At 75.5% G+C, this 42,126-nt stretch carries 44 protein-coding genes; 28 read left to right on the forward strand and 16 right to left on the reverse strand.

Annotated features, from left to right (window positions below):
- The first annotated feature begins 373 nt into the window (after positions 1 to 373).
- Positions 374 to 904 (forward strand): SixA phosphatase family protein, encoded by a 531-nt coding sequence (locus IE170_RS31365; protein WP_189812874.1) that lies wholly within the window; start codon positions 374 to 376, stop codon positions 902 to 904.
- A 94-nt stretch (positions 905 to 998) separates the two neighbouring features.
- Here the strand turns inward: IE170_RS31365 and IE170_RS31370 are convergent, their stop codons facing one another.
- The gene (locus tag IE170_RS31370; protein ID WP_189812875.1) at positions 999 to 1,664 is read right to left on the reverse strand and encodes an STAS domain-containing protein; all 666 of its coding nucleotides are present in this window, start codon (positions 1,662 to 1,664) and stop codon (positions 999 to 1,001) included.
- A gap of 278 nt (positions 1,665 to 1,942) precedes the next feature.
- On the opposite strand from IE170_RS31370, the gene IE170_RS31375 reads away from it, so the two are divergent.
- The 6 genes from IE170_RS31375 to IE170_RS31400 all read left to right on the forward strand — a co-directional run bounded on the left by IE170_RS31375 (position 1,943) and on the right by IE170_RS31400 (position 5,762).
- Positions 1,943 to 2,368 carry an ATP-binding protein gene (locus IE170_RS31375; protein ID WP_189812876.1) on the forward strand — a complete coding sequence of 142 codons (426 nt, stop codon included), beginning with the start codon at positions 1,943 to 1,945 and terminating at the stop codon, positions 2,366 to 2,368.
- Positions 2,365 to 2,706: a hypothetical protein gene (locus tag IE170_RS31380; protein ID WP_189812877.1), complete on the forward strand. Its 342-nt coding sequence runs from the start codon at positions 2,365 to 2,367 to the stop codon at positions 2,704 to 2,706. Before IE170_RS31375 ends, IE170_RS31380 begins: the two co-directional genes overlap by 4 nt.
- 64 nt (positions 2,707 to 2,770) lie before the next feature.
- Positions 2,771 to 3,739, forward strand: a complete 969-nt coding sequence (locus IE170_RS31385) for a helix-turn-helix transcriptional regulator (protein WP_189812878.1) — start codon at positions 2,771 to 2,773, stop codon at positions 3,737 to 3,739.
- 93 nt (positions 3,740 to 3,832) lie between these two features.
- The gene (locus IE170_RS31390) at positions 3,833 to 4,369 is read left to right on the forward strand and encodes a DUF4396 domain-containing protein (RefSeq protein WP_189812879.1); all 537 of its coding nucleotides are present in this window, start codon (positions 3,833 to 3,835) and stop codon (positions 4,367 to 4,369) included.
- 56 nt (positions 4,370 to 4,425) lie between these two features.
- Complete coding sequence (locus IE170_RS31395; protein ID WP_229885348.1) at positions 4,426 to 5,070, forward strand: class I SAM-dependent methyltransferase; 645 nt, start codon at positions 4,426 to 4,428, stop codon at positions 5,068 to 5,070.
- Between the two features lie 86 nt (positions 5,071 to 5,156).
- Complete coding sequence (locus IE170_RS31400; RefSeq protein WP_229885349.1) at positions 5,157 to 5,762, forward strand: methyltransferase; 606 nt, start codon at positions 5,157 to 5,159, stop codon at positions 5,760 to 5,762.
- A gap of 17 nt (positions 5,763 to 5,779) precedes the next feature.
- Here the strand turns inward: IE170_RS31400 and IE170_RS31405 are convergent, their stop codons facing one another.
- Positions 5,780 to 6,196, reverse strand: a complete 417-nt coding sequence (locus IE170_RS31405) for a Fur family transcriptional regulator (protein ID WP_189812882.1) — start codon at positions 6,194 to 6,196, stop codon at positions 5,780 to 5,782.
- Between the two features lie 288 nt (positions 6,197 to 6,484).
- Here IE170_RS31405 and katG point away from each other — a divergent pair, with 288 nt between their 5' ends.
- Positions 6,485 to 8,716, forward strand: a complete 2,232-nt coding sequence (katG, locus tag IE170_RS31410; RefSeq protein WP_189812883.1) for a catalase/peroxidase HPI — start codon at positions 6,485 to 6,487, stop codon at positions 8,714 to 8,716.
- Positions 8,717 to 8,803: 87 nt separating this feature from the next.
- Here the strand turns inward: katG and IE170_RS31415 are convergent, their stop codons facing one another.
- Entirely contained in the window at positions 8,804 to 11,110 is a 2,307-nt protein-coding gene (locus IE170_RS31415) for a SpoIIE family protein phosphatase (RefSeq protein ID WP_189812884.1), read from the reverse strand.
- Between the two features lie 256 nt (positions 11,111 to 11,366).
- The gene (locus IE170_RS31420; RefSeq protein ID WP_189812885.1) at positions 11,367 to 11,717 is read right to left on the reverse strand and encodes a hypothetical protein; all 351 of its coding nucleotides are present in this window, start codon (positions 11,715 to 11,717) and stop codon (positions 11,367 to 11,369) included.
- Between the two features lie 237 nt (positions 11,718 to 11,954).
- Between IE170_RS31420 and IE170_RS31425 the strand changes: the two genes are divergently transcribed.
- Entirely contained in the window at positions 11,955 to 13,286 is a 1,332-nt protein-coding gene (locus IE170_RS31425) for an AI-2E family transporter (protein WP_189812886.1), read from the forward strand.
- Between the two features lie 115 nt (positions 13,287 to 13,401).
- Here IE170_RS31425 and IE170_RS31430 read toward each other — a convergent pair whose 3' ends face one another.
- Positions 13,402 to 13,851, reverse strand: a complete 450-nt coding sequence (locus tag IE170_RS31430; protein ID WP_189812887.1) for an SRPBCC family protein — start codon at positions 13,849 to 13,851, stop codon at positions 13,402 to 13,404.
- A 219-nt stretch (positions 13,852 to 14,070) separates the two neighbouring features.
- Between IE170_RS31430 and IE170_RS31435 the strand changes: the two genes are divergently transcribed.
- Entirely contained in the window at positions 14,071 to 14,412 is a 342-nt protein-coding gene (locus IE170_RS31435) for a hypothetical protein (RefSeq protein WP_189812888.1), read from the forward strand.
- A gap of 255 nt (positions 14,413 to 14,667) precedes the next feature.
- Here IE170_RS31435 and IE170_RS31440 read toward each other — a convergent pair whose 3' ends face one another.
- From IE170_RS31440 to IE170_RS31450, 3 genes are all read right to left on the reverse strand, one after another.
- The gene (locus IE170_RS31440; RefSeq protein ID WP_189812889.1) at positions 14,668 to 14,997 is read right to left on the reverse strand and encodes a hypothetical protein; all 330 of its coding nucleotides are present in this window, start codon (positions 14,995 to 14,997) and stop codon (positions 14,668 to 14,670) included.
- Positions 14,998 to 15,058: 61 nt separating this feature from the next.
- A complete protein-coding gene (locus tag IE170_RS31445; RefSeq protein ID WP_189812890.1) occupies positions 15,059 to 15,469 on the reverse strand; it encodes a YciI family protein in 411 nt (136 codons plus the stop codon).
- Between the two features lie 79 nt (positions 15,470 to 15,548).
- A complete protein-coding gene (locus IE170_RS31450; protein ID WP_223857185.1) occupies positions 15,549 to 16,034 on the reverse strand; it encodes a MarR family winged helix-turn-helix transcriptional regulator in 486 nt (161 codons plus the stop codon).
- A gap of 93 nt (positions 16,035 to 16,127) precedes the next feature.
- Between IE170_RS31450 and IE170_RS31455 the strand changes: the two genes are divergently transcribed.
- Entirely contained in the window at positions 16,128 to 16,988 is an 861-nt protein-coding gene (locus IE170_RS31455; RefSeq protein WP_189812891.1) for an SDR family NAD(P)-dependent oxidoreductase, read from the forward strand.
- Between the two features lie 102 nt (positions 16,989 to 17,090).
- Positions 17,091 to 17,585, forward strand: coding sequence for a hypothetical protein (locus IE170_RS31460; RefSeq protein WP_189812892.1), 495 nt, complete (start codon positions 17,091 to 17,093; stop codon positions 17,583 to 17,585).
- 57 nt (positions 17,586 to 17,642) lie between these two features.
- Here the strand turns inward: IE170_RS31460 and IE170_RS31465 are convergent, their stop codons facing one another.
- A complete protein-coding gene (locus IE170_RS31465) occupies positions 17,643 to 18,674 on the reverse strand; it encodes an NAD-dependent epimerase/dehydratase family protein (RefSeq protein ID WP_189812893.1) in 1,032 nt (343 codons plus the stop codon).
- Between the two features lie 217 nt (positions 18,675 to 18,891).
- Here IE170_RS31465 and IE170_RS31470 point away from each other — a divergent pair, with 217 nt between their 5' ends.
- Both IE170_RS31470 and IE170_RS31475 read left to right on the forward strand, forming a co-directional pair.
- Positions 18,892 to 20,175 carry a cytochrome P450 gene (locus IE170_RS31470; RefSeq protein WP_229885354.1) on the forward strand — a complete coding sequence of 428 codons (1,284 nt, stop codon included), beginning with the start codon at positions 18,892 to 18,894 and terminating at the stop codon, positions 20,173 to 20,175.
- 89 nt (positions 20,176 to 20,264) lie between these two features.
- The gene (locus tag IE170_RS31475) at positions 20,265 to 20,957 is read left to right on the forward strand and encodes a UdgX family uracil-DNA binding protein (protein WP_189812917.1); all 693 of its coding nucleotides are present in this window, start codon (positions 20,265 to 20,267) and stop codon (positions 20,955 to 20,957) included.
- A gap of 61 nt (positions 20,958 to 21,018) precedes the next feature.
- Here IE170_RS31475 and IE170_RS31480 read toward each other — a convergent pair whose 3' ends face one another.
- Positions 21,019 to 21,918 (reverse strand): Rieske (2Fe-2S) protein, encoded by a 900-nt coding sequence (locus tag IE170_RS31480; protein ID WP_189812894.1) that lies wholly within the window; start codon positions 21,916 to 21,918, stop codon positions 21,019 to 21,021.
- A gap of 177 nt (positions 21,919 to 22,095) precedes the next feature.
- Between IE170_RS31480 and IE170_RS31485 the strand changes: the two genes are divergently transcribed.
- The 3 genes from IE170_RS31485 to IE170_RS31495 all read left to right on the forward strand — a co-directional run bounded on the left by IE170_RS31485 (position 22,096) and on the right by IE170_RS31495 (position 23,136).
- Positions 22,096 to 22,338: a hypothetical protein gene (locus IE170_RS31485; protein WP_189812895.1), complete on the forward strand. Its 243-nt coding sequence runs from the start codon at positions 22,096 to 22,098 to the stop codon at positions 22,336 to 22,338.
- Positions 22,339 to 22,421: 83 nt separating this feature from the next.
- Positions 22,422 to 22,826: an ATP-binding protein gene (locus IE170_RS31490; RefSeq protein ID WP_189812896.1), complete on the forward strand. Its 405-nt coding sequence runs from the start codon at positions 22,422 to 22,424 to the stop codon at positions 22,824 to 22,826.
- A 43-nt stretch (positions 22,827 to 22,869) separates the two neighbouring features.
- Entirely contained in the window at positions 22,870 to 23,136 is a 267-nt protein-coding gene (locus IE170_RS31495) for a DUF4235 domain-containing protein (RefSeq protein ID WP_189812897.1), read from the forward strand.
- 83 nt (positions 23,137 to 23,219) lie between these two features.
- Here the strand turns inward: IE170_RS31495 and IE170_RS31500 are convergent, their stop codons facing one another.
- The gene (locus IE170_RS31500; RefSeq protein ID WP_189812898.1) at positions 23,220 to 23,468 is read right to left on the reverse strand and encodes a hypothetical protein; all 249 of its coding nucleotides are present in this window, start codon (positions 23,466 to 23,468) and stop codon (positions 23,220 to 23,222) included.
- 29 nt (positions 23,469 to 23,497) lie between these two features.
- Positions 23,498 to 24,463, reverse strand: coding sequence for a TIGR03557 family F420-dependent LLM class oxidoreductase (locus IE170_RS31505; protein WP_189812899.1), 966 nt, complete (start codon positions 24,461 to 24,463; stop codon positions 23,498 to 23,500).
- A 140-nt stretch (positions 24,464 to 24,603) separates the two neighbouring features.
- Between IE170_RS31505 and IE170_RS31510 the strand changes: the two genes are divergently transcribed.
- Both IE170_RS31510 and IE170_RS31515 read left to right on the forward strand, forming a co-directional pair.
- Positions 24,604 to 26,049: a chloride channel protein gene (locus IE170_RS31510; protein ID WP_189812900.1), complete on the forward strand. Its 1,446-nt coding sequence runs from the start codon at positions 24,604 to 24,606 to the stop codon at positions 26,047 to 26,049.
- Positions 26,046 to 27,032: a hypothetical protein gene (locus IE170_RS31515; protein ID WP_189812901.1), complete on the forward strand. Its 987-nt coding sequence runs from the start codon at positions 26,046 to 26,048 to the stop codon at positions 27,030 to 27,032. The genes IE170_RS31510 and IE170_RS31515 overlap by 4 nt, the downstream gene beginning before the upstream one ends.
- A gap of 118 nt (positions 27,033 to 27,150) precedes the next feature.
- Here IE170_RS31515 and IE170_RS31520 read toward each other — a convergent pair whose 3' ends face one another.
- Positions 27,151 to 27,684, reverse strand: coding sequence for a hypothetical protein (locus IE170_RS31520; RefSeq protein ID WP_189812902.1), 534 nt, complete (start codon positions 27,682 to 27,684; stop codon positions 27,151 to 27,153).
- A 342-nt stretch (positions 27,685 to 28,026) separates the two neighbouring features.
- Between IE170_RS31520 and IE170_RS31525 the strand changes: the two genes are divergently transcribed.
- Together IE170_RS31525 and IE170_RS31530 are read left to right on the forward strand one after the other, a co-directional pair.
- Complete coding sequence (locus IE170_RS31525; protein WP_189812903.1) at positions 28,027 to 29,625, forward strand: serine/threonine-protein kinase; 1,599 nt, start codon at positions 28,027 to 28,029, stop codon at positions 29,623 to 29,625.
- The gene (locus IE170_RS31530) at positions 29,622 to 30,203 is read left to right on the forward strand and encodes a hypothetical protein (RefSeq protein WP_189812904.1); all 582 of its coding nucleotides are present in this window, start codon (positions 29,622 to 29,624) and stop codon (positions 30,201 to 30,203) included. The genes IE170_RS31525 and IE170_RS31530 overlap by 4 nt, the downstream gene beginning before the upstream one ends.
- Before the next feature lie 39 nt (positions 30,204 to 30,242).
- Here IE170_RS31530 and IE170_RS31535 read toward each other — a convergent pair whose 3' ends face one another.
- Positions 30,243 to 33,323 carry an NACHT domain-containing protein gene (locus IE170_RS31535; protein ID WP_189812905.1) on the reverse strand — a complete coding sequence of 1,027 codons (3,081 nt, stop codon included), beginning with the start codon at positions 33,321 to 33,323 and terminating at the stop codon, positions 30,243 to 30,245.
- Between the two features lie 227 nt (positions 33,324 to 33,550).
- Here IE170_RS31535 and thpR point away from each other — a divergent pair, with 227 nt between their 5' ends.
- Complete coding sequence (gene thpR, locus IE170_RS31540; RefSeq protein WP_189812906.1) at positions 33,551 to 34,135, forward strand: RNA 2',3'-cyclic phosphodiesterase; 585 nt, start codon at positions 33,551 to 33,553, stop codon at positions 34,133 to 34,135.
- 42 nt (positions 34,136 to 34,177) lie between these two features.
- Here the strand turns inward: thpR and IE170_RS31545 are convergent, their stop codons facing one another.
- A complete protein-coding gene (locus tag IE170_RS31545) occupies positions 34,178 to 35,467 on the reverse strand; it encodes an MFS transporter (protein WP_189812907.1) in 1,290 nt (429 codons plus the stop codon).
- 153 nt (positions 35,468 to 35,620) lie between these two features.
- On the opposite strand from IE170_RS31545, the gene IE170_RS31550 reads away from it, so the two are divergent.
- Genes IE170_RS31550 through IE170_RS31575 form a run of 6 tightly spaced genes read left to right on the forward strand, consistent with a single transcriptional unit; the run spans position 35,621 to position 41,490 of the window.
- Positions 35,621 to 36,646, forward strand: coding sequence for an ABC transporter substrate-binding protein (locus IE170_RS31550; RefSeq protein WP_189812908.1), 1,026 nt, complete (start codon positions 35,621 to 35,623; stop codon positions 36,644 to 36,646).
- Entirely contained in the window at positions 36,636 to 37,766 is a 1,131-nt protein-coding gene (locus IE170_RS31555) for a FecCD family ABC transporter permease (RefSeq protein WP_189812909.1), read from the forward strand. The genes IE170_RS31550 and IE170_RS31555 overlap by 11 nt, the downstream gene beginning before the upstream one ends.
- Positions 37,763 to 38,584, forward strand: a complete 822-nt coding sequence (locus tag IE170_RS31560) for an ABC transporter ATP-binding protein (RefSeq protein ID WP_189812910.1) — start codon at positions 37,763 to 37,765, stop codon at positions 38,582 to 38,584. Before IE170_RS31555 ends, IE170_RS31560 begins: the two co-directional genes overlap by 4 nt.
- Positions 38,585 to 38,606: 22 nt before the next feature.
- On the forward strand, positions 38,607 to 39,464 hold the full coding sequence (locus tag IE170_RS31565) for a Rossmann-like domain-containing protein (RefSeq protein WP_189812911.1): 858 nt from the start codon (positions 38,607 to 38,609) through the stop codon (positions 39,462 to 39,464).
- Entirely contained in the window at positions 39,461 to 40,474 is a 1,014-nt protein-coding gene (locus IE170_RS31570; protein WP_189812912.1) for a GHMP family kinase ATP-binding protein, read from the forward strand. The genes IE170_RS31565 and IE170_RS31570 overlap by 4 nt, the downstream gene beginning before the upstream one ends.
- On the forward strand, positions 40,447 to 41,490 hold the full coding sequence (locus IE170_RS31575) for a pyridoxal-phosphate dependent enzyme (protein ID WP_189812913.1): 1,044 nt from the start codon (positions 40,447 to 40,449) through the stop codon (positions 41,488 to 41,490). The genes IE170_RS31570 and IE170_RS31575 overlap by 28 nt, the downstream gene beginning before the upstream one ends.
- Before the next feature lie 84 nt (positions 41,491 to 41,574).
- Here the strand turns inward: IE170_RS31575 and IE170_RS31580 are convergent, their stop codons facing one another.
- On the reverse strand, positions 41,575 to 41,847 hold the full coding sequence (locus IE170_RS31580; protein ID WP_189812914.1) for an SH3 domain-containing protein: 273 nt from the start codon (positions 41,845 to 41,847) through the stop codon (positions 41,575 to 41,577).
- Between the last annotated feature and the right edge of the window lie 279 nt (positions 41,848 to 42,126).

The following is a 42,126-nucleotide window of genomic DNA, read 5'->3' on the forward strand; positions in this document are numbered from 1 at the left end:
GGAGCGCCCTTTACAGGGCGGCCCGCACCGGAAGGACAATGGGCTGCCGGGACACCCCCCGCACCCACCGACCCCGACCCACCGACTCCCGCCCACCCCACTGCCGCCGTCTCTGTATGGCCCCATCCGGTCGGCTACCGCCCGCCCGCTCCCGCCCACCCGCCCACCCGCCCCCGCCGTCTCCCGGCCGGCCCGCCCCCCGTCTCCCCGCCGGCCCGCCCGCGCGGCTCGTCTGGTGTCCTCCCCCGCCGCCTCCCATCCGGCCCCGAGCCATCGCCTCCCGCCGCCCCGCCGCCGCCCCACCGCCGCCCCCGCGTTTGCTCCCCCGTCCCCCGGGCACACGTCAGCCCGCAAGGTGGAACGGAGGTGTCCCGTGAGCGAGACCGGTGACAGTGACCGGCGGCTGATCGTCATCGTGCGGCACGGGAAGGCCGTGCCGAAGCACACCGCCGCGGATCCCGAACGGGACCTGACCGAGCGCGGTCGGCGCAATGCCGGCGAGGCCGGGCGGTGGCTGGAGGGGTCGGGGCACCGGGTCGACTTGGCCGTGTCCTCGACGTCGTTGCGCACGCGCCGTACCTGGCAGATGATGCTCCCCCACCTGTCCGCCCCGCCTCCGGCCTACTACACGGAGGAGCTGTACCACGCGGACGCCGGTGGGCTGCTCGCCGTGCTGCGCCGCCAGGCTCCCGAACTGTCCGGGTTGCTCCTGGTCGGCCACAATCCGGCCGTCCACGAGCTGGCGGCCGCACTGTCCGGCAGCGGCGCGAAGAACCTGCGGAAGCATCTCGACCGGGCCTTCCCGACGTCTTCCATCGCCGTCCTGACCGTGAACCGCCCCTGGGACGGGATCGGCCCGGGAACGGCCCGCCTGGCGGACCTGTGGACCCCTGACGGCGGCTGAGCCGTCACCCGGGCGTGACGTCGAGGCCTGCGCCCGGGCCGTGCAGCGCCCCTCTCGCCCCCTGTGAACCCTCGGGTCTCGCCCCCCGCGCCCCTCAGGCCGGCCGCCGCCGCGCCGCCGGCGGCCCGAACAGGGCCGTCCGGGCCCGTGTGGTCGCCACCGAGCGGTGGCGTACGGTGCGCAGGCCCGCCCGGTGCAGGGCCGAGGCGACGGCCGCGCGGGCGAGGCGCTGGCCCGTGCCGTCGGCGGCGGTTCCGGAAGGGACCGCCGGCCAGGTCACCGTGGCCGCGGTGCCCTCGATGCGCACCTGGAGGGAGCCGCCCGCGCCCCGCAGCGCCGGGGCGGCTCCCCCGGGCCGTACGAGGACGCGGCGCAGTTCGGTGGTGAGCAGCAGCGAGGGGGCCGCGGAGGCGGGGTCGGCGGCGAGCCGGGTCCAGCACGCCGTCGCTTCCAGGAGTTGCCGGACGAGGGGGGAGGCCGCAGTGACCCGGAGCGTGCGGCTGTTCTCCAGTGCGCGGGCGCGCAGGTTCAGCAGCAGGTGGAGGCCTGCGACGTCGCAGAAGGGGACAGCGGACAGGTCGAGGTCGAGGCCTTCGGTGGAAGAGCCGAGTGCGGCGCGCAGGCTGCGCCGCAGAGGCGGTGCCGTGGTGTCGGTGATCTCGCCGACGACCAGGGCCGCGACGCGGCCTTCGGGCAGCCCGTCGAGGGTGAGCAGCGTGCGCGCCGGTGCTGGGGCCCGGAGGCGGTGGTCGGAGTTCATCGGAGCGATCATCGGAATCTCACCTCCACCCAGCCGGGGTCACCCATACATGTTCCGCGCGCCTGCGGCGGCATCGCAGCCCCGGCAGCGAAACAGCCGGCGCTCGTCGTCCGCGGCGCGAACGTCCCCGGACGCCGCATGGGTCGCCGGTGGTCTGTTTCGGTTCCGGCCGTCAGGACAGACGCCTCCGTGAGGGACGCGTCCGACGGTGCCGCCGAGCAGTTCAGGACAGTGGCACCGCTGTTTGGGAGCTGCTGCTGACGGAGGGAGGAGTGGGCATGGGATCGCCGTACAGCGGCCTCACCTGTGAGGAGGCCCGGGGCATCGCCCGCGCCGTCCTGTCGGCGCACGGCGTCATGGGGGCCGACGTCGACGCCGCCCTGCTGGTGGTCACCGAGCTGGTGTCGAATGCGCGGCGCCATGCCGGCGGGGCCACTGCGTTCCGGGTGCGCTGCCGGCCGCCGCGGGCCGTCGTCGAGGTGGCGGACGCGGAGCCGCGGTTCCCTGTCGACCGGCCCTCCCCCGCATCCGTCCCGGGCCGTTTCGGCTGGCAGATGGTCAAACGCCTGGCCGACCACCTGGACGTGCAGGCGGGCGGGCCCGGCGGCAGCGGAAAGACGATCACCGTGGCGTTGGAGGCGCGCACCGCCGACGAGGAGGATGCGCAGGCATCCCTCGGACGGCAGGACGTAGGCCTCCGATGAGGGAGAACGAGGTCAAGCTGCGGGCGATCGCCGCGATCACCGCCGTGAGGTCGGGCGCCGAGGAGCAGCTGGTCTCCGATCTGCTGGGGGAGGCCATGCCCGCCAGTTTCGTGGTCCCGGCCGGGGCGACGGCGGCGGAGGCGGGCTGTGCGGTCCTGGAGCAGTTGTCGGAGCCGCTGAGTGCGCTCGTGAACGGTTTCCTGCTCGCCTTCGATGCGCTGGCCGACGCGCACGACGGCGGTGAGCCGTTGGAGACCAGCGAGCAGATCCTCCAGCAGCTCGCCCTCGTCCTGTCCCAGGAGGACCCCGCGGAGCCGGAGGGCCCGGAGGGGTCGTGAGCCTTGTCGCCGGTGCGGCTGGACCGGTGGGAACGGGGTAGGGGCCGGGTGAGGCGGTGGCGACATGACACTCCAGTCCGGACCTGTGTACGACGACTGCACCACCTGTGACCCGGAGACGGTGCGCAGGAGCCTGGAGGCGGCGTTCGGGGCGTCGGTGCGCATGGAGGTGCTGCTTCTGACCGCGGGGCGGTTCGCCGTCTCGCGTATCGACGCCGGTCCGTTCGCCCTGACCGAGATCCGCCTGCCGGGGCGGCTGAGCTTGTCCGTCGAACCGTCCGGGCTGCTCGTCGTGAGCACCGTCCACGGGGGCCGCGGGGACCTGCGGAGCGGCAACCGGCACGAGCGCCTGAGGCGGGGCGACGTGTGCCTGGACGGCAGGCCGGGCGAGGTCCGGGATCTCGGGGCGGAGGATCTGCGCGTGTCGTCGGTGGTGCTGCCCCTGGATCTCGTGGGGCGGGCCGCCGACGACGCCTCGCCGCACCGGAGGGGTCCGGTGCGCTTCACCGAGCTGGTGCCGGGGGGTACGCACATGGCGGCGCTGTGGCAGCGCACCGCGGACTTCGCGCGGTGCGCCGTGCTGACCGCGGGCGGGGTGTCCCGGCTGGTCACGGCCGAGACGGCCCGGCTGCTGGCGGCGACGGTCCTCGTGGCTGTCCCGAACGACCTCGACACCAGCCCGCTGGCGGCGGACTCCGTCGATGCCGGGCCGGAGACGCTGCGGCGGGCCAAGGCGTTCATAGAGGGCAACGCCCAGCACGACATCACCCTCGCCCACGTCGCCGCGGCGGCGTACGTGACTCCGCGCGCGGTGCAGTACGCGTTCCGGCGCCACATGGACACGACGCCGCTGGACTACGCGCGGCGTGTCCGCCTGGACCACGCCCACCGGGAGCTGCGCGACGCGGTCCCGGGCGGGGGTGCGACCGTCACGGGGATCGCCGCGCGGTGGGGGTTCGCGCATGTGGGGCGGTTCGCGGCGGCGTATCGGCGCGTCTACGGCGTACCGCCGCGGACGACGTTGCGCGCGTGAGCACGGAATACCCCCCTGGGGTATGGGGTTGCATGTCGCGGGAGCGGCACACCGCCCGCGCCCCGCGCCGGCGAGATGGGGAAGGGTTTCGTCATGGACGACAGCAGCGAGAGGCACCACGCCGCAGGCCACGGCCGCTCGGGCCGCATCGTGCACGCCGGACACACGCGTCACGGCGAAACCCCCGCGCATGTCGGCGCGACGTGGGGTACGGCCGTGCGGGCGACCCTCCACTGCCTGACCGGATGCGCGATCGGCGAGATCCTCGGCATGGTCATCGGCACCGCTCTGGCCTGGGGCAACGTCCAGACGATGGTGCTGGCCATCACCCTGGCGTTCCTCTTCGGGTACTCGTTCACCCTGTTCGCGGTGGTGCGGTCCGGCCTGACACTCAAGGCGGCGGTCAAGGTGGCGTTGGCCGCCGACACCGTGTCGATCGCCGTCATGGAGCTCGTCGACAACGCCGTCATCACCCTCACTCCGGGCGCCATGGACGCCCACCTCGGCGACGGCCTCTTCTGGGCGGCGCTGCTGGGCGGCTTCGCGGTGGCCTTCGCGGTGACCACACCGATCAACAAGTGGATGATCGGCCGCGGCAAGGGCCACGCCGTGGTCCACGCCCACCACTGACCGGGGCTCCGAAGCGGCCGCGCGGCCGGAGGGGTGCTGTGATGGACGGTGTGGACGTGGGACGCATCGCGCGATGGGCCCTGGCCCGGGCGTTCGGCCGGCCGAGCGGGCTGCTGGGGCGGTGCGGCGGCCGCCTGATGGCGCGCGGCAACGCCGCCACCGAGCGCCACGCCGTACTGCTGGCCGCGCCCACCGAACGGGACGCCGTCCTGGTCGTCGGCCCGGGTCCCGGCGTGGGACTGGAGGCCGCGGCCCGGCGTTCGGCCCGCGTCATCGGCGTCGACCCGTCCCCGGCGATGCTGGCGGCAGCCCGGCGCCGCTGCGCCGGGGCGGTCGCGAGGGGCCGGCTGCGGCTGGCCGCCGGGACGGCCGACCGTACGGGGCTTCCGGATGACTCCGTCGACATCGTGATGGCGGTGAACAACGTCCAGCTCTGGCCGGACGTGCCCGCGGCGCTCACCGAACTCCGCCGGGTACTGCGGCCGGGTGGCCGGATCCTCCTCTGCACGCACCTGAAGTGGCTGCCCGGTGGTTTGCCCACGCTTGCGGACAGCGTACGGGTGGCCGGTTTCGAGTCCGTTCGGACCTGGACGTGGGAACCGCCGGGCCGCATGGCATCGACGGCGGCGCTGCTGAGTGCGGCGCGACCTCGGGCGGTGGACGGTGACGACGACCCGAGCTCACAAACACCCCGTCCCTGAATTCAGGATTCTGTGAATTCAGGATGTCCTGTACTCTCCTCGCGTACCGATCACCGCGATCCAAAGACCACGGGGAGTCGCCGACCGTGAACCACTGGGCCTGGGGCGCGCTCGCCCTGCACCTCGGATGGGCCGCCTTCGCCTTCGGCGTCAAGGCCGCCCTCCAGCACCGGCGCACCGGCGACGCCGGGTTCCGGGGCATCTCGGGCCGCGCCGGCGAGGCCTCCTGGTGGGCCGGGGTACTGTTCGCGGCCGCTCTCGCCGGCGGCGCCCTCGCCCCGCTCGCCGCGCTCGCCGGGCTTCCGACGGCCGGCGGCCCGGCCGTGCGGTGGGCCGGGCTGGCGGCCGCGCTGGCGGGAATGGCCGCGACCGCGGCCGCACAGGCGAACATGGGCGCCTCCTGGCGCGTCGGCGTGGACGCCGCCGAGCGCACCGCGCTCGTCACCGGCGGGCTCTTCGCCCACGTCCGCAATCCCGTCTTCACCGCCATGTCAGCGGCTGCCGCCGGCCTGGCACTGATGGTGCCGAACGCCGTGTCCGCCCTCGCCCTGGCCGCCTTCGCGGCCGCGGTGCAGCTGCAGGTCCGCGTGGTCGAGGAGCCCCACCTGCGGGCCGTGCACGGCGCCGCGTACACGGCGTACGCGGCGCGCACCGGCCGCTTCCTCCCCGGCATCGGCCGGGGCGCCGCCTGACCGCGCGCCGCCCGCCCTCACATCGCGACGCAGGCCGGGCACAGGCCGCGGTAGACGACGTCGGCCCCGGAGACCGCGAAGCCGAACCGCTCGGAGGCGGGCAGGGCGGCGAGCGGGTCGCCGTCCGGGTGGACGTCCCGGATTTCGCCGCAGCCCGAGCACACCAGGTGCTGGTGCGGGCGGCGGGCGTTGGGGTCGTACCGCTTGGCCCGGCCGTCGGTCGTCACCTCGGCGACCTCGCCGAGCGCCACCAGTTCGCCGAGGGCGTTGTACACGGTCGCGCGGGAGACCTCCGGCAGCCGGGCGGTGGCCCGCGCCAGCACCTCGTCCGCGGTCAGGTGGACGTGCTCGCCGTCCAGCACCTCCGCGACCACCCGCCGCTGAGCCGTCATGCGCCAGCCGCGTGCGCGCAGCCGTCCCACCAGGTCGCTCATGCCCCACCAGCCTAAATGTGCATTGTCCGGATGCCGAGTTGATTCGGATCTGGTTGCCGCATTGACTTGGACTTCGTCCATCGTAGGATCGCTTCCGGCGACAACCAAGGGCCGGGCGGAAAGGACGAGTTGGGCTGGTGCGCACGTCCGGCGCACCTCCAGCCGGACGGTTCCGCGCCGTTCCGCCGGGTCGCACCGGGCCGAGGCCATCCGCCGGAGCCCGTGCCCCGCCGTTCCACCGCCGGCAGTTCCTGAGCACCGCGATCCACCTGATCCGGAAGGATTCCCATGCCCGAGAACGATGACGCAATCGTCGTAGACGCGAAGACGGAAGGGGCCGGCGGCTGCCCGGTGGCGCACGGGCGCGCCCCGCACCCGACCCAGGGCGGCGGGAACCGCCAGTGGTGGCCGGAGCGGCTCAACCTGAAGATCCTCGCGAAGAACCCCGCCGTGGCCAACCCGCTCGGCGGGGACTTCGACTACGCCGCCGCGTTCCAGGCCCTCGACCTGCCGGCCGTGAAGCGGGACATAGCCGAGGTCCTGACGACGTCCCAGGAGTGGTGGCCGGCCGACTTCGGCCACTACGGGCCCTTCATCGTCCGCATGGCCTGGCACAGCGCCGGCACCTACCGCATCAGCGACGGCCGCGGCGGCGCGGGCGCGGGCCAGCAGCGCTTCGCCCCGCTCAACAGCTGGCCGGACAACGCCAACCTCGACAAGGCGCGCCGCCTGCTGTGGCCGGTGAAGAAGAAGTACGGGCAGAGCCTGTCCTGGGCCGACCTGATGATCCTCGCCGGCAACGTCGCCCTGGAGACGATGGGCTTCGAGACCTTCGGCTTCGGCGGCGGCCGCGCGGACGTCTGGGAGCCGGACGAGGACGTCTACTGGGGCCCCGAGACCACCTGGCTCGACGACCGCCGCTACAGCGGCGACCGCGAACTGGAGGAGCCGCTCGGCGCGGTCCAGATGGGCCTCATCTACGTCAACCCGGAGGGCCCCAACGGCAACCCGGACCCGATCGCGGCCGCGCGCGACATCCGCGAGACGTTCCGCCGGATGGCGATGGACGACGAGGAGACCGTCGCCCTGATCGCGGGCGGGCACACCTTCGGCAAGACGCACGGCGCGGGCCCGGCGGACCACGTCGGCGCCGACCCCGAGGGCGCCCCGCTGGAGCAGCAGGGGCTCGGATGGAGCAACTCGTACGGCACGGGCAAGGGCGCCGACACCATCACCAGCGGCCTGGAAGGCACCTGGACGACCACGCCCACCGCCTGGGACAACAGCTTCTTCGAGATCCTCTTCGGCTACGAGTGGGAGCTGTTCGAGAGCCCGGCCGGCGCCCACCAGTGGCGGCCGAAGGACGGCGCCGGCGCGGGCACCGTCCCCGACGCGCACGACCCGGCGAAGACGCACGCCCCGACGATGCTCACCACCGACCTGTCGCTGCGCTTCGACCCCGTCTACGAGCAGATCTCGCGGCGCTTCCTGGCGGACCCGGCCGCGTTCGCCGACGCCTTCGCCCGCGCCTGGTTCAAGCTCACGCACCGCGACATGGGGCCGGTCGCGCGCTACCTCGGCCCGGAGGTCCCCTCCGAGACCCTGCTGTGGCAGGACCCGCTGCCCGAGCGGGCCCACGATCTCGTCGACGGCTCCGACGTCGCCGGGCTCAAGGCCGCCGTGCTCGACTCCGGGCTGACCGTCGGGGAGCTCGTGTCGACGGCGTGGGCGTCGGCCTCGTCCTTCCGTGGCAGCGACAAGCGCGGCGGCGCCAACGGCGCGCGCATCCGCCTGCAGCCGCAGGCCGGCTGGGAGGTGAACGAGCCGGACCGGCTGGCCCGGGTGCTGCGGACCCTGACCGGCATCCAGGAGTCGTTCAACTCCGGCCGCACGGACGGCAAGCAGGTCTCGCTCGCCGACCTGATCGTGCTCGCGGGCGCCGCGGGCGTCGAGAAGGCCGCGCAGGAGGCGGGCTTCGCGGTCGAGGTGCCCTTCACTCCGGGTCGTGTCGACGCCTCCCAGGAGCAGACGGACACCGAGTCCTTCGCCGCGCTGGAGCCGGCAGCGGACGGCTTCCGCAACTACCTGGGCAAGGGCCACCGGCTGCCCCCCGAGTTCCTCCTCCTCGACCGGGCGAACCTGCTCACGCTGAGCGCGCCCGAGCTGACGGTCCTCGTCGGCGGCCTGCGCGTCCTCGGTGCGAACCACGGGGAGAGCGGCCTCGGGGTCTTCACGCAGACGCCCGGCGCGCTCACGAACGACTTCTTCGTCAACCTGCTCGACCTGGGCACGGCGTGGAAGCCGACCTCCCCGGACGCCCACACCTTCGAGGGCCGGGACGCCGCCACGGGCGAGCTGAAGTGGACCGGCAGCCGCGTGGACCTGGTCTTCGGCTCGAACTCCGAGCTGCGGGCGCTCGCCGAGGTGTACGCGAGCGACGACGCGAAGCGGAAGTTCGTGGACGACTTTGTCGCCGCGTGGGCCAAGGTGATGGACCTGGACCGCTTCGACCTGGCGTGACCGCGCGGTACGGGCCGGCCGGCGGCGCGCGCTGCCGGCAGGCCCGTACGGCGTGCCGTGCGGGCAGCGGGATCGGATCCGCCGCCCTCAGCGGGGCAGGGCCTGCTCCGCCCAGATGACCTTGCCCGCGCCGGTGTAGCGGGTGCCCCACTGCTGCGTCGTCTGCGCCACGATGAACAGGCCCCGGCCGCCCTCGTCGTCCCCGGCGGCGTGCCGCAGGTGCGGTGAGGTGTGGCCGCTGTCGAAGACCTCGCAGATGAGGGTCTGGTCGCGGATCAGGCGCAGTCGGACGGGCGCTCCGGAGGCGTACCGGACGGCGTTGGTGACGAGTTCGCTGACCACCAGCTCGGTGGTGAACACCAGCTCGTCGAGCCCCCAGTCGCGCAGTTGGGCGGCTGCGGCGGCGCGGGCCCGGCCGGCGGCCCGCGGGTCGTCGTCCAGGTCCCAGGAGGCCACCTGCCGCCGGCCGAGGACCCGGGTGCGGACCAGCAGCAGCGCCGCGTCGTCCTCGGCCGGCCCTGGCAGGAGCGCCTCGACGACGTCGTCGCAGAGGTCGTCCAGCGGCCGGTCGTGCCGGCCGAGGACGGTGCCGAGGAGGCCGAGCTGCTCGTCGAGGTCGCGGCCGCGGCCCTGCACCAGGCCGTTGGTGAACAGCGCGAGCAGGCTGCCCGGCGGCAGTGTCAACTCGGCCGATTCGAAAGGGAGCCCGCCGAGTCCGAGGGGCGGCCCGGAGGGCAGTTCGGGGAAGGTCACGGTGCCGTCCGGGTGGACGACGGCGGGCAGGGGGTGTCCGGCCCGCGCCGTCGTGCACGTCCCGGACACCGGGTCGTAGGCGGCGTACAGGCAGGTCACGCCGAATCCTCCGGCGTCGGGCAGCTCCTCCCCCGCGGTGCGCGGCGCGGCCCGCTCCTCGGCGTCCTGGGTGACGAGGTCGTCGAGGCGGGTGAGGAGCTCGTCGGGTGCCAGGTCCATGCGGGCGAGGACGCGCACGCTGGTGCGCAGCCGGCCCATGGTGGCGGCGGCGCTCAAACCGTGCCCGACGACGTCTCCGACGACCAGGCCGACGCGGGCCCCGGACAGGGGGATGACGTCGAACCAGTCGCCGCCGACGCCGGCCCCGATGTCGGCGGGCAGGTAGCGGTAGGCGAGTTCCACGGCGGACAGCTGCGGCAGGAGCCGGGGCAGCAGGCTGCGCTGGAGGAGGAGCGCGGCGGCGTGCTCGCGGGTGTAGCGGCGGGCGTTGTCGACGCACACGGCGAGCCGGGCGGCGAGCTCACCGGCGACGGCGAGCTCACCGGGGTCGAAGGGGCCGGTGCGCTGCCGCCAGGCGAAGGTGACCCGGCCGAGGTCGGTCCCCTCGATGCGGAGCGGCACGGTCAGTGTGCCGGGCCCGCTCGGGTCGGCGGCGGCGGGCGCCCCGGGGTGTTCGGGCGGCCACAGCCGGACGGAGGCGGTGTCTGCGCCGGTGTCGGGGCGCGGCCGTTCTCCGCGCAGGACGGCCTCCGTGACGTCGACGGTGACGGCGTCGGCGAACTCCGGGGTGGTCACGTTGGCGAACTCGTGGGCCGTGCGGCCCATGTCGAGGGTGGTGCCGACCCGCCGGGCGGCCCGTACGAGCAGGTCGAGGCGCTGCTGGGCGAGGTAGCGGTCGGTGATGTCGACGGTCTCCTCGCACACGCCGAGGGGAGCGCCGCCGGGGCCCTCCAGGCGGTAGTAGGAGCAGGACCAGACGTGGTCGCGGTCGGGCGCGGAGGGCGGGCGGCCCTTGTAGTGCAGGTCGGTGACGGGCCCGCCGGTGGCAAGGACCCGCGCCATCACCTCCTCCAGGGTGCCGGGCATTCCGGGGGAGATGACCGCCCCGCCGGCGACCATGTCGTCGGGGCCGATCCCGGAGTAGTCCGCGGGGCCCATCTCCTTGCGGAGGGCCTCGTTGGTCCATACGACGCGCAGGTCGGTGCCGTAGATGGCCAGGCCGATCGGGGACTGCGTGGCGAGGCCGTGCAGCATCGACTGGAGGGCGTCCCAGTGGTCGGCGGCGTCGGCGTCGGCCATGGCGAGCAGGCGGGCGGGCTGCTGCCCGGCGGGGGGGCCGGGCCGGTCCTCGTCCGCGGAGGTCAGGGGGTGTACGGCGACCGCGGTCCGCCGGCCGGTGCCCCCGTCGCGGTGGCGCAGCCGCAGCACGGTCCGGGCGTCGGGCGTGAGCGGGGGCGCTGCGGGGTCGGCGGCGAGGGAGTCGAAGCTGCGGCCGAGGACCTCTGCCGGGGTGTAGCCGAGCAGGTCGGCGGCGGCGGGGCTCCAGCCCACGACGCGGCCCTCGCCGTCGAGGACCGCCACGGCCGCCCGGGACGCGTCGAGGGGGCCGTGGAGTCCTTCGTAGCCGGCGGTGCCGTTCATGTGGGCTCCCTGCGGTGCGCGGGCCCGGCCCCGGCCGCCGGCGCACCGGAGCGGGCGGGGCGGCCGGCCGGCCGGTACGGAGTCCCGCGGGCGGGGGTCCGCCGCCGGATCACGCCTCTCTCCCGGTCACACAGCCAGCATCCCCCTCCCCCGGCGGGCGCCGCATCCGGACGCCCTGCGGAGTGCTCCGGACGGGCCCGCCGGAACACCCGGTCGGGACGGCCCGCGGCGGCCGCGGCAGGGCGGTGCGGGCGGGTCAGTGGACGACGGTGAAGCTGCGCCAGGGCAGGGTGTCGGGGGCGGTCACGTTCCCGCTGGACGTCGCCACGTAGGTGCCCTCGTCGCGGCCCTCGACCTTCTGGCAGCCGGGGGTCCGGTACAGGATGACGTCGACGAGGGTGTTGTTCTCCACGTGGGCCGCGCCGCGCGGGAGCCGGATGCGGTGGCAGCCCTGCACGGGCGTGTTGGAGTACGTGAGCTCGACCGGCGAGTCGTGGGCGCGGAAGGTGAGTTCGCCGACGGTGGTCTTGCCGGCCGAGCAGGCCGTGGCCGCGAGCACGAGCAGTGCCGCCCCTGAGATGACGCCGGTACGCCGGAGGTGGGACATGGCTGGATCCTCGTCTGTGCGGTGGTGCCGGACCCGGGTCGTCTCTTGCGACCCCGGGGTCGTCTCTTGCGACCCCGACCGCAGCCTGACGCGGGCCGGGCCGCCCGGCATCCGCTGGGCACCCGCCCGGATGACGGCCGGACGGGGGACTCCTCCGTCCGCCCGGGCCGGTTCGGGGCCGCTGCCTGATCCCATGGATGCGGGGCAGACGCGTGGCGGGACGGAAGGAGCGTGGGAATGCCCGGAATCCGGAACTGGTCCGGCCGTGTGAAGGCCGGCGCGACCGCGCTCGGCGAACGCCGGGCGCGGGTGCAGGCCCGCTACGACGCCGAGGAGCGGGCGGCGCGCCAACGGGCGTTCGCCGAGGCCCGCCGGGCCCGTTCGCGGGCCGCCGACCCGGCGGCGGCGGTGCCGTGGGGGGTGCGCGTCGCGGCGGAGGCCGGCTGGCGGTTCCTGGTGCTGGCGGCGGCCGTGTGGGTCGTGATGCAGGTGATCGGGTCGGTGCGGCTGGTCGTCCTGGCATTCGTCGCGGCCATGCTGGTCACCGCGCTGCTCCAGCCGACGGTCGCGCGGCTGCACCGGGCCGGGCTGTCGCGGGGGCTCGCCACCGCGGTGACGGCGCTGTGCGGGTTCGCCGTCCTGGGCCTGATCGGCTGGTTCATCACCTGGCAGGTGCTGGACAACCTGGGGAACCTGTCCGACCGGCTCCAGGAGGGCATCGAGGAGCTGAAGCGGTGGCTGCTGAACAGCCCGCTCCACGTGACGGAGCAGCAGATCAGCGACATCGCGTCGAGTCTGAGCGATGCGATCGGCACGAGCACGAGCGAGATCACGTCGACGGGTCTGCAGGGCGTGACCGTCCTGGTGGAAGTGATCACCGGGATGCTGCTGGCGATGTTCTGCACGCTGTTCCTGCTGTACGACGGTCCGCGCATCTGGCGGTGGACGCTGGGCCTGGTGCCCGCCGCGGCCCGGCCGGGCGTCTCGGGCGCGGGCCCGCTGGCGTGGCGGACGCTCACCGCGTATGTGCGCGGGACGCTGATCGTGGCGTTCATCGACGCCCTGTTCATCGGGGTCGGCATCTACTTCCTGGGCGTGCCGCTCGCCGTCCCGATCGGCGTCGTGATCTTCCTGGCGTCGTTCGTACCCCTGGTCGGCGCCGTGGTGTCGGGGGCGCTCGCCGTGGTCGTGGCGCTGGTGACGCAGGGGGTGTTCACCGCGCTGATGACGCTGCTGGTGGTGCTCGTCGTGCAGCAGATCGAGGGCCACGTGCTGCAGCCGTTCATCCTCGGGCGGGCCGTACGGGTCCACCCGCTGGCGGTCGTCCTGGCCGTGGCCACGGGCGGGCTGGTCGCCGGGATCGGCGGGGCGGTCGTGGCCGTCCCGCTGGTCGCCGTCGGCAACACGGTGATCGGGCACCTGCGCGCCCACGCGGGCGAGAACGGGGCGACGGAGTCAGGGCCGTCGGCGCCGTCCGGGCCGGCCTCGGGGCCGGGCGGCTCAGGGGAGCCGCCCGCGGCGGCTGCCGAAGCGGAACGGCCCGCCGTACGGCCGGAGGACCCGGCCTGACGCCCGGCCGGGAGGCCGGGCGCCGCGCCGGTCCGGCCGGACGGCGGGCCGTTCGCGGCCGGATCGGCCGCCCGTGCGGACGGGCGGCGGATCCGGCCGCGAAGGACGTGGCGGGTCAGACGCGGCCGCGCCACTCGCCGGTCGGGGTGCCTCGGTCCTCGATGAAGTGCTTGAACCGCGTCAGATCGCCCTTGACCCGGCGGTCGACGAAGCCCATCTTGTCGCCGATGTTCTCCGCCATCCCCTCCGGCTCGAAGTCCATCATGAGCGTGACCTGCGTGTGCGTCGGGTCGATCGGCTCGAACGTGACGACGCCGGACTGCTCGGTCGAGCCGCCCACGGTCACCCAGGCGACCTTGCGGTCGGGCACCTGCTCGGTGATCTCCGCGTCGAACTCCCGCTCCACGCCGGCGATCTTCGTCACCCAGTGCGTGAGCGTATCCGTGCGCTGCTCGATCCGCTCGACGCCGTCCATGAACTTCGGGAACGACTCGAACTGCGTCCACTGGTCGTAGGCCGTCCGGACGGGGACGTCGACCTCGATCGTTTCCTTCACCTGCGACATGGCGTGTCTCCCCACTCTCTGGATCCGGCGGGCGTCGACGCGGGCCTCCCGGCCTGCGTCACTCCCGGAGGGCACCGGTCGGCGCCCTCCGCCCGCCCTTGCCCGGCGCGCTCGCGGTGATGCGCCCGAGGGCCTGTTTCCACCCGGTCGCGACGCGGACGGCGCCCGCCGGCCCCCTCCTGCGCCTCCCGGAACCCTCCCGCGGCTACAGTGCGCTGCGTGGAAGATCAGGAAGCGGAGTTCGCGGCCGCGGTGCGCGCCGTTCTGGCGGAGGCCGGCTTCACGGAGGCCACGAGCGGGGCCGAGGGCGTCCACGTGGTCCGCCACGCCCGCGGGGTGATGGTCGGCTGGATGCCGGAGGAGCTGGCCCGCCTGCGCGTACGGCGCCGCGGTCCGGCCCGCGCGCGGCGGCGTGACCGCTCCCGCCCGGACCTGCCGGGCCTGCGGCACGCGTTCGGCCTGGCGCTGGCGGCCGCGTTCCGCGGCGCGGGTTTCGCGGTGGAGACCCGCGGCGACGAATGGCTGCTCGTCCTCCACCCGGGCCACAGCCCCGAGCTGTGACGCGTCAGGGCTTCCCGCGCCCCGAACGGGCGGGTCGGGGGGCCGGACGCCGCAGATCGTGGTCGGCTGGATGCAGGGACGCCGCAACCGGCGCCGTGCAGGCAGGCCGGGCGGGACCTGCGTCCCGTCGGGAGGCGACGCACATGGAGCGGGACGAGTCGCAGCGGGCCTGGGCGATGGTCATCGCCACCATCTCGATCATCCTGGCCGACCTGGCGGCGATCATCCTGATGAACACCGTCTGGCGGTGACGGGTCAGCCCGCGGTCTCCCCACAGGCGTCCGGCGGCGGGGAGACGAGGGAGACGCGGCCGGTCCACGACCAGGGCTCCCGGGGCGGATCCCAGGCCACTTCGACGTGCGCGCGGTGGAAGTCGCGGGCGAGCCCCGCCACCATGGCGGCCGCGGCGTCCCGCGCGTCTGCGGGGCCGGCGTGGATCGGCACGTCCGGCAGCGCCCCGCAGAGCATCCCGCCTTCCGCGGTACACACGCTGTGGCGCCAGCCCTCCGCAGTCGCCGGCAGGATGATGCCCGTCGGCATGCCGAAGGGCGGCCGTTTCCTCTTCTCCCGCTTCCGCCTCACCATGGCCCCATCCAACACCGCCTGCTGTTCGACGGTGCGGCCGGGAGGCCGGTCGGAGAACGGCTCAGGCGGACGGGGACTCGCCGACGGGGCGGATGACCACCGGGTACTCCGGGGAGCCCGCGGGAACCGGGCACTGGGTGATCCTGGCCGCGATCTCGGTCACGCGGTCGAGGCCGGAGCACTCCAGGAGCCAGTCGCCGGCGGTGACCACCTCGGTGTCGGCGTACGGTCGGTCGGTGACGGCCGGTTCGCGGCCGGGGGAGCCGGTGACGAACCGGGCTTCGGACGGCGGACCGAAGCCCTGGGCGTCCAGGAGTTCGCCGGAGGCGGCGAGCTCCTCGTTGAGTTCGCTCATGAAGGCGAACATGGCCGTGATGTCGTCGCCGCTCCAGGCGGGCGAAGCGGGCGAGGGCTTCCCCGCCATCGCGTCGTAGTCCGCCTGGCTCCCCACCACCGTCACGAAGTACTTCATCCGGGCAGCCAACCACCGCAGGCCCGTCCCGGGTGTTCCCGGCGACCGGGTCGGGGGCGGGTTCCCCCGGGCGGCGGAGTCAGGAGCCCGCCGGGGGCTCCTGGGCGAGACGTTCCTTCTCCGCCTTCAGCTTGCGCCACACCGTGCCCAGGGCTTCGAGGTCGCGGTCGTCGAGGAGGTCGGTGAAGACCGGCGCCAGGGCCGCGCGGCGGGTGTCGTCGGCCGCGGCGAACACCTGGCGGCCCTCGTCCGTGAGGGAGATCTCGACGGACCGGGCGTCGCGCGCCGAGGGCGTGCGGGTGACGAGGCCGCGGGCCTGGAGGGCGTCCACGACCCGGGAGACCTGGCTGCGGCTGAGCATGGTGCTGTTGCCCAGGACCGACGCGGGCACCGGCTCCGGGCTGGACGCCAGCCACAGCATGACCTCGAACCAGGACACGGGCAGGCCGTGGGCCTTGGTGAGGGCGCGGTCGACGCGCTCGGTCATGACGGTGCCGGCCCACACGAGGCCGTAGAAGGCGTAGTCCTCGGCGGGCATCTCGGCCTGGGTGAGTTTCTTCGGCATGGATCCGAGTATAGGGAGGGGTTGCGTGTGCACACACACAACGGTATGTTGTGTGTGCACGCACAGAACATGTACGTCCCGAAAGGCTCCGATATGTCCACCACTGTTCACACCTCCACCGACCGGACCGTCCTCATCACCGGGACCTCCTCCGGCATCGGCCTCGCCGCGGCCGTCGCCGCCGCCCGCGCCGGCTGGCGCACCGTCGCCACGCTGCGCGACCCCGCCCGCGCGGACGCCCTCCGCAAGGCCGCCGCCGACGCGGGTGTCGAGCTCGACATCCGGCAGCTCGACGTCACCGACGAGGCGTCCGTCGCGGCCGCCGTCGCGGGAGTGGTCGCCGACTACGGCCGCCTCGACGCGGTCGTCAACAACGCGGGCGCCGGCCACGTGGGCACCCTGGAGAACGACTCCCTCGCCGACATCCGCACGGTGATGGAGGTCAACTTCTTCGGCGTGCTGAACGTCAGCAAGGCCGCGCTCCCCCACCTGCGGGCGTCCGGCGGCCGCCTCGTCACCGTGACGAGCGTGGGCGGCGTCGTCGGACAGCCGTTCAACGAGGCCTACTGCGCCGCCAAGTTCGCCGTCGAGGGCTACATGGAGAGCCTGGCCCCCGTCGCCCGCACGCTGGGCGTGGCCGTATCGGTGGTCGAACCGGGCGCCGTCGCCACCGAGTTCGTCAACAACATCGGCATCGACCCGGAGGCCGGCCTGGAAGCCGGTGCCTACACCGGGGCGCTGCGCACGTACGTCGACCGCACCGTCGCCCAGTTCCTCGACGGCACCGCGCAGACGCCGGAGGGGGCGGCGGAGTCCGTGATGGAGGCGCTGACCGCGGCGGAGCCGGCGTTCCGGATCCAGACCACCGACTGGGCGCGGGAGTTCGTCGGCACCAAGCTGGCCGACACGGACGGCTCCGCGGTGCAGAACCTCACCTCCGCCTGGGTCGCCTGAGCCGTCCCGGTAGGCAGTGGGGGTGCTCCTCCCCCGTCCGGGGGAGGCGGCCCACACTTCCGGGGGAGGCAGCGGGGCCGCGGCCCGCCGCACGATGGGGTCATGAACCGATCCGACCGTCGACGACATGGGGCAGCAGCTCTCACGGCCTGCTTCGGCGCCCTCGCTTACACCGTGTCCAAGGTGCACCTGGCATGGGAGCGGGAGCTGGGGATGCCGGGCTTCCCCGCGCCCGCCGAGTCCTACGCAGCCATTTCCGATGTACGCGCAGCGCAGTGGGGCAACGCGGCCCTGGGATTGCTGATGGCCATCCTCGCCCTGCTCCTGGCGCGGCCCCCTCGCAGGCGGGCCCTCCGCCTGGCCGTGCTGGCCGCGTCGTGGGCGGGCACAGCCGTGGTGGGTGCGGGCGTCGCCGGATTCGCCGCCCGCGCGACGGGCCTGGCACCCGCGCTGGGCGCGGTGCCTCCTCGGGCCGCCCCCGCGGCCGCGGCCCTGCTGGTCGGCGCGCTGTGGGTGGGCGCCTGGGCGGCGGCGACCGTGTCAGCCGCCCGGATACGACGGCCGGCCGAGCGCGTGGACGGTCCGGCCGCTCCGTAGGCCACCCGGGAGGCGCCGGGCGAGGCGGCACCGGTGACGCGGGCGCGGGCACGAGGGTCAGCGTTGGTGTCTGCGGGCGGGGGTTCCGGCGGCGGCGAGCGGCGGCGTCTCCAGGCCCGCCCCGTGGCGCAGGCCCGTCAGGAAGTCGGCGACGGCCTCGGTGGACGTGGTGGACGGCGTCCAGGCGAGGTGCTCGCGGGCCCGGCCGGCGTCGAGCAGCGGCAGCCGCAGGAAGGCGTCGAAGAGCCCGGGGGCTGCGGGGACGAGGCGCATCCGCCAGGCCGCGGCGAGAGCCGCCCGGGCCGCTCCGGGGGGCAGCGGGATGGTGCGGGCGTGCAGCAGCCGGGCCACGGCTGCCATGTCCAGGACCGGATCGGCGACGAGGTTGAACGCGCCGCGTACGGGGCGGAACACGGCCTCCCGGTACGCCTGGGCCGCGTCGTCGGTGTGCAGGGCCTGGAAGCGCAGGCCGGTGACGGCCGGAAGGGCGGGGAGCAGGCCCGGCCGGACCAGCCACCACGGCAGGAGCGGGCCGGCGAAGATCCGCCGCTGTTCACTGGCGGCAGCCTCCTTGAACAGGAACGCCGGCCGCATCCGGACCACCCGCATTTCGGGGTGCGCGGGCTGGAAGCCGTCCAGGTAGCGCTCCAGGTAGGCCTTCTCCCGTGTGTAGGCGGCGCCCGGCCAGCCGTGCGTGGGCCAGCTCTCGTCGACGGGCCGCCCGTCGGGCGGGCCGGGAGCGTACGCGCCGATGGACGAGGCGTGCACCAGGGTGCGGACGCCCGCGCGGGCACAGGCCTCGAAGACGCGGATGCCGCCCAGGACGTTCGTCCGCCACGTTTCGACGACGTCGTGGGTGGGCTGGAACTTCCACGCAAGGTGGACGACGGCGTCCGCGCCCTCGAAGAGCCCGGTCAGGTCGGAGTGGCCGGGGTCGATGTCCGCGGCCACCCAGCGCACGCCGGAGATGTCGAGGGCGGGACGGCGCCGGGCGATACCCACCACGTCGGTGACCCGCAGGTCCGCTGCCAGGGCCCGCACCACGCTGGTGCCGGCGTTGCCGGTGGCACCCGTCACGACGACCCGCATCACGACCACCCCGCCTTCCCGGGGAGCTCGCGGGCCCGGGCGCAGCCGCCCGCCGCCGCGCACGCGACCGCCGTGGGATGGTGCATCGGAATCGGAGGTCTTGAAGGAGTGGATACAGACATGCCCCGCGCCTACCCGGGGCGGCCGGGGCAACGCATCCGGGGGACCCGGGGTCGGACAACGTGTGGAAGCGCGTGCTCCGGGTAGCCGCCGGACCGTGAATCCACTACACGACCGTTCCGTCCGCCTGCCCGACAGCACCCTGCCGCTGCTGCTCCACGGCTACGCCTGGCTGCCCGACCTGTTGCGGGCCGAGGGCCGCCCGCTGGTGCGGACGCGCCTGATGGGCCGCCCAGCCGTCGCGCTGCACGGGCCCGACGCCGTGCCCTTCTTCTACGACGAGGACAACATCGTGCGGCGTGCGGCCGTACCGGGCCCGGTGCTCGACACCCTGTTCGGGCGCGGGGCGGTGCACACCCTCGACGGGGAGGCGCACCGCGTACGCAAGGCGATGTTCACGGCCCTGCTGAAGGACGCCGGCGGGGTCGCGGCCCTGACCGACACCGTCGTCGAGCAGTGGCGGGCCGCCGTGGCCGCCCACCGGGGCGAGCAGGTGGTGCTGTTCGAGCAGGCGTCCCGCGTCCTGGCCCGCTCGGTGTGTGCCTGGGCGGGGCTGCCGCTCGCCGAGGCGCACGCCCGCCGGATGGCGGCCGACTGCGTCGCCATGGTCGACGGCTTCGCGACGCCGGGCCCCCGCCACCTGCGGGCCAGGCGGGCCCGCACCCGGCAGGAGCGCAGCCTGGCCGCCCTGGTAGCGGCCGTCCGGCGGGGCGACCGGCAGGCCGCGGCCGCGTCGGCGCTGGCGGCAGTCGTGGAGCACCGGGGCGCGGACGGGCAGCCGCTGGACGAGCGGACGGCCGCCGTCGAGCTGCTGAACGTCATCCGGCCGACCATTGCGATCGCCTGGTTCGTCGTGTTCGCGGCGCACGCCCTGAACCGGCAGCCCGGCCTCTCCCCCGCCCTGCGGGACGACGACTCCGGCGCGCACCGGGTGCGGTTCGCCCACGAGGTGCGCCGGTTCTACCCGTTCGCGCCGTTCGTCGGCGGGCGGGCCGCCCGGAACACGAGCTGGCACGGCGAGCCCGTCGAAGCGGGCTGCACGGTCCTGCTCGACGTGTACGGGCAGCACCACGACCCGGCGCTGTGGGGGGACCCGTACGCCTTCCGGCCGGACCGGTTCGCGGGGCCGCAGCCCCCGGTGGACCTGATCCTCGCGCAGGGCGGCGGGGACGCGGCACGCGGGCACCGCTGCCCCGGCGAGGACATCACCGTCAGCGTGCTCGCGGCCCTCTCCGGCGAGCTGGCCCGCTGCCGGCTGGACGTGCCCGCGCAGGACCTGTCGATCCCGTTGTCGCGGATCCCCACGCTCCCCCGCAGCGGCTTCTCCGCCCGGATCGCCCTGCCCTCCGACCCGCTCGTCGGGACGGCGGCCGCCCGCTGACGTTTGCCGCCGCCCCGGCCGGTGAAGACGCCGGGCGACCGCAGGAGGTGGCCGAGGTGGCGCAGCGAGCACGGGCGGGGCGGCAGGCGGTGAAGGCGGGCACGCAGGACGGGCACGACGGGCAGGCGTACGACGCCGGCCCCTGGGTGCCCCGTACGGACGACCTCGGCGAACTTGGCCGGGCCGCAGCCGGGTGCCGCGGGTGCCCGCTGTACGCGGCGGCCACGCAGACGGTGTTCGGCGAAGGGCCCGGGCGGGCCCGGGTCGTCCTGGTCGGCGAGCAGCCCGGGGACCGGGAGGACCGGGCCGGGGAGCCGTTCGTCGGACCGGCGGGCGGCCTGCTGCGCCGTGCGCTGGAGGAAGCGGGGCTGGACCCGTCGGAGGTGTACCTGACGAACGCGGTGAAGCACTTCAAGTTCACGGTGCCGGAGGGCGGGAAGCGGCGCATCCACAAGGCGCCCGACCTGCGCGAGATGACCGCCTGCCGTCCCTGGCTCACGGCCGAGCTGGCCGCCGTCCGGCCCGGACTGGTCGTGGCACTCGGCGCCACGGCCGGCCGTGCCCTCCTCGGCGGCCCGTTCCGCGTCGGCGAACACCGCGGTGTACTCCGGCCCTTCCCATCCCCCGACGGCCCCGGAGCCGGCGGGGCCGCGGCCCTTCCCGACGCCCAATTCCTGGCGACCGTGCACCCCTCTGCCGTCCTCAGGGCCCCGGACCGCGACGCCGCCTACCGCGGCCTGGTCGCCGACCTGCGCATCGCGGCCTCCGCCCTCCAGGGCTGAGCCCCCGGCCCGCTCTCGCGGCGGTCGGGCGCTGCTCGGCCGGCGGTTCCCATCCGGGCCGTCAGTGGTGGCGGCGGAGGCGGGCTTCGATGTGGCCGTCCACAGTGCGGCATTCGAAGGACGGCTGCGGGGACGTCGCCGGGCCGCGGACGTTCCAGCCGTCCGACAGGCGGAAGACGCTGCCGTGCCAGGGGCAGCGCACGCAGCCGTCGTCGATGTCGCCCTCCGCGAGCGGGCCCGCCATGTGCGAGCAGCGGCCCGCGAGGGCGTGCATCTGGCCTCCGGCCTCCCGGACCACCAGCAGTTCCACCCCGGCCAGGTCGGCTCGTACGGCCTGGCCGGCGGGGAAATCGGAGACCGGGCCGAGGCGGGTCCAGTCCTGGGGGACCAGGTGGGGGACGGCCTCGGCGTGGTTGGCGCCGGACGCCTGCCGGTACGCCAGGTGCCCGCCGAGGGCTCCGCCGAGGCCGACGGCCGCCAACCCGGCCGTGGAGAGCAGCCGGCCGCGGACGTGGCGGCCGCGCAGGCGGGCGGCCAGGGAGGCGGCGTAGAGGGACACGGCGGCGATGTTCGACGCGGCGTGGACGAGGCCGACGCGGGACTGCTCCGGCGGCAGCTCCGCCCAGTCGGCCCAGCCGGCCACCGCGGCCGGCCCGGCCGCAGCAAGTCCCACGCCGATCAGCAGTTGCGGCTCGGTCCTGCGGCCGGGCACGCAGTCGAGGACGGCGGCGGAGAGCCAGGCTCCGACGGGGACCTGGACGAGCAGCGGGTGCAGCGGATGCCCGAGGGGCAGGCCGTGCAGGACGTCCCGCGCCCGGCCCAGCGGCACGGCGCGCACCACCCGGCGGAGGGTGGAGGCGATGCGGTCGGGGGCCGGCCACTGTTCCAGCCGTTCCAGGGCGCGCAGCAGGCTGCGCGAGGCGTCGGAGGGCGGCCGCGGGACAAGGGGTTGGCTTCTCATGGCCCGGCGTCTACCCCGGCCCGCCGAGGTCTCACCCCTGCGGGCGCGGGTCGTTTCCGGTCGGAGGATCCGGGCAGCCGCACCGGTAGGCACGCAGGTACGCGCGTACGACCGCCGGGCCGGCGGTCATGCCCGTGCACGGGACGGCGCGCCCATCCGACAGGAAGGCCCGAGACGATGACCCGAGACACCGGAGGACGCCGGCAGCCGGAGCGCGGTGCCGGCTCGGAGGCGGAGCGGCGCAAGCCGACACCTCCCTCGCAGGCTCCCGGCGAGGCCGGCGACCGTGAGGAGCGCCGGCGCGCCGACGAGGCCGTACGCGGCGGCAGCGGCGAGAGCGGCAAGGGCGGCGGGGGCGGCGGACGCGAGCGCCCCGCCGACGTCCCGGCCACTCCCCCGCCCGTCGAACCGCCGGACTGAGCAGCGGCCCCCACCCGCACCGCGACGACCGGCACCACGACGCCCACCGGCCCGACCGCACGCGCGCGACCGGAGAGAAGGCGATGACCCTCCAACTGGAACAGTCCCTCGACCCCGGGCACGACGCGGCTGCCGCGGCCAGTGCCCGGAGCGCCACGGGCAGGTTCCTCAGAGACGCGGCGCAGGCGGGTCGGCCGGTCGCCGCGGCGACGGCGGACATCGTGCTGCTGGTGGTCAGCGAGCTCGTCACCAACGCCGTGCGGCACACGGAGGGGCCGTGCACCCTGCACCTGGCCCGGTACGAGGCGGGCGTCGGCATCGACGTCAGCGACACCAGCCCGGACCCGCCCGTGCGCCGGCCGCCGCACGTGGACGGGGCGGGCGGCTGGGGCTGGATCCTGGTCAACCACCTGGCCGAGGAGCTGTCCGTCCGGCCCACGCCGGAGGGCGGCAAGACGGTCCACGCGTACATCGCGGACCGCACCTGAGTATCGGGAACGGACCCGGGAAACGGAAAGGAACGAGGACGACGTGAACAAGGCCAAGCTCGCCTACCGGCCCGTCGGAATGGCGCTGGGCGCCACGGGAGGGCTCCTCGCCGGGCTGGTGTTCAAGCAGGTGTGGAAGCTCATGGGCCGCCAGGGCGACGCTCCCGACGCGATGGACGAGGACCGCGCCTGGTCGGAGATCCTGATCGCCGCGGCCCTGCAGGGTGCGGTTTTCGCCGCGGTCAAGGCCGCCGTGGACCGGGCCGGTGCGACGGGCGTGCGCCGGCTCACCGGCCGATGGCCCGCCTGAGGACGACGCACGCGACACCGTACGACGCCCCCGGCTCGGAAGCCGGGGGCGTCGGGCTGTGCTGCGCCGGAGGAGCGCTTGCGTCAGTCGTGGCCGGGGCCGGGCCCGCGCGCCGTCCTGCGCTGGGCCTGCGGGCTGGGGCTGAGGGCGTCGCCGGCCTCGCCGTCGCGGGCGTCCTCGTCGGCGGCGGCGCCCCGCTCTCCGCGGGGCCGTTCGCGACCCGTGCCGCCGGGCTGTTGCGCCCTGTGGTTGCCGGGGCGCCTGCGCCGGTCCTGCGGGGTGTCGTCGTCGAGCGGGGCGCCGCCGGCGCCTCCCTGGTCCATGTCGTCCATCGTGCACGGTTCCTTTCGCAGTGTTCTCTCTACAGCTCGCGGAGGGCGGGCAGCAGTTCGGCCTCGGCCCACTGGAGGAACGGCTTCTGGTGGGCGCCGCCGATCTGCACGAGCGCGACCTCGGTGAAGCCGAGTTCGGCGTACGGGCGCACGGCCGCGACGAAGTCCTCCACGTCCGCGCCGCAGGGGATCGACTTGCCGACGTCCTCGGGACTCACCGCGGCGGTGGCCTCGGCGAAGGCGGCGGGGCCGCGCAGCTCGGCGTTGACCTGCCAGCCGCCGACCGACCAGCGGAACTGCTCGTGGGCGCGGGCCAGGGCGGCGTCCCGGTCGGGGTCGTAGCAGACGGGCACCTGTCCGACGCGCGGTTTGCCGGCTCCGCCGTTGCGGTCGAAGTCCTCCAGCAGCCGGCGCTCGGGCTCGATCGCGATGAGCAGGTCGGCGTGGCGGCCGGCGACGGCGCAGGAGCGGGGGCCGGAGACCGCGATGCCGATCTCCGGGGGCCGGTCCGGCAGGTCGAAGAGCCGCGCGCTGTCGACGCGGAAGTGCCGGCCGTCGTGGTCGACGGTTTCACCCGCGAGGAGGCGGCGAATGACGACGGCGGCCTCCTCCAGGCGTTCCAGCCGTTCCCGCGGGGCGGGCCATCCGCGTCCGGTGACGTGCTCGTTGAGGTTCTCGCCGGAGCCCAGGCCGAGACGGAAGCGGCCCTGCGAGAGCAGCTGCATCGTGGCGGCCTTCTGGGCGACGACCGCCGGGTGGTAGCGGTAGGTCGGGCAGGTCACGTACGTCATGAGCGGTATCCGCTCGGTGGCCTGCGCGGCCGCGCCGAGCACGCTCCACGCGTAGGGCGAGTGTCCTTGCTCTTCGAGCCAGGGGAAGTAGTGGTCGGAGATGACGGAGAAGTCGAAGCCCGCGGCCTCGGCGGCCACGAGGTCGTCGACAAGCGCACGCGGCCCGGACTGCTCGGTCATCATCGTGTATCCGATGCGCACCATGCCCTGCGTCTGACCCGTCCCCCCGGCTTCAAACCCCGGCCGGGTCCGGAGCCCGCCCGTGCCGCCCGCGGGGGGCGCCCGCTCGTCCGGTCGGAGCAGCCGGACGGGCGGCCGGAGCCCCGAGGATCTTGGATGGCGGCATGGCGCCCACCTCGGCCGCAGATCCTCAGCTGCGGCAGATCCTGGCCGGCCGCGGATACCGGCGGCTGCTGCTCCTCTCCGCGCTGCTGGGCGTGCCGGTCGCGCTCGTGTCCTTCTTCTTCGTCAGCGCGCAGCTGGCGTTGCAGAACCTCGTGTGGGAGGACTGGCCCAAGGACCTCGGTTTCGACCGGGCCCCGTGGTGGTGGCCGCTGCCCTGGCTGCTGCTGGCCGGGCTGATCCTGGCGCCGGTCGTCACCCGGATGCCGGGCGGCGGCGGGCACGTCCCCGCGCACGGCCTCGGCGGACCGCCCGTCGGGCCGAAGGCGCTGCCCGGTGTGGTCGTGGCGGCACTGCTGACGCTGCCGCTGGGCGTGGTCCTCGGGCCGGAGGCGCCGCTGATGGCCCTCGGCTCGGGCCTCGCGCTGCTCGCCGCGCAGTTGTCCCGGAAGCCCCTGGACGCGATGAACGGGGCGGTCATCGCGACGGCCGGGCAGACGGCCGCGATCTCCACGATCCTCGGCGGGCCCCTGGTGGCGGCGGTGCTGGTCATCGAGGCCGCCGGGCTCGGCGGCACGGGGATGGTCGTCGTCCTGCTGCCGTCCCTGCTCGCGAGTGGGGCCGGGGCGCTGGTGTTCACCGGGTTCGGGGACTGGACGGGGCTGTCCACGGGCGATCTGGCGCTGCCGACCGCACCGCCCCGCTTCACCCCGGACGCCGCCGACTTCCTGTGGGGGATCCCCGCCGCTGCGCTCATCGCGGCGCTGATCGCCGCGGGCATGGCGCTCGGCCGGCGGACCGAGAAGTGGATCCGGCCGCGGACGGGGCTGCGTACGGTGCTCTGCGCCGTCGGGGTGGGCGTGTGCTTGGCGGTGTACGCGCTGGTGACGGGCCGTGACCCGGCGGAGGCCGCGCTGTCCGGGCAGATCACCCTGGGGACGCTGACCGCCGACCCGCACGCCTGGCCGATCGCGGCGCTGTGTGCACTGATCCTGTTCAAGGGCTTGGCCTGGGGCCTCAGCCTGGGCGGGCTGCGCGGCGGGCCGATCTTCCCGTCGATCCTGGTGGGCGCAGCCGCGGGCGTGGTGTGCTCGGGGCTGCCGGGGCTGGGCACGACGCCCGGGCTGGCGCTTGGCATCGCAGCCGCCGCCGCGGCGGTCACCGGGCTGCCGCTGACGAGCTCCGTGCTCACGGTGCTGCTGCTGGGGCAGGGGGCCTACCACCAGACTCCGCTCGTGGTGTTCGCGGCGGTGGTCGCGAGCATCGTGACGCGGTTGCTGCGCCGCCCGCAGGGTCCGGCGGAGGGGACGCCGCCCGGAGCGGCTGCGGCGGCCGGCGACGGGCCCGCCGCGGATCCCGGCTCCGGATCCGCTTCCGCGGCCCGGCCGGGCGGCGGGCCGCGACCGGAATCGGGGCCGCCCGGTATGGGAAGGGATCCCGCGCCATGAGCCGGCGTCGTGGCCGTGCGGCGGCCGGGGAGCCGCGGAACCTGCTGCAGGCGGTGCTCGCCCGGCCGGGCCGGCTGCCCGAACTGCTGGCCGGGTTCGCGCTGCGGCACAACGGTCCGCGGGCCGCGCGCACCGTGGCGCGGCTGCGCGCGGAGATGCCGGACGCGGACGCCTCCGCGCTGGGGGCGGCGGTGATCGCCCGCGGGACCCGCGCGACGGTGGCGGAGGGGGCGTTCGTCGGCGGCCCGTTCCTGGTGTTCATCCCGGTCGCGTTCTGTGCCGCGCTGCTGCGCCAGGCGCGTACCGTCATGGAACTGGCCGCCGTGACGGGCCTGGATCCGACCGCGCCGGAGCGGGCAGCCGAGCTGCTGGTGCTGCAGGGGGTCTACCCGGACACGGAGTCGGCGGCGCGGGCGCTCACCGCGGATCCGGGCGGCGCAGGCACGCAGTCCGCGGGTCCTGTGCCGCGGAGCCGGTGGGCGGTCCTGGTCGGGGTGACTCTGCGCATGGCCCGCCTCCTCGGCCTGCTGACCACCGCCGAGGAGAGCCGCGGGAGCCGACTGCGGGCGTGGCTCGTCCGGATCGGCCAGTGGGCGCTGCTGGTTGCCGTCCTCGCGGTGGGGATGGTGGTGCCGCTGGTCTGGATGCCGTACATGGCGGTTTCGTACCGGAAGGCCACCCGGCGACTGCTGGCGCGGGCCGCCGACTCCTACCTCCTGCACGTGCCGCCCCCCGAGCGGCGGCGCACCGCCTCCAGGCTGGATCCGGGGGCGCTCGCCGGGGTGGTGCGCGTGCTGTCGTCGGTGCTGGTGCCGGTGGGCGTGGTGCTGCTGGTGGTCTTCGCGGACGTGCGGACGGCGGGCGGCCGCTGGCCCGCGCTGCTGGTCGGCCTGGCCGCGGCGTCCGCCGCCGTGGGGGCGTGGTGGCACCTGCGCCGTCGGCGCGGGGCCGGGCGGGATGGGACGGCCGCGGCGGGGCGCTGACAACGGCGCGGTCCCGGCGCGCGCGCGGTGTTCTGCGCGCGCGCCGGGACCGCGGGTGCCGGATGCGGGGTGTGCCGGTGTGCCGGTGTGCCGGTGTGCCGGTGTGCCGGAGCGTCCGTCAGAAGGTGTTCTTCGTGGCGCTGGAGACCACGCACTCCTTGTACTCGCTGCCGTTGCCCTTGCCGAGGTACGTGGTGGTGGCCTCGGTCGTCTGCGACGCACCGGCCTTGACCTTCAGGCCGGTGACGGAGGCGACGGCGGGGCTCGCCGTCGAGTCGCCGCGCCACTTCACGATGAAGCCGTACGTGGCGTCCAGCGAGCCGCTGTTGGTGACGGTGATCCGGGCGACCAGCTTCTTGCCGGAGGCGTCCATCTTGCACTCGTTGATGCGGATGTCGCGCTCGGCCTTGTCTCCGGCCTTGGCGCCGCCGGAGACGGAGCCGGAGGAGCTGGTGCTGCTGCTGTCGCTGCCGTCGCTGCCGCTGGTGGTGCCGCTGCTGCTGCTTCCGCCGGAGCTGCTGCCGCCCGAGCTGCTGGAGCCGGACGAGCTGTGGCCTCCGCCGCAGCTGCCGCCGTGGGAGCCGCGGGCGCCGGTGAGAGCGAAGACGACGATGCCGAATACGGCTACGGCGCGGACATGGCGAAGCTTCACGTTCAACCCCCGTTGAAGTGTCGGTGCATGGGAGAGAGGGCCCGCCTTTGACGAGCACACGTCACCCTAGCAGCGGCCGGGGACAGTCCGCGCACCAGGCGGAATCACCGCGTCCGCTCTGACCGGCCGCCGCGGTGCCGACCCCCGCCCCGCGGGGTCCCGGTGTCCGCGGCGGGCCCTATCATGACCCCGCCGCAGCCCGGGCACGTCCCCGGCGCGCCAGGTGGCGTCCGCCGGCGCGTCCCGGCGGGGACGACGACACCCACACCACCGGTCCGGGAACCGGACGGGGCTCGTTCGTGTGTTGCAAGAGTGAAACTCCACAGCAGGGGGGACGGAAAGATGAAAGCGTGGGTGGTCCCCGGTTACACGGAGACCAGAGAGCTCGGTTCGGGAGCCAGCGGCCGGGTGGTGCTCGCGGTGCACGACGCGACGGGCACGCCCGTCGCGGTGAAGTACCTCAGCGACCGGCTCCGCCAGGACCCGGCGTTCGTCCAGGGGTTCCGCGCCGAGGCGCGGCTGCTGGGCGGCCTGCACTCGCCGTACGTGGTGGGGCTGTACGAGTACGTGGAGTCGCCCGCCGGCGCCGCCATCGTGATGGAGCTGGTCGACGGCATCGCGCTGCGCGAGCTGCTGCGCGAGTCGGGGCAGACCGGGCCCGAGGCGGCACTCGTCGTGCTCAAGGGCTCCCTCCTCGGCCTCGCCGCCGCGCACCGGGCCGGCGTCGTCCACCGCGACTACAAGCCGGAGAACGTGCTGGTCGCGGCCGACGGCTCCTCGAAGCTCGTCGACTTCGGCATCGCCGCGGACCGGGGCACCGAGGCCGGTGTCGCCGGGACGCCCGCGTACATGGCGCCGGAGCAGTGGCAGGGCCGGCCCGCCTCCCCCGCCGCCGACGTGTACGCGGCCACGGCCACGTTCTTCGAGTGCCTGACCGGCCGCAAGCCGTTCGCCGGGGAGAACTTCGCCGAGCTCGCGCTCCAGCACATCGAGGCCCCGGTGCCGGAGTCCGAGGCTCCGGAGCCGGTGCGCCCGCTGATCCGCCGCGGCCTGGCCAAGCGGCCCGAGGAGCGGCCGGAGGACGCGGAAGCGTTCGTCGCCGAGCTGGAGGACATCGCCTGCGGGGCGTACGGGCCCGACTGGGAGGAGCGCGGGCAGCGCAAGCTGGCCGCGCTCGCCGCCCTGCTGCCGCTGCTGTTCCCCTCCGCGGGCGGCACGGCCGCGTCCACGACCGCCACCGCGAGCACGTCGCTGTGGGCGCCGGGCCGGCGCGGCTGGCTGGGCGCCGGCGCGGCCCTCGTCCTCGGCCTGCTGCTGGCCGTCCAGCAGGCGGCCGCCACGGACAACACCGGCGGGGCGGCGGCGCTGAGCTCGTTCGCGACGACCAGTGCCGCCCCGCCGACGGGCGGCCCGGCCCCCTCCGGTTCCGCCTCCGGCTCTCCGTCCGCGTCCCCGTCGGACTCGGCCTCCCCCTCCGCTTCCGCCTCCGCCTCGCCGTCCGCGTCGCCGTCGGCCTCCGCCTCGGCGTCCGGACCGGCGCCCGGCCCCGGCTCGCCGGCCCCCGGCACCCCGGGCACGCCGACGGGCGGGCCGACGACGGCGCCGCCGACCACCCCGCCGCCGTCCCCGGCCGTGAAGGTGCGCTCGGTCTCCGTGACCTCGTTCGGGCAGAGCGGCTTCACCACCGGCCAGGTGACGCTCGCCGTCAGCGCCACCGGCCCGGCGACCGTCCGCCTGGAGTGGTTCAGCAGCGACGGCCGCGGCACCGCCGCCGTGTCCGAGGGGTCCATGACCTTCCCCGCCTCCACGGCGGGCACCCCGCGGACGCTCTCCTTCAAGGGCACCGGCTGCTACTGGAGCGTCCGCGCCACCACCACGCCCGCCGCCGCCTCCGGCGCCGCGGTCCAGCAGATCCTGACGAGACGGTGCGAGATCCGATGAGCGACGACGACTACAGCGCCACAGCCCTCGGCAGCCACTGGATCAGCGGGACGCCGTCCGAGGGCCCCACCCTCGTCGCGCCCGATCGGGTCGACGGCTCCGTGCTGCGCTTCGGCCCCGGTGTCACCGCGGCCGCCCTCGCCCCGTTCCCCGTGCCGGTGCCCGCGGCCCCTGCCCGCCGGGGCAGCGGCCTGCGCCGGTACGCGCTCGCCGCGGGAATCCTCGCCGCGGTCCTCCTGTACCTGGGCTGGCAGCGCCTCGGCCCGGGCATCGAGGTCCGCGACGTGGCCGTCTCCACCGATCCGGCCGGTCCGGCGTGCGGCGGAACCGCCGACGTCGTGGCCGCCGTACGGACGAACGGCCGCGCCGGCACCCTCGCCTACCGCTGGGTCCGCAGCGACGGCACCCGCTCCGAGGAGCTGACCGAGCGGCTGGTGAAGGGCCAGCGGGAGGCGAGGCTCCACCTGCTGTGGACCTTCCACGGCAAGGGCGACTACCCGGCCACCGCCCGCCTGGAACTCCGCTCCCCGGACCGCCGCACCGCAGAGGCCGCCTTCACCTACCGCTGCGCGCAGTAGCCCCGGCGGTCGCCTGCGCCGGCGCCCGGCCGGGGGTCGTCAGTGGTCCAGCAGCATGCGCAGGAGGTGGGGGTGGTGGGTGCGGACGGCTTCCGCGAGGCGTTCGCGGAGGCGGCGTTCGCGGAGGCCGGCGCGGTCGAGGTGGAGGAGCGTGCTGCCGGGCAGGACGGCGCCGTCCCTGCGCAGCGCATCGGCCAGCAGCCGGGTCACCGGCTCCCTGATCGGCGCGTCGTCCGGCAGCAGCACGAGCGCGCGGCCCACGCGCCGGTACAGGTCGGCCAGTTCGTCGACGGGCAGCCCGGTGCTGCCCCCTATCAGCAGGCGCAGCAGGTCGTGGGCGAGGGAGGTCGCGGGCCCGCCCTCGCGGGAGGAGGTGAACAGGGTGACGGCCGGGCCCAGCAGCTCCATGACCGGGTCGACGGCGTGCCGCACCAGCAGGTCGGTCGTGCCGCCCGTGACGTCCATCTTGTGCCACACGTCGTCCCAGTACGTGCGCGACCACAGGACCGTGTCGCGCTGCGGCCGGCGGTACAGCCAGTGCATGTCCAACGGCTCGGGCGCCCGCTGCTCCTCCTCCCGCAGGCGGATCTCCAGGCTCCGGCCGCTGTCCGTCCAGCCGCGGTGTACGGAGACGGACAGCACGAAGTCCGTCCACTGCTGCTCGTTGAAGGACGACCGCCACAGCAGGACGCTGCGGTGCCACGCCGAGGCGGGGTCGGACGCGTCCGGGAACAGGCGGTCGGCGGTGGTGCGCCCGGCCAATAAGAGCAGCATCAGGACCAGGTTGGCGCCGTAGGTGCCGTGCCGGGACGAGGTGCGGTTCGGGGCGGGCCGGTAGGCGGGGTGGGGGTCGTCCGTGCGGGTGCCGTGCTGGTGGAAGACCCGTACGAGCAGCCGCACCAGCCGCTCGCGTTCGCCGTCGGGGATGCGCCGGGCCATCGACCCGCCGAAGCGCAGGATCTGCCGGGAGGACAGCGGGGCGTGGGAGAGCAGGGCGTACGCCAGGTCGTCGTCGATGCGGCTGGCGCCCGCGGAGAGGGCCGGCCGGTCCGCGAGCAGGCTGGTGAGCACGTGCAGTGCGAGCCGTACGACGAGGTACTCGCCGAAGGTGGCGTGCAGGAACTCGTACGTGGACAGCATGCGCCCGTCGCGGAGGGACTGGGCGCGCTGGACGAAGAAGAACCGGCCGAGCGCCACCTCGGCCGCCCCGAGCGGGGCCCGGAAGCCGGCGGACTCGGCGGCCGGCCGGCCGAGGAGCGCCGTCAGGTCCGCGTCGAGCTCCGCGGCCGACACCCACTGCCTGCGCCGGTTGAGCTGGGCGAACGCGACGAGGGACAGCCGCTGGAGCTCCCGTTCGGCGAGCTCGGCCAGGTCGTGCTCGGGGAGGGTGTCCCCGGCGGTCTTGTCCACCTCGCGCCGGGCGAAGGAGGTGAGCAGCTCCTCGTACAGCTCGGCCTCGTCGAGCGGGTCGCCGCCGTCGGCGCCGGTGCCGGGCGGGCTGTCGGCCCTGCGGGGCAGGGCGTTGTCGGCGGCGTCGTACAGGGCCAGCATGGTCAGCAGCAGGGGCTGCCCGGCGAGCGAGGCGTGGCGGGCGACGGCGTCCCAGGGCAGCGGCCGGAGGCCGCGGGCGGCGAGCCCGGCGGCGTTGGCGCCGTTCCACAGGTCCAGCCAGCGGCGGATCTGGGCGGCGCGGAACGGCTCCAGGCGCAGGGCGACGAGCCCTTCCGGGTAGCGGGTGCGGTCGGCGACTGCGGTGCGGCTCGTGACCACGGCGCGCAGCGGGCGGCCCTGGTCGGCCTCGCGCTGCTGGAAGCGGGCGACCCGGACGAGGAAGTCGCTGTGGTGGACGCCGGTCGTCTGCAGCAGTTCGTCGAACCCGTCGAGGAGCAGGACGGGGACCGCCCCGCCGGCGGAGCGCACCAGGTCGGGCCAGGCGACCCGCTCGCCGGTGGCGGCGCGCACCGCCTGCTCCAGCTGTTCCTGCAGGTCGTCCTCGGCGCGCACGTCGCGCAGCGGAACCCGGACGGGCAGGAAGCCGGCGGAGGGGAGGCGGGCGGCGAGGACGCGGGTGAGGACGGACTTGCCGGCGCCGGGCTGGCCGAGGACGAGCAGCGGCGCGTGGGCCCCGCCCGGGTCGGTGAGGGCTCCGGCGAGGTAGCACGTCAGGTCGCGGCGTACGGGCGCCTCCTCCCACCACGCTTCGGTGGCGGGGCCTCCGGTGCCGTCGGCCGCGCGGACCCGGAAGTCGGGGTCGAGGTACATGTCCCGCAGGGCGGGGACGCGGATGCCGTCGGGTGCGGTGGAGGCGTCGAGGACGGGGCGCGCCAGGACGGCTTCGGCGGCGCGGGCGAGTGCGGCCGCCACGTCGGCGGGCGGGCGCATTCCGCGGGCCGCCCCGGACAGCAGCTCCTCGATGCCGGCGAGGGCGAGCCGGATCCGGTCGCGGGTGGCCTGGTGCTCGACCTGGGCCGTCCAGAAGCCGAACTCGGGTGCCTCCTGGGCGAGTCGGGCGTAGAGGTCCTCGTACCGGGCGACGGCGCGGGGGGCGAGGTCGGCGCCGAGGGCGCGCACCGCGGTGGAGCGTTCGGACGGGTTGAGCGCGCTCCACACGTGCAGGCCTTCGGCGAAGGAGAGGAAGCGGTCCGACAGCGCGCCGTACCAGCGCAGCAGCTCGGCGGTGACGTCCTCGGAGGGGCGGTGGGGTGCGGGGCGGGGCGCGTCGACGGCCGCCAGGGCGTGGGCGAAGGCCGCTCCGCGGGCGTTGCGTTCGGGGGCGCCGGCGAGGGCGAGCTGTTCGCCCCGGGTCAGTTCCAGGTCGCCGACGCCGAACGGCAGCTCGGATGCGTCCAGCGCCTCGAACCAGGCGACGACGACGATCACGGTGTGGGCGGCGTGCAGGAGTTCGGTGCGCTCGGCCCGGCCCTGGGCGTGCCCGAGGCGGCGTCCGAGGCCGTGTACGGCGTCGCGTCCGAGGGCGACGATGCTGCCGCGGGCGTCGGCGATCCGCAGCAGCCCGTCGCCGATGCCGCCGGTGGCCGCGCCGAGGGCGCCGCCGAGGGCGCGGTCGAGCGCGGCGACCGCGGGCGGGTCGCCGCCGAGCAGCACCAGTGCGTCCGACAACGACAGCAGCCTGCGCCCGCCCACTACCGCCCCACCCCGCCCTCGCCCCGTCCGGTTCCGTTCCGCGTCGCCCTCCGGCGCCGCCCTTGCGGGGATCCGGCGCGGAGGCCTCCGGGCACACTCTCGCACGGGCGGGCCGGGGGCGTCCGCGGTTTCGGTGCAGTACGCACGCGGTGGGCCCGGGCCCGCGTCGGGGTGCCGGGCGGGCGGTGGTGTACGAATGGCCTGTGAAGGAACAGAGCCCCTCCCCGACCGTCCGCGTGTTCATAGCCCTCGCCCCGCCCGACGACGCGAAGCAGGAGCTGGAGCGGGAGCTGGCGCCCGCGTACGCGGCGTACCCGCGCATGAGGTGGAACCGGATCGAGGACTGGCACATCACCCTCGCGTTCCTGGGCGAGCTGCCGGCGGCGGTGGTTCCGCGGCTGCACGCACCGCTGGCCGGGCTGGCCGGGGCGCGTGAGCCGCTGCGGCTGGCGCTGGACGGCGGCGGGCACTTCGACGAGCGGGTGCTGTGGAGCGGGATCCGCGGGGACCTGGAGGGGCTCCACCTGTTGGCCGCCGATGTCCGGGCGGCGGTCAAGGAGTGCGGGATCGCCTTCGCGGACCGGCCGCTGCGGCCGCACCTGACGCTGGCCCGCGCCCGCCGCGACGACCTGACCAGCGTGGTGGGCGCCGCGGCGGGCCTGGCCGGGTTCGCCGGCCGGACCTGGCCGGCCGCGCGGCTGCACCTGGTGGGCAGCAACTTCGGGCGCGGCCCGGGCCCGATCCGCTACCGGGACATCGAGTCGTGGGGGTTCGGCGGCGGATCGTGACGGCTGCGCCACGGCCGCCGCCTGCCCGGTGCGTGTACGGGGTCAGTCCGCGGCCGAGGGGGCGGTGCGGGCGAAGTGGCGGGACGTCGGGACGAGGGCGGCTGCGGCCGGTACGAGGAAGCAGGCGGCGGCGCACACCGCGAGGACGGGCGCGGTCCCGAACGCGCCGATGGCGGGGGCTATGAGGGCCAGGCCGACGGGGGCGAGGCCGTAGGAGACCAGGAAGTCCAGTGAGGAGACCCGGGCGAGCTTGTCGGGGGCGACCTCCCGCTGGGTGGCCGTGAACCACGGCACGTTGAACAGTTCGATGCCGATTCCGGCGACGGCGTACGCGGCGACGATGACGAGCGGGTGCACCGGCAGCACCAGGCTGAGCGGGGCGGCGCCGTACGCGGCGAGCCCGGCGAGGGCCGCCCAGCCCTGGGCGCGCGGCCGCATGCGGGCGATGACGAGCGCCCCGGCGAGCGCGCCGAGGGTGTACGCGGTCGTGGCGGCGGCCAGCACCCACTCCGTGCCGTAGCGGTCGCGGCTGATCAGGGGCAGGGCGACGCTGGTGGCGGAGTAGCCGAGGGCGACGACGGCGACGAGGGCGCCCAGGCCGGCGAGGAACCATGGGTGGCGGCGCGCCTCGCGCAGGCCTTCGAGGAACTCGGCGCGGAACCCCGCGCGCGGGGCGGCCGGCCCGGCGTCGGGGTCCGCATCGGCGTCCGCGGGCGAAGCGGGGGCTGCGGTGCCGCGGCCCGGGACGAGCGCGGCCACGAGCCACAGGACGCCGATGCCGAGCAGCAGCGTCGCGGTGTCGAGCCAGGCGGCGAGCAGTGCCGTCAGGGCGGGGCCGGCGAGGGTGGAGCTGCGGACGGCCAGGGTCATGGCGGCGTTGGCCTGTTGGCGGCGGGCGGGGTCGACGGTTTCGGCGGTGAGGGCCTGGAAGGCGGGCCGGCAGGCGCCCTGGCCGGCTCCGGCGAGGGCCGCGGCCGCGGTCATGAGGGCGAGGGAGCGGCCGAGTCCGGCGGCGAGGAGCGGCGCGGCGGCTGCCGCCGCGAGGCCGGACCAGAGGACGACGGAGCGGCGGGAGTGCCGGTCGGCGAGGACGCCGCCGACGGCGACGGCGAGGAGGAAGCCGACGGTGCGGGCGGCGAGGACGAGGCCGAGGCCGCCCGCGCCCAGGTCGCGGTGCAGGACGGCGAGCCCGAGGACGAAGGGCAGGGCCCAGGTCGCGAGCCCGGAGGCGGTGGTGCCGGCCCACAGGCGCAGGAAGGCGGGGTCGCGGAGGACCGAACGGGCCTGTGGGGCCGCGGAGTCGGCGGTGGTCGGCGCAGGTGTGGACGCCACGGGTGGGTGCTCCTTGGGTGCGTGGGTGGCGGCGGGGAGGACCGCCCCCGGAATCGTTAATGGAAATGATTACCATTACAGTACCCTTCGAACGCGGCACCCCGCCCCGGCGGTGCCGAAGACATCCGTGCCCGCTTCCCGAACGGAATCCCCATGCGCCATCCCGCCCGCCTCGGCCTCGTGTTCGCCCTCGCCCTGGCCACGGCCGGCTGCGCCGGCAGCACCACCGGCACCCACGCCCCGTCCTCCGACCGCTCCCCGGCCGCGGCGGCCGCGATCACCAGCTGCGGCCGCGAACTCTCCCTCCCCAAGCCGCCCGAGCGCGCCGTCGCCCTGGACCAGGCGTCCACCGAGACCCTGCTCGAACTGGGCCTGCAGGACCGCATGGCCGGGACGGCCAACCTCAAGACGAAGATCCCGGCGCAGTACCAGGCCGCCTACGCCAAGGTCCCCGTCATCGCACCGAAGATCGCGACCGGCGAGCAACTGCGCGCCGCGACACCCGACTTCGCCGTCGCCGGCTCCGCCGACCTGTACACCGCGGACCGGGCGGGCACCCGCGAGGAGCTGGCCGCCCTGAAGGTCCCCGCGTTCGTCAGCGCCGTCGACTGCCCGCAGCAGAACCCGGCCGGCAGGACCGCCTTCGAACTCCTCTTCTCGGACTACGAGAACCTCGGCAGGGTCTTCGGCGTCGAGGAGCGGGCCGCCCGGCTCGCCGCCGACCAGCGCGCCGCGGTCGCCAAGGCCGCGGAGGCCGCCGCCGCACCGCACGGCGGCGCGGACCGGCCGACCGTCGTCTACCTGTACTCCGTCTTCAACGGGATGCCGTACGTGGCGGGCGGCAGCGGCCTGCCCAGCGAGATGAGCCGCATCGTCGGCGCGAAGAACGCCTTCGACGACGTGGCCGAGGACTGGCCGGAGGTCTCCTGGGAGGAAGTCGCCAAGCGCAACCCCGACTTCATCGTCATCGGCGACCTGTCCGAGCGCGGCCGCCCCGGTGACAGCGCCGCCGAGAAGCGCGCAGTGATGGCGGCGCACCCGGTCGTCTCCAAGCTGGCGGCGGTCCGCGACAACAGGATCATCGAGGTGCCGGGCATCGAACTCGACCCGTCGGTGCGCTCCGTGCACGCCCTCGGACTGATCGCCGCCGGGCTGAAGGACCACGGGCATGGCCACTGAGCAGGCTGCCGCCGGCCACTCGGCGGACCTCCTGCTGCCCCCACCCGCCGCATCCGGGTCGCGGCCTGCCGCGGGAGACGCCGGCGGGCCGCCCGATACCGGAGGAGCCGGGGCGGTGCGCGCCGCCGCCTTCGCGCTGCTCGGGGCCGGAGTGCTCGCCGCGTCCGTCGCCGCGGCCGTCCGCATCGGCACCGCCGACGTCGGCTGGACGGACGTCGCCCGCGCCTTCGGCGGTCGCCTCGGCCTGCCGGTCGAGCCGCTGCCGCCGCTGCTCGACTCGCTCGTCTGGGACCTGCGGCTGCCGCGCGTCCTGATGGCCGCCCTGGTGGGCGCCTCCTTGGCCGTATGCGGCGCGGTGCTGCAGGCGGTCACGCGGAACGCGCTCGCCGACCCGTACCTGCTCGGCGTCTCCTCCGGCGCCTCCACCGGGGCCGTCACCGTCGTCGTCCTCGGGATCGGATCGCACGCGCTGGGCGTCACCGGCGGTGCCCTCGTCGGCGCGCTGGTGTCGTTCGCGCTGCTCCTGCTGCTCTTGCGGCGCACCGGGCTGGACTCGTCGCGCATCGTCCTGACCGGGGTCGTCGTCGGCCAGCTGTTCACCGCGCTGACCTCGCTCGTCCTGATGGCCTCGGCGGACGCCGACACCACGCGGGCCGTCACCCACTGGCTGCTGGGCTCGATGGCGCCCGCCCGCTGGAACACCGTCGCCGTCTGCGCCGCCGTCACCCCCCTGGGCCTGGCCGCGGCCTGGCTCTGCTCCACCGCCCTGGACGGGCTGGCCTTCGGCAGCGACACCGCGGCCTCCCTGGGCATCGGCGTACGACACACCCGGCTGCTGCTGCTCGTCGTCACGGCCGTGCTGACCGCGGTGGCGGTCGCCACGGTCGGCGCCATCGGCTTCGCCGGGCTGATCGTCCCGCACGGGGTGCGGTTCCTCGTCGGGCCGCTGCACCGGGTGCTGCTGCCGTGCACGGCGCTCGCCGGGGCGGTGTTCCTGGTGTGGACGGACGCCCTCGCCCGGGCCGCGTTCGCGCCGCGCGAGGTCCCCGTCGGCGTGGTGACCGCGCTGCTGGGCGTCCCGCTGTTCCTCCTCGTCCTGCGCCGGCGGGGTGAGCTGTGAGGATCACCGCCGAGGAAGTCGTCTGGTCGGCCGCGGGCGCGCCCGTCGTGCGCGGGGTGAGCGCGGAGGTCGCGCCCGGCGAGACGGTCGGCCTGCTCGGGCCGAACGGGTCCGGCAAGTCCTCGCTACTGCGCTGTCTGGCCGGCCTGCGGGCCCCCGACTCGGGGACCGTCCGCTACGACGGCGAGTCCGTGCGGGGCTGGGACGCCCGCCGGATCGCCCGCCGCGTCGCGTTCGTCGCGCAGGAGGCGGGGGCGGACGGGGAGTTGCGGGTCGCCGACGTCGTGGGCCTGGGCAGGACCCCGTACCGCAGCCGGTGGCGCGGGCCGGACGCCGCCGACCGGGCGGTCGTCGCCGCGGCCCTGGACCGCGTCGGCCTGACCGCACTCGCCGACCGCCCCTGGAAGGCGCTGTCGGGCGGTGAGCGGCAGCGCGCCCACCTCGCCCGCGCCCTGGCCCAGCAGCCCCGCGCGCTGCTGCTCGACGAGCCCACCAACCACCTCGACGTCAGGCACCGGTTGGAGCTGATGGAGCTGCTGGCCGGGACCCCGCAGACCGTCCTGGTCGTCCTGCACGACCTGTCGCTCGCCGCCCGCTACTGCGACCGGCTGCTGCTCCTGCACCGCGGCCGCCTGGCCGCCTGCGGGCCCCCCGCCGACGTGCTGACCCAGGAACTGCTCGCGGAGGTCTTCGAGGTGGACGCCGTACCCGCCCCGGACGCGCTGGGCCGGCCCTCGGTCGCCTACCGCGGCCCGCTGCGGCCCGCGCCACCACCGACCGGCGCCCCCGTACCCGTATCCGCCAGTGACGAGAAGTGAAGACAAGGAACCCGAGGAACCCATGACCCGTATCGACACCGTCCAGCCCGCCGACTCCGTCCACTCCGTGGACGCGCTCGCCGAGGCGGTCCTCGCGGGCGGGCACGGCCCGCTCCCGAGCGACCTCACCGCCACCAGCGTGTTCTGGATCCACCACGGCACCCGGCTCGCCGGGGGCGACACCACCTACCTCAACCAGTACGTCCTCGTCCGGGTCGGCGGGGCCTTCGGCGGGTGCGCCTTCGAGGCCGGGGAGATCGACCCGTCGCTGTGCCGCGAACACTCCGGCGCGCCCCTCGACGTACTGCTGCGCGAGGCGCCGCGCCCGCTGCGGATCGCCGCCCTCGACGCCTACCTGGCCGGGGCGGACCCGCACCGGGCTGCGGCGGCGGCCGGGCGGGCCGAGCCGGTGGTCCTGCCGGCCGGCGCGCCGGAGGTCAGGGCAGCCGCCCGGGACGCTGCGATAGCGGGGCTGCTGGACATCGCCCCTGGGGCCCGCGTCGGCCTCATCGGCGTCGTCAACCCGCTCGTCGCCGCCATCCGCGAGCGCGGCGGCGTACCGGTGCCCTGCGACTTCAACCTGAAGGCCACCCAGTGGGGCGATCCCGTCACCTCCGACATGCACGAGGTGCTGGACCGCGCCGACGCGGTCGTCTGCACCGGGATGACCCTCGGGAACGGCTCGTTCGACACCGTGCTGCGGCGCTGCCGCGACCGCGGCATCCCGCTGGTCGTCTACGCGCAGAGCGGCAGCGCCGTCGCCCGCGCCTTCCTCGGCTCGGGCGTCACCGCCCTGTCCGCCGAACCCTTCCCCTTCTCCCAGTTCAGCGGCGAGGAGACCCTCCTCTACCGCTACCGTGCGGCGGTGGGCGGCGCGTGACCCCCCGCACCACCGGAACCACCGGGCGCGGGCAGGCCCCCTGCCACCACGGCGAGATCCTGCAGGGTGTCTTCCGCGACGGCGCGGGCCGCCCGTGCCCGGGGCTCGTCACCCTGCCCATGGCCGGGCCCGGGAGCAGCGCCGTCTTCACGATCCGGCCCGGGACGGACCCGCAGGCGCTCACGGTCGCCCCCGCGGCGCGCACCAAGGCCGCGCGGGCCGCCGCGCTCGCGGTGGCGGAGTGCGCCCGGCGGTCCGGACTGCCGCCCAGTGGCGGCGAGTTGCTGCTGGCGGGCGACATCCCGGTGGGCCTCGGCATGGGCAGCTCCACCAGTGACGTGATCGCCGCCGTGCGCGCGGTCGCGGACGCGTACGGGGTGCGGCTGCCGACCGGGGCGGTCGCCCGGATCACGGTACGGGCGGAGCTGGCCTGCGACCCGCTGATGCTGGACGGGCGGCCGGTGCTGTTCGCGCAGCGCGAGGGCCGCGTCCTCGAAGTCCTCGGCGCGGCCCTGCCGCCGCTGCTCGTCGTCGGCTGCGACCTGGGCGGAGGTGCGCCCGTGGACACCCTGGCCCTGCCCGTGCGGGAGGCCGGCGAGGCCGACGTACGGGCCTGGGAGCGGCTGCGCGCCCTGCTGCGCCGGGCGGTGGCCGCACAGGACGCGCGGCTGCTCGGGGCGGTCGCCACCGCCAGCGCCCGGCGCGGCCAGCGGGTGCTCGGGCACCCGGAGTTCGAGGCGCTGGCCGCGGTGGCCCGCCGGGTCGGGGCGGTCGGCGTGCAGATCGCGCACAGCGGGGCCGTGGCCGGCGTGCTGTTCGACGCCGCCCGGGCGGCGGCGCCGGGGCTGCCGTACCAGGTGCGCGGCTGCCTGGAGGCCCTGGACGCCCACGGCATCCCCGCAGCCCGGGTCTTCGCCACCCCCGGCGTGCGCGTCCGCGCGTACACCCCCATATCCCCTTCCCACCCTGCCGAGGAGCTGCTGTGGACCAGCACATCGCGGAGTCGATAGGCCGCCCGGACCTGATACGGCTGGAGGACCGGCTCGTCTGCCTCCGCTTCGAGACGATGAAGGCGGTGTCCGCGCTCGCGGCGGTCCGCCACCTGCTCGACACCGGGGCGGTGCGCCCCGGGGACACCCTCCTGGACAGCTCCAGCGGCATCTACGCGTACGCGCTCGCGCTGGCCTGCCACCGGTACGGCATGCGCTGCCACATCGTCGGCTCGACGACCGTGGACCACACGCTCCGCACCCAGCTGGCGGTGCTGGGGGCGACGCTGGAGCAGATGGAGCCGTGCAGCGACCTGCGGCTGGACCAGAAGCGGCGGGTGGAGCGGATCCACGAGATCCTCGCCGAGCACCCCGAGTACCACTGGATGCGCCAGTACCACGACGACGTGCACTACGCCGGCTACCGCGCGGTCGCCGACCGGATCCGGGCGGAGACGGGCGCGGACGGTCTCACCGTCGTCGGCGGGGTGGGGTCGGGGGCGTCGACCGGGGCCCTCGCCCGCTACCTGCGCGAGGCGGGCGGCGACGTCGAGCTGGTGGGCGTGCAGCCGTACGGCAGCGTCACCTTCGGCGCCGGGCACGTCGCGGACCCTGAGATCATCATCGCCGGGATCGGCAGCTCCATCCCCTTCGGGAACGTCGCGCACGAGCAGTACGACACCGTGCACTGGATCTCCTTCGAGGCGGCCCGGGCAGGCAGCGTCGACCTGCTGCGCCGGCACGCCGTGTTCGCGGGGCTGTCGGCGGGCGCCGGCTATCTGGCGGCACGCCACGAGCGGGACCGCGCGCCGCGGCGCACGGTGCTGTTCGTCGCCGCCGACACCGGGCACCGCTACGTCGACACGGTGTACGCCGGACACCGGGAGGCGCTCCCGGTCTCGTCGCTCGCACCGCGCGAGGTCGCGGACCGCGGCGAACTCGCCCTGCCGTGGTCGCGGATGGCGTGGAACCGCGCCCCGGCGCCGGGCGAGGCCCGCGTACCGCGCGCCGGCGGGCGGCTGACGCAGACGACCTGACGGTACGACGGCCCCGGCCGGCCGCGCGCCGCCCCGTGCCGGGGTCGGGGCGGCCGGCGGCGCGGGGCGGGGGCGGGGCGCTGGTCAGCCGGTCGGCTGGGCGGGTTCCACGTCCTTCGACAGGGGCACCTGGCCGGTGTTGTCGACGTGCCGGGCGGCGACCCACACCGGCTTGTCGCGCAGCAGGTACCAGATGGTGTTGCCGTCGATGTCCTGGGCGTGGACCTTGCTCTTGAGGCCGATCTCGGCGCCGTGGGCGAGGGTGCCCGTGATGGCGGAGTCGGTGCTGGGGTACTTGCGCAGGTTGACGCCGATGCTGCTGACGACGGTGCCGAAGGGCTGCTGCGGACTGGGCATCTGTTCCTCCGTGGAATGGGGCCGGTGGAGCGGCGGTCGCTCCGCCCGGGGTCCGGGGCGGTCGGACCGCACCCTAGGCGGCGGCGCGGCGCGGCGGACGGAGGCGGGCGGGCGCCTGCGGCAGGCGGCTGCCCTCGACCGCTCCGGAGGGCGAACCCGGCCCGCCGGTCCGGGGACCGCCCGGCGCGCCGCCCGCGGGGCGGCCTAGGGCCTGTCGTCAAACTCCCGTCGTCGCCCGGAGGGCGGCCCCGCGGCGTTTGGTGCGTGCTCTCGGCGTGC

This window comes from Streptomyces toxytricini, from assembly GCF_014649915.1.
Taxonomy (GTDB): domain Bacteria; phylum Actinomycetota; class Actinomycetes; order Streptomycetales; family Streptomycetaceae; genus Streptomyces; species Streptomyces toxytricini.

What these genes read in the sequence shown, in the direction of transcription:
- IE170_RS31550 (WP_189812908.1), top strand. Translation starts at nt 35,621, where the DNA reads ATGCGCCATCCCGCCCGCCTCGGCCTCGTGTTCGCCCTCGCCCTGGCC.
- IE170_RS31375 (WP_189812876.1), top strand. Translation starts at nt 1,943, where the DNA reads ATGGGATCGCCGTACAGCGGCCTCACCTGTGAGGAGGCCCGGGGCATC.
- IE170_RS31580 (WP_189812914.1), bottom strand. Translation starts at nt 41,847, where the DNA reads ATGCCCAGTCCGCAGCAGCCCTTCGGCACCGTCGTCAGCAGCATCGGC.
- IE170_RS31530 (WP_189812904.1), top strand. Translation starts at nt 29,622, where the DNA reads ATGAGCGACGACGACTACAGCGCCACAGCCCTCGGCAGCCACTGGATC.
- IE170_RS31420 (WP_189812885.1), bottom strand. Translation starts at nt 11,717, where the DNA reads ATGTCCCACCTCCGGCGTACCGGCGTCATCTCAGGGGCGGCACTGCTC.
- IE170_RS31525 (WP_189812903.1), top strand. Translation starts at nt 28,027, where the DNA reads ATGAAAGCGTGGGTGGTCCCCGGTTACACGGAGACCAGAGAGCTCGGT.
- IE170_RS31490 (WP_189812896.1), top strand. Translation starts at nt 22,422, where the DNA reads ATGACCCTCCAACTGGAACAGTCCCTCGACCCCGGGCACGACGCGGCT.
- IE170_RS31505 (WP_189812899.1), bottom strand. Translation starts at nt 24,463, where the DNA reads ATGGTGCGCATCGGATACACGATGATGACCGAGCAGTCCGGGCCGCGT.
- IE170_RS31515 (WP_189812901.1), top strand. Translation starts at nt 26,046, where the DNA reads ATGAGCCGGCGTCGTGGCCGTGCGGCGGCCGGGGAGCCGCGGAACCTG.
- IE170_RS31465 (WP_189812893.1), bottom strand. Translation starts at nt 18,674, where the DNA reads ATGCGGGTCGTCGTGACGGGTGCCACCGGCAACGCCGGCACCAGCGTG.
- IE170_RS31390 (WP_189812879.1), top strand. Translation starts at nt 3,833, where the DNA reads ATGGACGACAGCAGCGAGAGGCACCACGCCGCAGGCCACGGCCGCTCG.
- IE170_RS31500 (WP_189812898.1), bottom strand. Translation starts at nt 23,468, where the DNA reads ATGGACGACATGGACCAGGGAGGCGCCGGCGGCGCCCCGCTCGACGAC.
- IE170_RS31480 (WP_189812894.1), bottom strand. Translation starts at nt 21,918, where the DNA reads ATGAGAAGCCAACCCCTTGTCCCGCGGCCGCCCTCCGACGCCTCGCGC.
- IE170_RS31455 (WP_189812891.1), top strand. Translation starts at nt 16,128, where the DNA reads ATGTCCACCACTGTTCACACCTCCACCGACCGGACCGTCCTCATCACC.
- IE170_RS31385 (WP_189812878.1), top strand. Translation starts at nt 2,771, where the DNA reads ATGACACTCCAGTCCGGACCTGTGTACGACGACTGCACCACCTGTGAC.
- IE170_RS31370 (WP_189812875.1), bottom strand. Translation starts at nt 1,664, where the DNA reads ATGAACTCCGACCACCGCCTCCGGGCCCCAGCACCGGCGCGCACGCTG.
- IE170_RS31450 (WP_223857185.1), bottom strand. Translation starts at nt 16,034, where the DNA reads ATGCCGAAGAAACTCACCCAGGCCGAGATGCCCGCCGAGGACTACGCC.
- katG (WP_189812883.1), top strand. Translation starts at nt 6,485, where the DNA reads ATGCCCGAGAACGATGACGCAATCGTCGTAGACGCGAAGACGGAAGGG.
- IE170_RS31445 (WP_189812890.1), bottom strand. Translation starts at nt 15,469, where the DNA reads ATGAAGTACTTCGTGACGGTGGTGGGGAGCCAGGCGGACTACGACGCG.
- IE170_RS31555 (WP_189812909.1), top strand. Translation starts at nt 36,636, where the DNA reads ATGGCCACTGAGCAGGCTGCCGCCGGCCACTCGGCGGACCTCCTGCTG.
- IE170_RS31415 (WP_189812884.1), bottom strand. Translation starts at nt 11,110, where the DNA reads ATGAACGGCACCGCCGGCTACGAAGGACTCCACGGCCCCCTCGACGCG.
- IE170_RS31430 (WP_189812887.1), bottom strand. Translation starts at nt 13,851, where the DNA reads ATGTCGCAGGTGAAGGAAACGATCGAGGTCGACGTCCCCGTCCGGACG.
- IE170_RS31405 (WP_189812882.1), bottom strand. Translation starts at nt 6,196, where the DNA reads ATGAGCGACCTGGTGGGACGGCTGCGCGCACGCGGCTGGCGCATGACG.
- IE170_RS31460 (WP_189812892.1), top strand. Translation starts at nt 17,091, where the DNA reads ATGAACCGATCCGACCGTCGACGACATGGGGCAGCAGCTCTCACGGCC.
- IE170_RS31380 (WP_189812877.1), top strand. Translation starts at nt 2,365, where the DNA reads ATGAGGGAGAACGAGGTCAAGCTGCGGGCGATCGCCGCGATCACCGCC.
- IE170_RS31485 (WP_189812895.1), top strand. Translation starts at nt 22,096, where the DNA reads ATGACCCGAGACACCGGAGGACGCCGGCAGCCGGAGCGCGGTGCCGGC.
- IE170_RS31510 (WP_189812900.1), top strand. Translation starts at nt 24,604, where the DNA reads ATGGCGCCCACCTCGGCCGCAGATCCTCAGCTGCGGCAGATCCTGGCC.
- IE170_RS31440 (WP_189812889.1), bottom strand. Translation starts at nt 14,997, where the DNA reads ATGGTGAGGCGGAAGCGGGAGAAGAGGAAACGGCCGCCCTTCGGCATG.
- IE170_RS31565 (WP_189812911.1), top strand. Translation starts at nt 38,607, where the DNA reads ATGACCCGTATCGACACCGTCCAGCCCGCCGACTCCGTCCACTCCGTG.
- IE170_RS31425 (WP_189812886.1), top strand. Translation starts at nt 11,955, where the DNA reads ATGCCCGGAATCCGGAACTGGTCCGGCCGTGTGAAGGCCGGCGCGACC.